General features: G+C 64.9%; 50 protein-coding genes, 2 tRNA genes and 1 pseudogene (1 of these 53 cut by a window edge). 16 read left to right on the top strand and 37 right to left on the bottom strand.

The features are described from left to right. Nucleotides 1–182: 182 nt before the first annotated feature. The 6 genes and pseudogenes from B5E65_RS11375 to B5E65_RS11400 form a co-directional block, all read right to left on the bottom strand. Nucleotides 183–1,898 (bottom strand): FAD-binding protein, encoded by a 1,716-nt coding sequence (locus tag B5E65_RS11375; protein ID WP_087171888.1) that lies wholly within the window; start codon nt 1,896–1,898, stop codon nt 183–185. Between the two features lie 326 nt (nt 1,899–2,224). Continuing rightward, a pseudogene (tnpA, locus tag B5E65_RS11380) lies at nt 2,225–2,685 on the bottom strand (IS200/IS605 family transposase). A 195-nt stretch (nt 2,686–2,880) separates the two neighbouring features. Beyond that, nucleotides 2,881–4,515: a sulfatase family protein gene (locus tag B5E65_RS11385; RefSeq protein WP_087171890.1), complete on the bottom strand. Its 1,635-nt coding sequence runs from the start codon at nt 4,513–4,515 to the stop codon at nt 2,881–2,883. A 17-nt stretch (nt 4,516–4,532) separates the two neighbouring features. Next, on the bottom strand, nt 4,533–5,801 hold the full coding sequence (locus B5E65_RS11390; RefSeq protein WP_087171891.1) for a glucose-6-phosphate isomerase: 1,269 nt from the start codon (nt 5,799–5,801) through the stop codon (nt 4,533–4,535). Nucleotides 5,802–5,904: 103 nt separating this feature from the next. After that, nucleotides 5,905–7,104 carry an ROK family transcriptional regulator gene (locus B5E65_RS11395; protein ID WP_087171892.1) on the bottom strand — a complete coding sequence of 400 codons (1,200 nt, stop codon included), beginning with the start codon at nt 7,102–7,104 and terminating at the stop codon, nt 5,905–5,907. 174 nt (nt 7,105–7,278) lie between these two features. Continuing rightward, nucleotides 7,279–8,667, bottom strand: a complete 1,389-nt coding sequence (locus tag B5E65_RS11400) for a vWA domain-containing protein (RefSeq protein ID WP_087171893.1) — start codon at nt 8,665–8,667, stop codon at nt 7,279–7,281. Nucleotides 8,668–8,798: 131 nt separating this feature from the next. Between B5E65_RS11400 and B5E65_RS11405 the strand changes: the two genes are divergently transcribed. The 3 genes from B5E65_RS11405 to B5E65_RS11410 all read left to right on the top strand — a co-directional run bounded on the left by B5E65_RS11405 (nt 8,799) and on the right by B5E65_RS11410 (nt 11,713). Then, complete coding sequence (locus B5E65_RS11405) at nt 8,799–10,067, top strand: glycosyltransferase family 2 protein (protein ID WP_087171894.1); 1,269 nt, start codon at nt 8,799–8,801, stop codon at nt 10,065–10,067. Next, nucleotides 10,064–10,222 (top strand): hypothetical protein, encoded by a 159-nt coding sequence (locus B5E65_RS16235; RefSeq protein ID WP_158098585.1) that lies wholly within the window; start codon nt 10,064–10,066, stop codon nt 10,220–10,222. The genes B5E65_RS11405 and B5E65_RS16235 overlap by 4 nt, the downstream gene beginning before the upstream one ends. Before the next feature lie 123 nt (nt 10,223–10,345). Next, nucleotides 10,346–11,713: an MATE family efflux transporter gene (locus B5E65_RS11410; protein ID WP_087171895.1), complete on the top strand. Its 1,368-nt coding sequence runs from the start codon at nt 10,346–10,348 to the stop codon at nt 11,711–11,713. 207 nt (nt 11,714–11,920) lie between these two features. On the opposite strand, the gene B5E65_RS11415 is transcribed toward B5E65_RS11410, so the two are convergent. From B5E65_RS11415 to B5E65_RS11465, 11 genes are all read right to left on the bottom strand, one after another. Continuing rightward, nucleotides 11,921–12,011: transfer RNA gene (locus B5E65_RS11415), tRNA-Ser, on the bottom strand. Between the two features lie 33 nt (nt 12,012–12,044). After that, nucleotides 12,045–12,131, bottom strand: a tRNA-Ser gene (locus B5E65_RS11420). A 241-nt stretch (nt 12,132–12,372) separates the two neighbouring features. Then, nucleotides 12,373–14,073: a DEAD/DEAH box helicase gene (locus B5E65_RS11425; RefSeq protein WP_087171896.1), complete on the bottom strand. Its 1,701-nt coding sequence runs from the start codon at nt 14,071–14,073 to the stop codon at nt 12,373–12,375. A 39-nt stretch (nt 14,074–14,112) separates the two neighbouring features. After that, nucleotides 14,113–15,396 (bottom strand): DUF1015 domain-containing protein, encoded by a 1,284-nt coding sequence (locus B5E65_RS11430; RefSeq protein WP_087171897.1) that lies wholly within the window; start codon nt 15,394–15,396, stop codon nt 14,113–14,115. 340 nt (nt 15,397–15,736) lie between these two features. Beyond that, nucleotides 15,737–16,858 carry a putative glycoside hydrolase gene (locus tag B5E65_RS11435; protein WP_087171898.1) on the bottom strand — a complete coding sequence of 374 codons (1,122 nt, stop codon included), beginning with the start codon at nt 16,856–16,858 and terminating at the stop codon, nt 15,737–15,739. A 16-nt stretch (nt 16,859–16,874) separates the two neighbouring features. Then, nucleotides 16,875–17,483 carry an Rnf-Nqr domain containing protein gene (locus B5E65_RS11440; RefSeq protein ID WP_087171899.1) on the bottom strand — a complete coding sequence of 203 codons (609 nt, stop codon included), beginning with the start codon at nt 17,481–17,483 and terminating at the stop codon, nt 16,875–16,877. Continuing rightward, nucleotides 17,480–18,133 (bottom strand): Rnf-Nqr domain containing protein, encoded by a 654-nt coding sequence (locus tag B5E65_RS11445; RefSeq protein WP_087171900.1) that lies wholly within the window; start codon nt 18,131–18,133, stop codon nt 17,480–17,482. Before B5E65_RS11445 ends, B5E65_RS11440 begins: the two co-directional genes overlap by 4 nt. Then, nucleotides 18,123–19,109 (bottom strand): RnfABCDGE type electron transport complex subunit D, encoded by a 987-nt coding sequence (locus tag B5E65_RS11450; protein WP_087171901.1) that lies wholly within the window; start codon nt 19,107–19,109, stop codon nt 18,123–18,125. Before B5E65_RS11450 ends, B5E65_RS11445 begins: the two co-directional genes overlap by 11 nt. A 105-nt stretch (nt 19,110–19,214) precedes the next feature. After that, nucleotides 19,215–19,871 carry a ribulose-phosphate 3-epimerase gene (gene rpe / locus B5E65_RS11455; RefSeq protein WP_087171902.1) on the bottom strand — a complete coding sequence of 219 codons (657 nt, stop codon included), beginning with the start codon at nt 19,869–19,871 and terminating at the stop codon, nt 19,215–19,217. 341 nt (nt 19,872–20,212) lie between these two features. Continuing rightward, a complete protein-coding gene (locus tag B5E65_RS11460; RefSeq protein ID WP_087171903.1) occupies nt 20,213–21,670 on the bottom strand; it encodes a sensor histidine kinase in 1,458 nt (485 codons plus the stop codon). 6 nt (nt 21,671–21,676) lie between these two features. Then, nucleotides 21,677–22,369, bottom strand: a complete 693-nt coding sequence (locus tag B5E65_RS11465; protein WP_087171904.1) for a response regulator transcription factor — start codon at nt 22,367–22,369, stop codon at nt 21,677–21,679. Between the two features lie 211 nt (nt 22,370–22,580). On the opposite strand from B5E65_RS11465, the gene ychF reads away from it, so the two are divergent. The 3 genes from ychF to B5E65_RS11480 are packed head-to-tail and all read left to right on the top strand — an operon-like array spanning nt 22,581 to nt 24,921. Continuing rightward, on the top strand, nt 22,581–23,693 hold the full coding sequence (gene ychF, locus B5E65_RS11470; RefSeq protein ID WP_087171905.1) for a redox-regulated ATPase YchF: 1,113 nt from the start codon (nt 22,581–22,583) through the stop codon (nt 23,691–23,693). 13 nt (nt 23,694–23,706) lie between these two features. Continuing rightward, nucleotides 23,707–24,393 carry a 5'-methylthioadenosine/adenosylhomocysteine nucleosidase gene (locus B5E65_RS11475; RefSeq protein ID WP_087171906.1) on the top strand — a complete coding sequence of 229 codons (687 nt, stop codon included), beginning with the start codon at nt 23,707–23,709 and terminating at the stop codon, nt 24,391–24,393. A gap of 57 nt (nt 24,394–24,450) precedes the next feature. Continuing rightward, complete coding sequence (locus B5E65_RS11480; protein WP_087171907.1) at nt 24,451–24,921, top strand: peptidylprolyl isomerase; 471 nt, start codon at nt 24,451–24,453, stop codon at nt 24,919–24,921. Nucleotides 24,922–25,133: 212 nt separating this feature from the next. On the opposite strand, the gene B5E65_RS11485 is transcribed toward B5E65_RS11480, so the two are convergent. From B5E65_RS11485 to malQ, 3 genes are all read right to left on the bottom strand, one after another. Next, nucleotides 25,134–26,531 carry an MATE family efflux transporter gene (locus B5E65_RS11485; protein ID WP_087171908.1) on the bottom strand — a complete coding sequence of 466 codons (1,398 nt, stop codon included), beginning with the start codon at nt 26,529–26,531 and terminating at the stop codon, nt 25,134–25,136. Nucleotides 26,532–26,667: 136 nt separating this feature from the next. Further along, nucleotides 26,668–27,111: a hypothetical protein gene (locus B5E65_RS11490; protein WP_087171909.1), complete on the bottom strand. Its 444-nt coding sequence runs from the start codon at nt 27,109–27,111 to the stop codon at nt 26,668–26,670. Nucleotides 27,112–27,315: 204 nt separating this feature from the next. Next, nucleotides 27,316–28,953, bottom strand: coding sequence for a 4-alpha-glucanotransferase (gene malQ, locus B5E65_RS11495; RefSeq protein WP_087171910.1), 1,638 nt, complete (start codon nt 28,951–28,953; stop codon nt 27,316–27,318). A gap of 145 nt (nt 28,954–29,098) precedes the next feature. Here malQ and B5E65_RS11500 point away from each other — a divergent pair, with 145 nt between their 5' ends. The 6 genes from B5E65_RS11500 (at nt 29,099) to B5E65_RS11525 (ending at nt 33,954) form a co-directional block, all read left to right on the top strand. After that, nucleotides 29,099–29,584: a GNAT family N-acetyltransferase gene (locus B5E65_RS11500; protein WP_242957544.1), complete on the top strand. Its 486-nt coding sequence runs from the start codon at nt 29,099–29,101 to the stop codon at nt 29,582–29,584. Further along, entirely contained in the window at nt 29,581–30,741 is a 1,161-nt protein-coding gene (locus B5E65_RS11505) for an alanyl-tRNA editing protein (protein WP_087171911.1), read from the top strand. Before B5E65_RS11500 ends, B5E65_RS11505 begins: the two co-directional genes overlap by 4 nt. Before the next feature lie 25 nt (nt 30,742–30,766). Beyond that, entirely contained in the window at nt 30,767–31,516 is a 750-nt protein-coding gene (gene trmB, locus B5E65_RS11510) for a tRNA (guanosine(46)-N7)-methyltransferase TrmB (RefSeq protein ID WP_087171912.1), read from the top strand. A gap of 386 nt (nt 31,517–31,902) precedes the next feature. Beyond that, a complete protein-coding gene (locus B5E65_RS11515) occupies nt 31,903–32,223 on the top strand; it encodes a PadR family transcriptional regulator (protein ID WP_087171913.1) in 321 nt (106 codons plus the stop codon). Continuing rightward, a complete protein-coding gene (locus B5E65_RS11520) occupies nt 32,220–32,957 on the top strand; it encodes a DUF1700 domain-containing protein (RefSeq protein ID WP_087171914.1) in 738 nt (245 codons plus the stop codon). The genes B5E65_RS11515 and B5E65_RS11520 overlap by 4 nt, the downstream gene beginning before the upstream one ends. 1 nt (nt 32,958) lies before the next feature. Continuing rightward, on the top strand, nt 32,959–33,954 hold the full coding sequence (locus B5E65_RS11525) for a DUF4097 family beta strand repeat-containing protein (RefSeq protein ID WP_087171915.1): 996 nt from the start codon (nt 32,959–32,961) through the stop codon (nt 33,952–33,954). 192 nt (nt 33,955–34,146) lie between these two features. Here B5E65_RS11525 and B5E65_RS11530 read toward each other — a convergent pair whose 3' ends face one another. From B5E65_RS11530 to B5E65_RS11610, 17 genes are all read right to left on the bottom strand, one after another. Next, a complete protein-coding gene (locus tag B5E65_RS11530; protein WP_087171916.1) occupies nt 34,147–35,151 on the bottom strand; it encodes a helix-turn-helix transcriptional regulator in 1,005 nt (334 codons plus the stop codon). Between the two features lie 3 nt (nt 35,152–35,154). Then, nucleotides 35,155–36,009: a prephenate dehydrogenase gene (locus B5E65_RS11535; RefSeq protein ID WP_087171917.1), complete on the bottom strand. Its 855-nt coding sequence runs from the start codon at nt 36,007–36,009 to the stop codon at nt 35,155–35,157. Nucleotides 36,010–36,029: 20 nt separating this feature from the next. Continuing rightward, nucleotides 36,030–37,316 (bottom strand): 3-phosphoshikimate 1-carboxyvinyltransferase, encoded by a 1,287-nt coding sequence (gene aroA / locus B5E65_RS11540; RefSeq protein ID WP_087171918.1) that lies wholly within the window; start codon nt 37,314–37,316, stop codon nt 36,030–36,032. Between the two features lie 19 nt (nt 37,317–37,335). Beyond that, entirely contained in the window at nt 37,336–38,400 is a 1,065-nt protein-coding gene (locus B5E65_RS11545; protein WP_242957545.1) for a glycosyltransferase family 2 protein, read from the bottom strand. Between the two features lie 117 nt (nt 38,401–38,517). Beyond that, entirely contained in the window at nt 38,518–39,615 is a 1,098-nt protein-coding gene (locus B5E65_RS16415; protein ID WP_087171920.1) for a glycosyltransferase family 2 protein, read from the bottom strand. Between the two features lie 12 nt (nt 39,616–39,627). Continuing rightward, complete coding sequence (locus tag B5E65_RS11555) at nt 39,628–40,722, bottom strand: glycosyltransferase family 2 protein (RefSeq protein ID WP_087171921.1); 1,095 nt, start codon at nt 40,720–40,722, stop codon at nt 39,628–39,630. 25 nt (nt 40,723–40,747) lie between these two features. Then, nucleotides 40,748–41,869 (bottom strand): glycosyltransferase family 2 protein, encoded by a 1,122-nt coding sequence (locus tag B5E65_RS11560; protein WP_087171922.1) that lies wholly within the window; start codon nt 41,867–41,869, stop codon nt 40,748–40,750. Nucleotides 41,870–41,887: 18 nt separating this feature from the next. After that, a complete protein-coding gene (locus tag B5E65_RS11565; RefSeq protein ID WP_087171923.1) occupies nt 41,888–42,994 on the bottom strand; it encodes a glycosyltransferase family 2 protein in 1,107 nt (368 codons plus the stop codon). A 25-nt stretch (nt 42,995–43,019) separates the two neighbouring features. Continuing rightward, entirely contained in the window at nt 43,020–44,123 is a 1,104-nt protein-coding gene (locus B5E65_RS11570) for a glycosyltransferase (RefSeq protein ID WP_087171924.1), read from the bottom strand. Nucleotides 44,124–44,139: 16 nt separating this feature from the next. Next, entirely contained in the window at nt 44,140–45,243 is a 1,104-nt protein-coding gene (locus tag B5E65_RS11575) for a glycosyltransferase family 2 protein (protein WP_087171925.1), read from the bottom strand. 15 nt (nt 45,244–45,258) lie between these two features. After that, the gene (locus B5E65_RS11580) at nt 45,259–46,368 is read right to left on the bottom strand and encodes a glycosyltransferase family 2 protein (protein ID WP_087171926.1); all 1,110 of its coding nucleotides are present in this window, start codon (nt 46,366–46,368) and stop codon (nt 45,259–45,261) included. A 28-nt stretch (nt 46,369–46,396) separates the two neighbouring features. Next, nucleotides 46,397–47,587 carry a glycosyltransferase family 2 protein gene (locus B5E65_RS11585; protein WP_087171927.1) on the bottom strand — a complete coding sequence of 397 codons (1,191 nt, stop codon included), beginning with the start codon at nt 47,585–47,587 and terminating at the stop codon, nt 46,397–46,399. A 12-nt stretch (nt 47,588–47,599) separates the two neighbouring features. Next, a complete protein-coding gene (gene aroF, locus B5E65_RS11590) occupies nt 47,600–48,616 on the bottom strand; it encodes a 3-deoxy-7-phosphoheptulonate synthase (RefSeq protein WP_087171928.1) in 1,017 nt (338 codons plus the stop codon). Beyond that, complete coding sequence (gene aroQ / locus B5E65_RS11595) at nt 48,613–49,065, bottom strand: type II 3-dehydroquinate dehydratase (RefSeq protein ID WP_087171929.1); 453 nt, start codon at nt 49,063–49,065, stop codon at nt 48,613–48,615. The genes aroF and aroQ overlap by 4 nt, the downstream gene beginning before the upstream one ends. Next, nucleotides 49,062–50,186, bottom strand: a complete 1,125-nt coding sequence (gene aroC, locus B5E65_RS11600; protein ID WP_087171930.1) for a chorismate synthase — start codon at nt 50,184–50,186, stop codon at nt 49,062–49,064. Before aroC ends, aroQ begins: the two co-directional genes overlap by 4 nt. Nucleotides 50,187–50,216: 30 nt before the next feature. Next, nucleotides 50,217–51,245 (bottom strand): 3-dehydroquinate synthase, encoded by a 1,029-nt coding sequence (locus B5E65_RS11605; RefSeq protein ID WP_087171931.1) that lies wholly within the window; start codon nt 51,243–51,245, stop codon nt 50,217–50,219. Next, a complete protein-coding gene (locus B5E65_RS11610) occupies nt 51,242–52,324 on the bottom strand; it encodes a chorismate mutase (RefSeq protein ID WP_087171932.1) in 1,083 nt (360 codons plus the stop codon). Before B5E65_RS11610 ends, B5E65_RS11605 begins: the two co-directional genes overlap by 4 nt. Nucleotides 52,325–52,695: 371 nt before the next feature. Between B5E65_RS11610 and hflK the strand changes: the two genes are divergently transcribed. From hflK to B5E65_RS11635, 4 genes are all read left to right on the top strand, one after another. After that, the gene (gene hflK / locus B5E65_RS11615; protein WP_242957546.1) at nt 52,696–53,688 is read left to right on the top strand and encodes an FtsH protease activity modulator HflK; all 993 of its coding nucleotides are present in this window, start codon (nt 52,696–52,698) and stop codon (nt 53,686–53,688) included. 1 nt (nt 53,689) lies between these two features. Then, nucleotides 53,690–54,562: a protease modulator HflC gene (hflC, locus tag B5E65_RS11620; RefSeq protein ID WP_087171933.1), complete on the top strand. Its 873-nt coding sequence runs from the start codon at nt 53,690–53,692 to the stop codon at nt 54,560–54,562. A 602-nt stretch (nt 54,563–55,164) separates the two neighbouring features. Beyond that, complete coding sequence (locus tag B5E65_RS11625) at nt 55,165–56,289, top strand: anaerobic sulfatase maturase (RefSeq protein WP_087171934.1); 1,125 nt, start codon at nt 55,165–55,167, stop codon at nt 56,287–56,289. Between the two features lie 304 nt (nt 56,290–56,593). Further along, a protein-coding gene (locus B5E65_RS11635) for a LacI family DNA-binding transcriptional regulator (protein ID WP_158098586.1) crosses the window boundary here: on the top strand, nt 56,594–56,749 show its 5' portion. The gene runs 864 nt beyond the window's last position; only the first 156 of its 1,020 coding nucleotides appear in the window; the start codon lies at nt 56,594–56,596; its stop codon lies beyond the right edge, outside the window.

Genomic DNA, 56,749 nt, shown 5'->3' on the forward strand with positions numbered 1-56,749 from the left:
TTTTGCTGTAGTGCGGTTGGCGTTACCCGCTTCTATTTTAGCAAAAGGAGGTTCTTTTTTTCCGTATCAACGCTCGTGCTATATTCGCCCACAAGCATAGCTTGTGGTTCTTATATGAACAGAGGAAGGCCCCCTGCTGAATAGCAGGGGGCCTTCTCTTTTGCAGTGCCTTTTAAACAGAATTACGCGCTCAGCTCAGTGGCAGCGTTGGCGCCGGCGATGCGGCCGAACACCACGGACTGGCTGTAGCCGCCGGACTGCCAGGTGACCTCGCCGCAGGCGTACAGACCGTCCACGACAGAGCCGTCCTCGAACAGCACACGGGCCTGCTCGTCACAGGCAACGCCGCCCTTGGTCATGTGCACGGCGCTGGCGGCCTTGCTCACGTAGTAGGGGCCCTCGGCCAGGATGGCGCGCTCGGGGGTCAGGCCGAACTCGTCGGCGGTGCCGGCTTCGGCGTTGGCGTTGTAGGCCTCGAAGGTGGCCTTCAGGGTCTCGGCGTCGCAGCCGATGATCTCGGCCACCTCGTCCAGGGTAGCGGCCTCGGCAAAGCGGCCTTCCTTGACCTGCTTGCGCACGTTGGCGTGGTCTTCCACCTTCTGGGTGTCCACCACCATCCAGACGCTCTCCTGCTCACGGATGGGCTCGGCCAGTTCCAGCTCGCTGTTGCGCTCGTTCACAAAGCGCTCGCCGTTCTGGTTCACCAGCACGGTGCCGGCGCCGCTGTTGGTCAGATCGCGGCTGGGCAGCAGGATCAGGGGGATCATGCGGATCTTGCCCATGTTCTCCAGCTTCATGCCGTACTTTTCAAACACGGGCACAAAGTCGCCGGTGGCGCCCATCTGGTTGGAGGTGGCGTAGCCCACGTAGTCGGGGGCGTACTTCTCCAGCAGCTCCTGGTTCCAGGAGAAGCCGCCGGTGGCGAGGATGGTCTTGCCCGCCAGGATGTTGTAGCTCTCGTTGTGGTTGGTGAGCACGCTCACGCCCTTGACAGCATTGTCTTCCATCACCAGGTCCACGCCGGCGGTGCCGGTGCGGATCTCCACGCCCAGGGCCAGGGCCTGCTTTTCCATCTCGCGCTGGATCATCTGGCCGGCGTAGTCGTCCTTGGTGGCCATGTGGTTGCGGCCGCCGTAGTTGTGGTCCAGGGTCACGCCGAAGCTGCGCAGCCAGGCGTCGATGACCTCCTCGCCGTCCGCCCAGACCTGCAGACGCTCGGGGGTGTTGCCCGCGTCCTTCATGTCCTCGATGAACTGCTCCTTGCTGTCCTCCACGCCGTTGGCCTTCTGGGCCTCGGAGTTGAACATGTCGTAGAAGTTCAGGTCGAACTTGCCGTTGCCGGACAGGATGTCCAGCTTTTCCACAACCAGCACGTTCAGGTCAGGGTTGGTCTCCTTGGCGGTGATGGCCGCGGCCAGACCGCTGGGGCCGCCGCCCACGATCACCAGATCGGTGGTCACGTCCTCCAGGGTGGTGGCCTCATACTCCTTCTTGTCGTTCATGCCGATGGAAGGAGCCTCCATGCCGGCCTGAGCCATGGCATCCGCCACGGCGGCCTTGACCGCGTAGGAGGAGAAGGTGGCGCCGGACACGCTGTCCACATCGGCGGTGTTAGCGGCCAGGATGCGCTCCTGCAGCAGCGGGAAGGCCCGCTCGATCACCACCAGGGACTCCTTGTTTTCACCCAGCTCCAGACCGGTGATGGTACCGTTCTCAATGGTCACGTCCACGGTCACGTCGCCGCCGTAGCCGCTGCCGGTGACGGTGAAGGTGCCGCCCTGGGCGGCAGACTGGCTTTCCGGGGCGGAGCTGCTGCTGCCGGAATTTCCGGACGCACAGCCGGCCAGCAGAGCCAGCGCCAGCAGGGCCGCCAACAGGGTCTTGCCGATGTTTTTCATGTGTACACTCTCCTTTTCTTTTCTCTGGGGTGCGGCGGGCCCAAAGCCCTCTTCGGCCGCCGCGTCCACGGGTGCAAAGACAGGATACCAGACTGTTACATCTCTGTCAATAGGCATTTGCGGCCTGTGCAAAATCGACCGGTTTCCCGCCTTTTTTGGCCGCTGCGGTGCAAAAACAGTATGCCCCTGTTGCGGGCAAATTTTACGCGGGGCATAATAAATATCCCCCGGCAAAGCCGGGGGTTTTTCATATGCGGGCATAGCCCTAGAATACTAGCGTGCGCGTCACGTCACGCAAGTACGGTCTGCCAGCCGCGAAGGTTCTGTTACTTGCCGCCCGTAAACGGGCCCGTTAGAAGTTTGGCATGGTCAGCTGCTCTCCTGCTTTGTCCTGCTCGTACTGACGTTGGATGTACTCCTGTATCTTCTTTGCATTTTTTCCTGCCGTGTCCACGTAGTATCCACAGCACCAGAATTCCCGGTTCCGATATTTATATTTCAGTTCCGGAAACTTCTCGTACAGCATCAGGCTGCTCTTCCCTTTCAGGTACCCCATGAAACTCGCCACCGCTATCTTTGGTGGTATCTCGATCAGCATGTGAATGTGGTCCGGGCACACCTCCGCTTCGATGATCTTGATTCCTTTCCAATTACATAGCGTTCTCAGAATGCTTCCAATTTCTCTTCTTTTCTCTCCGAAGAATACCTTCCTCCTGTATTTTGGTGTGAACACCACATGATATTTGCAATTCCAACTGGTATGCGATAAACTATTTACGTCGTTCATTTTTGAATGACCTCCCTTTGCTTGCTTGTGCAGTTGGCAGACCGCACTCCCAGTATAGCAAAGGGAGTTTTTCTTTTTCCATTATCGACATTAGTCTTCTTTTGAACCACTCGCCTAGCGAGTGGTTTTCGGTATACAAAAAGCGCCCCGGTGCGGGCAGCACCGGGGCGCTTTGAGGGGTACAGGACAAACGGCTCAGGGGCGGGAATCCGGGTCGCCGCCTTGGGCCAGGCGGGCGGCCCAGGCCAGCACCCGGGCCATGGGGATGTTCTCCCGGGCCATGGCCAGCACCCGTTCTTTTTGTTCCGGCGGGCAGAACCGCTTGACCCGGGCCCAGAGCATCTCGCCGGTAAAACGGCCGTCGTAGGCAAAGGGCACCGCGTCGCAGGTGGCCTGGTACCAGCCCAGCATGGCCAGCCGCAGCTGGGCCAGAACCTCCGCCAGCGCCGGGTCGGCAATGCGGTTGACGGTTTCGTGGGGGTCGGTTTCCAGATCGAACAGCTGGTCCTCCTCATACAGGCGGCGCACATACTTGTAGCGTTCGGTGCGCAGCATGGTGGCCTTGCCGTGGGCCACGTCGTCCTCCTGGGCCTTGAGCCGGGGATAGTACTCGTTGGCGGGCTGCACCCCCTCGGGGCCGTTGGCGTGGCTCTCGTCGCAGTGCACCTCGCCCGCCAGGCGGCCGCCCTCGCAGCAGGCGTAGGGGCGCAGCGGCGCGGCCGGGTCGGCCAGGCTGGCCCGCAGGCTGCGGCCAAAGTGGGTATGGTCCGGGGCCACCCCCGCCAGATCCATCACGGTGGCGTACACGTCCACCAGTTCGGCCAGGCCGTCCCGCACACCGGGCACCAGGGATACACCTTTCGGCGGCTTGATCAGCAGCGGCACCCGCACCAGATCCTCCGGGAAGGTATTCTGGCACTTTTCCGACAGGCCCGCCCGGCCCTGGTAATCCCCATGGTCGCTGAAAAAGAAGATGGCGCAGTCGTCGTAGATACCGGCCTCTTTGAGGCCGTCGCACAGGCGGCGGAACTGCTCGTCCACCTTTTTGCACATGGCGGCATAGCAGGCCCGCAGCTCATCCCAGTCGGCTTCGGTGTAGGCCTGCATGCCCTGGCCCTGGCGGATCAGGGTCTCGATGCGGGGTTCGCCCTCCACCGGCCCGGCGGGGCAGCGGGGCGGCAGGGCCGACCGGTCGATGGCGGAGAAATACGGCTCCTCCGCCTGGTAGGGCGGGTGGGGCCATATGAGCCCCAGGAACATACACAGGGGCTTGTCCCCGGGCACCGGGGTGCGGATGCGGCGCAGGGCGGCGTCCACGATCTGGTCGTCCTCGCTGTAGTTGCGGCCCCGGCCGTCGGTTTTCAGGCGGCCCTTGTAGTGGCTGAAATAGTCCTTGCCGCCCGGCTCGCCCCGGGGGTTCTCCCGCTCCGGGCCGGGGGCGGGGGGCTCGTCGCCCCCGTAGAACACCTCGTCCGCATGGCGGGCAAAGGCGTCCGGGTCCTGCCCGGGCAGAAAGTCGTTGCGGGCGTTCATCCACACATGGTAGCCGGCGGCTTTCAGTTCGCTGAACAGGCTGCTCTCCTCCCCGTGCAGCATATACCGCATGGTACGGTGGCCGTGCACATGGGGGTACTGCCCGGTGAGGAAGCTGCACCGGCTGGGCACACAGACCGGGTTCTGGCAATAGGCATGCCGGTAGCTGGCCGCCTGCCCGGCCGCCAGCGCGTCCAGAAAGGGGGTCTGGGCGGCGGGGTTTTCTCCCAGATGAGCCAGGGCGTCCGCCCGCATCTGGTCCGGGTTGAACAGGATGATATGGGGTCGTTTGGCCATGGCCGTACTCCTTTCCTTTACGCGCCGGGCTTGCCCAGGGCGCGGAACATCCAGCCCTTGTAGGCCTCCACGCCGGGCTGGTCAAAGGGATTCACCCCCAGCAGTTCGGCGGACAGGTAGCAGGCAAACTGGAAGAAGTAGAACAGCCCGCCCAGGTTTTCCTCGTCCACCCGGTCGATGGTCAGGGTCACACAGGGCAGGGTGGCGCTGTGGGCGGTGCGGGTGGCGGCAAAGGCGGCCCGGTTCAGGTCTTCAAAGTCCTTGTCGTCCAGGTAGCCGAAGCCGTCCTCCACCCCGTCGGGCGCCAGGGACAGGGACGCCTGCTGCTCCTTCACGTTCAGGAAGGTCTCAAACAGGATATGGGTGCCGTCCTGGATAAACTGGCCCAGGCTGTGCAGCTGTTCGCTGAATTCGCCGGTCACCGGCAGCAGGCCCCGGCCGTCCTTGCCCTCGCTCTCGGCAAACAGCTGCTCCCACCATTTGAACAGGCCCTTCATGCGGGGCTCAAAGCAGCTGAGCAGTTCGGCCCGGTAGCCCTTCTGCCACAGCAGGTAACGCAGCGCGGCGTACTGCAGAGCGGGGTTTTCGTCGGCGGGCTGGCGGCGCAGGGCGGCGGCCATTTTCTCCGCGCCCCGGCACAGGGCGGCCACATCCGCGCCGGCGGCGGCCATGGGCATCAGATGCACCGGGCTCAGGGCGGTGAACCGGCCCCCGATCGGCTCCGGGAAAGGCAGGAAAGTATATCCCTGCTCCTTGGCCAGCTTCTCCAGCGAACTGCCCGGGGTGCCGGTGCAGAGGATGCGGCGGGCGGCTTCCTGCTTGCCGTAGCGGTCGGTCAGCCAGCGGCGCAGCACCCGGAAGGAGGCGCCGGGCTCCAGCGTTTCAAAGTTTTTGGCGATGCAGTCGATCACCGGGCTGCGGCCCTCCAGCTGGGCCAGCATCCTGTTCATGGCGTGGGGGCTGAGGGTGTTGCCCGCCCAGACGATCCGCATGCCGCCGGGCAGGTCCAGCGCCTCCACCACGGTGCGGGCGGCGTTGTTGCTGCCGCCCACCCCGATCACCACAAAGGTATCGGCAAAGCCGCGCAGCTGCTGCGCCAGGGCGGCGGCCCGCCCGGCCCAGTCCTGCCCGCCCCAGAGGGTGGGATCCAGCCAGCCCAGGCTGTCGGCATAGCGTTCCTCGCCGGCCTGGGCGCGGGCCAGCACCGGGGCGGCTTCGGCGGCCGCGGCCTGCCATTCGGCCTGGGTAACGGCGCCGGTCTGATCGGTCAGTTCCAATGTAAGCATGATGTTCTCCTTTCGGCTGGGGGAGGGGAACCCTCCCGGTGTTATTTCTTAAAAGTTTTACATAATTCAGAAAACGCGGCCCCCGCCGGAGCGGGGGAAAGCGTCAGGCCAGCAGGGTATGGCGGATCACATGGGCGGCGGCGCCCAGCGCGCCGGTAAGCGGGGCGTCGGGCATAAATTCCACCGGGGCCTCCTGGGCCGACAGGCCGAACAGGTTGGCCCGCAGAACCTGCAAAAACCGTTCCCGGTGGACGGCGGGGGTAAAGATGCGCCCGTCGGCGGCCAGCAGGTCGGGCCCGATGAAGTTGAACAGATTAGCGGCGGCCAGGCCCAGGGCATCCACCGCCTCGTCCAGCAGGGTAGCCACGGCGGGTTCCTCGTCCCGCACCGCCAGCAGGTCGGCCATATCGGAGGCGCGTCCGGCCAGGCGGGCGGCCAGCGCGGGGGCTTTGCCCGCCGCCAGCAGGCCGGCGGCCCGGGCGGTGAGGGCGGCTTCGCCGGCCAGCGCCTCCAGGCAGCCCCGCCGCCCGCAGCCCGGGCAGACCGGCCCGCCCGGCTGCAGAATGGTGTGGCCGATCTCCCCGGCGGTGGCCCGGGCGCCGGCCAGCAGATCGTTGTGGATCATCAGCGGGCAGGCGATGCCCTTGGACACAAACAGGTAGGCAAAGGTGGCGGGGGCGGGTTCGCCGCTGAGCATATCCCGCCACAGCGCCCGCATCCGCACGTTGTTGTCCGCCCAGACCGGGCGGCCCAGAGCCTGGGCCAGATCGTCCGCCAGCGGGCGGCCGGTCCAGCTTTCCTGCAGGCCGGTGCGCAGCACGCCCCGGCCGCTCTCCACAAAGCCGGGCAGGCCGATCCCCACACCCAGCAGCCGCCCTTCCGGGGCGGCGGCGCAGAGGGGTTCCAGCAGGCGGGCGGTATCGGCCAGCATCTGGTTATAGTCGGCGGGGGGCGGCGGGCCCTGGGTCTGGCAGCGCACGGTGCCCCGCAAATCGGTCAGGCAGGCGTGGGTGCCGTAGGGGCCCAGTTCCACCCCCACTGCAAAGCCCGCTTCCGGGCGGAAATCCACCAGCATGGCGGGCCGCCCGCCCAGGCTGCCGGGGGCGGCCTCGTCCGGGGTTTCGGTGAGCAGGCCCTCCTCCAGCATGGCGGCCACGCTGGTGGTGACGGTGGGCAGCGAGACCCCCAGTTCCCGCGCCAGACGGTTGCGAGCCACCGGCCCCTGCCGGTAGATGGCCCGGCGAAGCTGCCGTCGGTTCAGCGCCTTGATCTGGACCAGGCTGGCCCCTTTTTCGGTTTGCATGGGCGGATTCCTTTCCTTTTGCAGGTTTCTTAAAAGCGTTAACTATCCGGTTTCAGCATACCATCTTCTTCGGCCTTGCGCAAGCGGCATCCCGCACAAAACCCGGCACAGATTTTCAGCATCTTGCCGGACAGCAAACGGCGGAGGCCCCGGGCCCCCGCTGTTTATGCTCTGTCAGTTGCCGTCGCCGGGCACAAGGCCGCAGCAGCAGTAGTCGGTGTCAATGGGATGGGCGATGCACCGGGCCTTGAACCGGCGGGTCCCGCACAGGCTGTGGCGGCAGCTTCCGGAGAGGGTCAGATCCTCCGGCAGCACGAATTTGACGCACCGCACCAGCACATCCCGGCAGCCGGAACAGCTGTGGGCGGGCACGGTGATGGTCTTCATGCCGCGGGGGTGCTCGCCGCCGGCGCTGTCCAGTTCGGTCAGAATCACCGCCAGCGCCACCCGCCTGCCCGGGCAGACGTTCTTGACCGTTACGTCCAGCTGCAGGATGCGGCCTTGGGACTCCATCCACACCTCGCCCATGTCCACCTCCATGCAGTCCCGGCAGCTGTCCATGGTCATCTCCACCGGGGTGGGGCAGGGTTCGGGCTTTACCACCATGCCGCACTCCACCTGCACGGTGGGGCTGGGGAACCGCACCCGGTTGCCCTCGTTGTCGTGGTAGGTGATGGAAGCGTTGACCTGCTTTTCGCCGCAGGTCTGGCCCACATGCCGGATGTAGAATTCCAGCACCGCGCCCTCGTTGCCGCTGACACCCAGCTCCGGGATCTTCCACTGCAGGGTACCGGCGGCCACCGTCATAGCGGTGCCCCGGCTGGGCGGGGTGATGCTGGTAATGATGAAATCGCTGTTGACCACCTCGTCGATCACGATGCCGGTGGCGCCGGGATGGGCGATGTTCACCGCCAGGTCGCGGAACAGCTCTTCCAGTTCGCCCTTGTCGGGGGCAATCGCCACGTGGGCGGCGTTGGGGTCGGTGGCCCAGTCGTTCAGCGCGCCCAGGTCCAGCCCGTCGGAACCGGTCAGCCCGATGCAGTAGATGATGCAGCCGGCGGCGCGGGCGGCGGCGGCCACCGGGGCGGGCGGCGGGCCGGCGGTGGTGCGCCCGTCGGTGAACAGCACGATCACCTTGGCGTTGGCCGAGAGCGGGTCAAACAGGCTCATGGCCCGGGAAAAGGCGTCGGCGTGGTTGGTGTCGCCGCCGGCGGTCAGGCCATCCACGGCGCTTTTCAGCGCGCTGACCGAGGTGACCAGCGCAATGTCGGTGGTGGCGGTGTCGGCAAAGCTCACCACCCCGATCCGGCTGCCGCCCCCGATGTGGCCGTCGGCGGCGCTGTCGGTGGCCCGGTCCAGGATGTCGATGAACTCCTTGGCGCCCGCCTTCATGCTGGCCAGGGGCGAACCGGCCATGCTGCCGGAACGGTCCAGCACCAGCAGGATGTCGGTGGGGTTCTCGGTGATGTCCGGCGCGGCAGCCAGGGCCAGGGTCACCTTGAGGGTGCCGTCGCAGTCCAGGCTGGCGGCGCTGACCTGCTTGTTGGAACTTGTGATTCCCATGGGATCTCCTCCTTTGTTCTGCGGGATGCGGGGGCGCGGGCCCCGTGTGCCCATCCTATGCCGGCGGGGCCGGGGTGTGTGCCCCGCACCCCGGCGGGGCGGTCGGCGTAGAGTGGAGGGGAGGTGATCCTTTGAAGACACGATTTGTTGTTTCGGTGGGGCTGGCCGGCGTATGGCTGGCGGTCTCGCTGTACCTGGCCGCGGGCTGGGTACAGGCCATCGGCGGCGCGCTGCCGCCGGGGTATCTGTGGTGGGCGATCGGGGGCATGGCGCTGCTGCCGGGCTTTCTGATGAGCGCCATGTTCTTTTCCAACCTGCTGCACCGGCGCGCGCCCCGCCATCCCCACACCGACGAGCCGGTGACCGTCATCCTCTGCGCCCGCAACGAGGAGACCAACATCCCGCTGGCGATCCGGGCGCTGCGGCGGCAGCAGTACGCGGGGCATATCCACATCCTGGCGGTGGACAACGGCTCCACCGACGGCACCCGCCGGGCGATCCTGGCCCAGCAGGCGGCGGGCGGGCCGGGCTGCACGGTGGAATATGTGGCCTGCCCCGTCCCCGGCAAGGCCAACGCCCTGAACGCCGGGCTGGCGCGGGTGCGCACGCCCCATTTTCTCACAGTGGGCGCGGACACCTGGCTGGAGGAAAACGCGGTGCAGCGGATCATGGACCACATCGTGGCCCGAAACAGCGCCTGCGTGGCGGGCAACCTGTTCGCGGCCAACGGGCGGGGTTCTTTCTGGGCCCGGATGCAGAACTACGACTATCTGCTGAGCATCGCGGCGGTGAAGCGGTTCCAGGGCAGCTACCGTTCCACCCTGGTGGCGCAGGGGGCGTTCAGCGCCTACAACACCGCCGAGGTGCGGGCGGCGGGCGGCTGGCAGGATGTGATGGGGGAGGACATCGTGCTCACCTACACCCTGCTGCAGAAAGGTCTGCCCTCCACCTACGAGCCCCGGGCGGTGGGCTACACCACCGTGCCGGACACCGCCGGCCGCCTGTACAGCCAGCGCCGCCGCTGGGCCACCGGCATGATCGAGGGGCTGCGGGCGGTGCATCCCTGGCAGCAGGGCACGGCGTATTCCCGGTATTTCACCACCGTGAACCTGGCGGTGATCTGGCTGGACCTGGCGTTTCTGTTCGGGTTTATCCCGGGGCTTTTGCTGGCGGTGTGCGGGTATCCCTATCTGGTGGGGCCGCTGACCCTGTTCACGGCGGCCATGTGTCTGGTGCTGTATCTGAGCATGTACCGGTTCCAGCGGCGGCTGGACATCCCGTTCCGCAACAGCCTGACCGGGCTGGTGGGCTTTATGCTGCTGTTCCAGGCGATCCAGAGCACCGCCGCGCTGCACGGCTATCTGACCGGCCTGGCGAATCGAAAGGAGGCATGGAAATGAAATGGGGCAATCTGTTGTTTGCGCTGGGGGTGGCGGCGGCCATCCTGGCGGTGACCGCGCTGCTGCTGGTCTACATCCGCCGGGGTGAGGCGGAGGCGCCGCCCTCTGCGGCGCCGGCGGCGGCCATGCTGGCCGCACCGGGAAATTTCACTTGACATTTGCACGGGATTCCGATACAGTATATTTGTGCGAATGCGCGCTTCGTTTGATACATTATCGCCAACAAGTGTATGCTTGCTGGCGATTTTTTTGCGCCGTGGAGGGGGCAGACTGAAAATATGGAAAACAACCGGAACAACACATTTTTGACCGGCCCGATCCTGGGGCCGCTGGTGCGGTTTGCGCTGCCGCTGATGCTGTCGCTGCTGCTGCAGGCCTTTTACGGCGGGGCAGACCTGGCGGTGGTGGGCTGGTTTTCGCCCACGGCCAGCGTGTCGGCGGTGGCCACCGGCAGCCAGGTGATGCAGATCATCACGGTGGTGGTGACCGGCCTGACCATGGGTGTGACGGTGCGGCTGGGCAAGGCCATCGGCGCGGGTGACCCGGAGGACGCCGGCCGCACGGTATGCGGCCAGATCCGGCTGTTCGCGGGGATGGCGCTGGGGCTTACGGCGGTGATGCTGCTGGCCGCGCCCGCCGCCGCCCGGCTGATGAACGTGCCCGCCGAAGCCTTTGACGAGACGGTGCGGTATGTGCGGATCTGTTCGTCCGGTATCGTGTTCATCACGGCCTACAACGGGATCAGCGGCGTGTTCCGGGGCGTGGGCAACTCCCGGTCGCCCTTCCTGTTTGTGTTTATCGCCTGCCTGGTAAACGTGGGGCTGGACATTTTGTTTGTGGGCGGCTTCGGCATGGCGGCGTCCGGCGCGGCGCTGGCCACCATCCTGGCCCAGGCGGTGAGCGTGGCGTTCTCGCTGGGGTATCTGCGGCGGCATCCGCTGCCGTTCCCGGTGCGGGCCATGTGGGGGCAGGGCAGCCGGGCCATCCGCGGCATTTTGCGCATCGGCGCCCCCATCGCCTTGCAGGACTGCCTGACCAACCTGTCCTTTCTGATCATCACCAGCATCGTGAACGGGCTGGGGGTGGTGGCATCGGCGGGCGTGGGCGTGGCCGAAAAGCTGTTTGTGTTTTTGTCCATCGTGCCGATGGCCTTTATGTCGGCGCTGTCCACCTTTGTGGCCCAGAACATGGGCGCGGGCAACAAGCACCGGGCCGACCGGTCGCTGCTGCTGGCCCAGGGCATCTCGCTGTGCTGCGGCCTGGTGATGTTCCTGGCCACCTTCTTTGCGGGCGGGGCGCTGGCCAGCCTGTTCAGCCAGGACCCGGCTGTGGTGGCTTCCTGCGCGGAGTATCTGCGGGCCTGCTCGCCGGAATACCTGCTGATCTCGCTGACCTTCTGCTTTTTGGGCTACTTCAACGGCCGGGAACACACCACCTTTGTCATGGCCCAGGGGCTGCTGTCCTCCTTCCTGGTGCGCATCCCGCTGTCCTACGCGCTGAGCCGCCTGCCCGGCGCGGGGGTGTTCCAGATCGGTCTGGCGGTGCCGGTGTCGGCGCTGCTGAGCCTGGGGCTCTGCCTGGGATACTTCTTCCTGCTGCGCCGCCGGGACCGCCACGGCCCGGAAGGCTGGTACAAAAAGGGCTGAGGCCTGCTTTTACAGACAAAACAAAACCCGCCCGGGGATTCTGATTTTACGGATACCCGGGCGGGTTTTCCACATGGTTTGGCCGGAATGTTGAAAAGTCAAAGAACAATCCTGTGCACATGCGGCAGATGCACGAAAGCGTGTACTTTTGCGTGTACCGGAACATAGAGAAAAGCCCTGGAAACGAATCGTTTCCAGGGCTTTTTCTGGCGGAGAAGGAGGGATTTGAACCCTCGCGCCGGTTTCCCGACCTACGCCCTTAGCAGGGGCGCCTCTTCGACCTCTTGAGTACTTCTCCAGAGCAAAGTGATTGGTAATATTCTATTGAAAATGGCGGAGAGGGTGGGATTCGAACCCACGGCCCTTGCGGGTCACCGGTTTTCAAGACCGGCTCCTTAAACCACTCGGACACCTCTCCCCAGTGGACACCCCATCCGCCAGGTCGGAGTGCGTTATATATAGTACCATGCAAATCCGGCTTTGTCAAGCGGTTTTGCCAATTTTACCGGCTTTTGCTCTGTGAAACCGGTGCGGACGGGTTTTCCACACCTTTCCCGGGCTTTCCTTGTGGAAAAGTTGAAAAAATTGTTGAAAGTATACCCCCTGTAAACAAAAACCGGCAGGCCGGTGGGCACCGGTCTGCCGGAACAGGGATCGGGTTATTCCTCGTCGCCGCCTGTGATGGGGGCCGAGGCGCCGCCGCGGCTGGCCAGATACTCCTCAAAACTCTGGAACTTCTGCTGGGGCGGCTTGCGGCTGATCAGCAGCAGGCCGGGGTCTTCCTCCTTGGAAGCGGCTTTGGCCTTGCTGCGGACCACCGGCTGCGGGGCCGGTTTGGCGGCGGGCTTTTCGCTGCGGGCAGGCTGCGCGGCCTTGGGTGCGGGCTGGGCCGCTTTGGCCGGGCGCTCGGCGCGGGCCGGGCGGGCCGCCTTGGCAGGCTGCTGCGGGGCCGGCTGGGCCTTGGCGGGCTGCTTGCTGCGGGCGGGCTGCTGGGCCTTGGGCGCGGGCTGGGCCGCTTTGGCCGGCTGGGCCGGGGCCTCGGCGCTCTGGGCGCGGGCGGCCTGCTCGCCCTCGGCGGCGGCGCGGCTCTGGGCCCGGCGGCGGCGGCGGCGGCGTTTGGCGCTGGCGCTCAGCGGCTGGTTTTCATGGGATTCCCTCTGGTTTTCCGGCATGGGGGATCGGACTCCTTTCTTCGTTTCTTCCTGTTTGCGGGGAGCGGGCTGGGCAAGGGGTGCGTCCAGCTCCTCCGGGCTTGTGAGCACCGGGATGGCCCGGCGATTGAGTTTTTCGATACCGGCCAGGTATTCTTCCTGCTCGCTGGAGCAGAAGCTGATGGCCACGCCCGCCTGGCCCGCCCGGCCGGTGCGGCCGATGCGGTGCACATAGGTTTCGGGCACTTCGGGCAGGTCGTAGTTGAATACGTGGCTCAGCTCGTTGATATCGATACCCCGGGCGGCGATATCGGTGGCCACCAGCACCCGGGTACTGCCTTTCTTGAATCCGCCCAGGGCGGCCACCCGGGCGTTCTGGCTCTTGTTGCCGTGGATGGCGGCGGCGGTGACCCCGTTCTTGTTCAGGATGCGGGCGATCTTGTCCGCCCCGTGCTTGGTGCGGCTGAACACCAGCGCGCTGGTCACCTCCGGCCGCTGTACCAGCCGGGTGAGCAGGGCAGGCTTGTCCGCCTTTTCCACATGGAACAGGTACTGATCGATCCGGTCCACCGTGCTGGACACCGGGTCCACCTTGACCGACGCGGGCTTGTGCAGGATGCTGCCGGCCAGCTGCTCGATCTCGGCAGGCATGGTGGCGCTGAACAGCAGGGTCTGCCGTTTGGCGGGCAGGTGCCGGATGACCTTTTTCACGTCATGGATAAAGCCCATGTCCAGCATCCGGTCGGCCTCGTCCAGCACAAAGACCTCCAACGCGCTCAGGTCCACGTGGCCCTGGCCGATCAGGTCGTTCAGGCGGCCCGGGCAGGCGGTGAGTACCTCCACACCCCGCTGCAGCGCGGCCACCTGGGGCGCCTGGCCCACGCCGCCGAAGATCACCGTGTGCCGCACCGGCAGGTAGGCCCCATAGGCGGCGAAGCTTTCGTCGATCTGGAGGGCCAGCTCCCGGGTGGGGGTGAGGATCAGCGCCCGGATCTTGTTGCTTTTCACCGGGCTCTGGGCCAGCCGCTGCAGAATCGGCAGGGCAAAGGCCGCGGTCTTGCCGGTTCCGGTCTGGGCGCAGCCCAGCAGGTCCCGCCCCTCCAATACCGGGGGAATGGCCTTTTGCTGGATGGGGGAGGGGGTCTCGTAGCCCGCCTCCCGCACGGCCTGCAGCAGCGGTTCGATCAGATTCAGTTGTTCAAATGTCATGCTTACTCCTGTTCACACCTTGTCGTTCCCCGGAATGCCTCAGGGCAGAATACGGCGGCATTCCAGATAATAGCGTTTGTCCCGGGCGTGGCCCATGCTGAAGGTTTTGCGGGGCAGCACCCCGCCCAGTACCACGCCCCGGAAGATATCCTCCTTGGCAAAGGGGGGCAACAGCACCCCCGCCGCCGTGCCGTCCGCACACAGGGCGGCCACCGCGTCCTCCCCGTGGATGAAGTCCACCGAGGCGGCGGGGTGGGCGGGCAGCCAGTCGGCCAGGAAGGCCTCCAGCGTGCCCACGGCCAGCGGGTGCACCGCTTCGCTGGCGGCCAGCGTTTCGCCGCCGGTCAGCCGGAACCGCTGCGCGCCGGGGGCAGCCGGGTCGGCCAGCGCGTTCTTTTCTTTCAGCCAGGCGGCAAAATCCGCCGCAAAAACCGCCGGGTCGGCCCCGAACACCACCCGGTGGATGGGCTCGATGCCGATGGCCGGGCTGTGGATGTTGCACACCTCCGCCAGGCACCAGCGGGCGGGATGGGTTTTCTGTTCCTCAGGGGAGAGGGTGGGTTTGAGCTGCTCCCACCAGGCTTTGGCGGTGGCCAGGCTGTGGTTGCCGTCCCCCACCGCCAGGGTCAGGGGCGGCTGGCCCGCCGCGGCCGGGTAGCGGGCGTCAAAATTTTCCTGCGCGCCCAGCGCCGCCAGGGCCTGGGTGATGGCCGCAACCCGGGCCGGGTCCTCCACCGCCCAGCCTCGGATGGAACCGCCGCCCAGCATCAGCTGGCCCTCGTAGAGCGGGGTCTGCCCGGCGGCGGCGCGGCCCAGCGGGCCCAGCACCGTATCGGCCGGGTCATCAATGAGCATCATCACATGGGGGGATTCCAGCGCGGCCCCCTGCCGCACCCGCAGCCGGGGCGGAATGCGGGACACCACCGTGCCCTCGGTAGGGCGCACGGCGGGGCGGGTGCCGGGGGCGTAGCTGTACTGCTCCAGGTCCACCGCGCCCACCAGCCCCGCCCGGAGATTCCCGGCGAAATCGACGCGCTCCAGATACACATACCCGTTCACCGCCCGGGTGAGCACCTGCTGTTCATACCGCTCCATGGCGGCGTGGATGGCCGCGATCCGCCCTTCCACGTCCGGCTGCTCCAGATATACCTCCGGCAGCACCAGGTCCAGGGCGGTGGGGCCCTCCCCGGCGGCGGCGCGGGCGTCGGCCCAGTAGTCCGGCTGGCTGGTGAACTGGTCGCAGGCCAGGCAGGCCCAGCGGGCCAGCGGCACCGACGGGTCCGGCAGCAGGATGCGGGCGGGCACAAAGCAGGGCTCTGACATGGGCGATCGTCCTTTCCGGGCGGCGGAGGCCGCCTGTTTTGTAATTTCTTTTGAATTTATACCTGCTGTTGAAACGCGGGAGTTGGAAACAGCAAAAGGCGGGGCGGCCCATCGGCACGCCCGCGCCCGCAATTTGCGAAAACAGATTCTCTCTTTTCTTACCGAAAGGGGAGAGGGTGTGGGAGAGGACCATCAGGGGCCTCTCCCACTTGCCATATTCTCGTTTTTTCTGCGCGCAGAGCAGGAAAAACGGCGCAGCAGGCTGCCGAAAACGCCTTTTCGGCAGCCTGGGTGCGGGACGGTCCATCGGCACGCCCGCGCCCTGTTTCAGGCAGCGGTATTACCGCTCAAAGCTTCCGTTCACGCCGGTGTGCAGCACCAGATGGTCGGCGCCGGAGGCGGCGGTGAGGGCGGCGGTGCGCTGGGTGCCGTCATCCTCGGGGGAGAGAGCATCCATATCCAGCACCAGATTGCGCACACCCAGCCCGGCCAGGCTGCCGATGGTGTCGCTGGCTTCCAGCGCGGCCTGGTCGGCGGGGTACTCAAACCAGAGCACCGAACCGTCAGCGTCGGCCTGCTGCTGCCAGGCGGTGATGACCGCGGCCAGCTGGGCGGTCTTGTCGATCTCGGTGGCAAGGCCCGCGTCGTAGCCCGCGGCGTTCAGGCTATAGCCGCTGGGGAACTGCACCCCGCTGAGCAGGAACTGGTCATAGCCCAGGGCCTTGATCTCGGCGATCAGGTCGGCGATATACTGCTGGGCCGCCGTGTCGGTGGGATCCAGCCAGGGCACACCGCCCGCGTCGGCGGCGGCATTGAGCCAGATCACATCCTGGCTGCCGTAATGCACCGACAGGTTCCGGTCGGTATAGGGGGTCTTGGGGTCCTCAAAGGCGCTGAGGGCCGCCACCGGGACGATGCCCGCTTCCTTGAATACACGGGCCGCCATGGCGGCGTCCACCAGCATCCCGGCCTTGGACTGGGCGGCCAGCGCCACCTGGGAATCGTAGTACACGTAGCCCTGCGCGTCCTTGAGGGTGATCACCGCGTAGCGTACCCCCTGGGACGCCAGGTCGGCGGCGGTGGCGGCGGCCTGATCCTCACTGGTGAGGGCACTCAGGGACACATAGGTCCAGCTGCCCTCCACGATGGAGGTGGTATCGGCGGGGGTGGCTTCGGGCTCTTCCGGTTCCGGGGTGGCCTCGGAGGTGCTGCCGGAGGCGGCGGGATCCGAGCCCGCCTGCGGGGCGGAGCTGTCCGACGCGGCGGGACGGTTTTTCAGGCTGTACCACAGCCCGGAACCGAAATCCACCACCGGGCCGGCCACCAGCCAGCCTACCAGGAACAGGGCCGCCAGGCCCAGCGCCCATTTCAGGATGCGGCGGCGCAGCAGGTTCTTGCGGGTATAGCTGCGCTGGCGGTAATGCTTGACCTTGCCCAGACTGTTGCGTTTGCGTTTTGGCATGGGAGCCTCCTTGGGATCAGATCGACACCATGTGCCCGGTGAAGCCGTAGATGGCCAGCGCCAGGATGCCGATGTAGATCAGGGTGATGGGCAGACCGCGGAAGGGCGCAGGCACCGATTCGCTCTGCAGCTTGCGCTGGCCCTCGGCCACGATGGCCACGGCCAGCATGTAGCCCACGGCGCTGCCCACAGCAAAGCCCAGTGTCTGGGGCAGGGTAAAGCTCTGGGTATCGGCGATGAGCAGCGGCCCCAGCACGGCGGTGTTGAAGGTGGCCAGCGGCAGCACGGCGATCAGCTCTTTGGCATGGGGGGCGTGCAGCCACTGGATCAGGTACATCACCAGCAAATAGGCCAGGGTGGCGCAAAGGATGAACAGCAAAGGCCGCACGGCGCGGCGGTATTCCCAGTCGGTCATTGCCTGGCTGCACAGCCAGGCAAGGGGCGAACTGATCAGCAGGATCACGCCCAGCAGCAGCCCGAAGGTGCGGTTGCTGACGGCACTGTCGCCCACCAGGCGCACCAGGCGGGAGACGCCCAGCGCACGGCTGAACACGGCGTTCTGGGCAAACACGGCGGTAACAGCCAGCAGGAAAAAGCTGGCCAGAGCGTTGAGAACAGCGGTCATACGGTGCGATTCGCCTCCCTGTGCACGTAGTTTTTATAGGCGCGCACCGCCCCGCGCCAGATCGCGCAGAGCACGCCCACCAGGATGAAGCCGCCCGCGGGCAGGCTGGCTACCGGCAGCAGGTGCACATTGGATACCGGGCGCCCGAACAGGGTGCCGGCGGCCAGCAGCTCCCGCAAGCAGCCCATGAGCATCAGGATCAGGATATAGCCGCCGGTGATATACAGGCCTTTCTGCAGTGCCACCAGCACCGGCTCCTTGCGGGGACGCTCATACCGTTTGATGATCAGCGGCTCCACACACAGCAGCGGCAGGTACATGCCCACGGCCAGGGTCTGTTCCACCTCGAACCAGCCCCGCATCAGGATATATACCCCGGCGTACAGCACGGCGGCGATGGTGCAGTAGACGATGGCGCGGAACCGGTAGGGAACCGGCCGGGCGGCCAGGGCGGCCAGCATGCGGGTGGGGGTGAGCAGCAGCAGCACCGCCACGCTCAGGATCAGGGCGCTGCGGCCGGTGGTGGCGGCCACCACCAGCGGCGCCAGGCCCATGCCCTGCATGATGACCGGGTTGTTGAGCAGGATACGGTCCCGCCGGGCGATGGTCTCCATATTTTCGGAGAGGAACTTGGCTTTTTTAAGCTTCATGGCGGCGGACCCCCTTTCGTTCCATAAGATCGGTGACGGCCCGGTCCAGCCAGCCGGAGACCGAGTTGATGGCCAGCAGCGCAAAGCACACGCCGGTCTCGTAGGTGCCGTAGTAGCGGAACATCATGCTGGCAAAGCCCAGCAGCAGGCCGTAGATGGCCCGGCTGAGGGGGTGACGGGGCAGGGTGACCGGTTCCGGCACCAGGAACACCGCGGCAAACAGCACCGCGCCGCTGAGCATCTCGTACTTGAGCACGGTGAGCCGCTGGCCCACATACTGCCAGGGCCAGGACAGGGGGATGTCGCCCAGGCGGGGGGCCACAAAGGCCACGGCCGCACAGGCCAGCAGGAAGCAGGCCGGGGCGATCAGGTCGGTGCGGCGGCGGGCGATCAGGTAGAGCAGGCAGGCCAGGATCACCAGGTTGAAGGTGACGCCCATGGGCCCGGCGTAGTTGCCCAGCCACAGATCGATGTTGGAGATGGAGGGCAGGCCGCCGTTTTTCAGCACGGCGCTGCTGCCCTCGCTCAAAGCCACCGAGGCGCAGCTGCCCAGCGGCAGCTGGGTGCCGGCAGCGGGGTAGACGAAGACCTGTTCCGGCCAGCCCACCGCGGCCACCACGTAGCCCACGGCGGCGGGGTGGAAGGGATAATGGCCGTAGCCGCCGAAGGCTTCCTTGCCGATCAGCACCGCGGCCAGCACCGCCACGATCAGCACGTAGTAGTCCACCGAGGCGGGCATGAGCATGGCCACCAGCAGGGCGAACGCCTCGCTGGACAGCTCGCCCCGCTCAAAGGGGCGGCGGCGCAGCAGGCTGACCAGCCAGTCGCAGATGCCGGCGGTGATGATGGCCACCAGGCACAGCAGCGCCGGACGCATGCCGTACAGGTACACGTCCATCGCCAGCAGCGGCAGCATCAAAAGGAAGGTGTCCCGGCATACGTCCGGGCTTGTATAGGGAATTTTGTGTTCATTCATGGGCAGGCTCCTGTCGTTGGCACGGGGATAGGCCCCGCAGGATTGGGGGCGGCACCGCCTGAAACTTCCGCCGTGAAGTATGCGGTGCTGCCTTAGGTTCGGGCCTTACAGCCGCAGCAGACCGGCCACGGCGGCGGCCGGGTCGGCGGCGCGGAACACCGCGCTGCCCGCTACCAGCACCTCGGCCCCGGCGTTGACGCAGGCGGCGGCGGTGCCGCTGGCCTCGTCCACGCCGCCGTCCACCTCCAGCAGGAAGGGTAGACCGCGGCGGCGCTTTTCCTGGGCCAGGGCGGACAGCTTGTCCAGCGCGCCGGGCATGAAGCTCTGGCCGCCAAAGCCCGGTTCCACGCTCATGACCAGAACCAGGTCCAGCTGATCCAGCCAGGGTTCCAGCGCCGAAACGGGGGTGGCGGGCTTGATGCTGATGCCCGCTTTACAGCCGGCAGCCTTGATGGCGGCCAGGGTGGCCCCCACGTCGCTGTCGCTTTCCAGGTGGAAGGTGATCAGGGACGCGCCCGCCTTGGCAAAGGGTTCAATGTAGGCCAGCGGGTCCCGGATCATGAGATGCACGTCAAAAAAAGCGTCCGGCAGGGCCTTGTGCAGCCCGGCCAGAACCGGTACGCCAAAACTGATGTTGGGCACAAAGCAGCCGTCCATCACGTCAAAATGCAGCCACTGGGCGCCCGCGTCCAGCACCTTGCGGCACTCGGTACCCAGGCAGGCAAAATCTGCCGCCAGCAGCGAGGGACTGACCATTGCCATATATGCCGTCCTCCTCGTTGCGCCCGCCGCCACGACGGGCGATATTCGGTTATATTGTACCGTATTCCGGCCCAAAAAGCAATTCCGCCGCCCGGAACCGCCCGGATTTTCCCCGGATTTTCACCCTTTGCACACAAAATGGGCCAATATGGTGGGAACAACGTTCCCCCCATACCCCCTGAAGCTATGACCAAATATCTTTGGTCATAGAAGCATAAAACAGAAAAGGCCCACGCCAACCTTTTCCAGTTGACGCAGGCCTTGATGTATTTTTCCCAGGGCCGGAGTATTCCGGCCCTTTTTCCGGGGTCTGGGGGGACGTTGTCCCCCCAGATTCGCCCTTACCGCCCCGCCTTTTTGGGCAGGTCGGTGGGGGTGGCGGGCAGGGTAAAGGTGAACTGGCACCACTGGCCCTGCTGGCTGGTGACCCAGATCTTGCCGCCGCTCAAAGTGACCAGCACCTTGCAGATATGCAGCCCCAGGCCGCTGCCGCCGGGATTCAGGCCCCGGCTCTTGTCCTCTTTATAGAACCGTTCAAACACGAAAGGCAGCGCGTCCTCGCTGATACCCTCGCCGGAATTCCACACCGTGATGGACACGTCCGGCCCCAGCCGCTGCACCCCGAACCGGATCACGCCGCCTTCCGGGGTGAACTTGAGGGCATTGTCCACCAGGTTCTGCACCACCTGATGCACCAGATCCGGGTCGGCCCAGACCATCGTGCGGGCGGGGGCCAGGCCCTGGATGGTCACCTTGCCCTCCTCAATGCGCTTTTCCGCCGCGAACACCACGCTGGTGATGGTCTCCCACACATCGTAGCTCTGGGCGTGCACCTGGTACTCGCCGGCCTCCAGCTTGGTGATGTCCAGCATGTTCTGCACCAGCCGTGCCAGCCGCCCTACCTCCTGGCTGACCAGGTTCAGGTAATGCTGATGCATGGAGGGCGGGATGGTGCCGTCCAGCATACCGTCAATAAACCCTTTGACGCTGGTCATGGGGGTGCGCAGCTCGTGGGCGATGTTGCCCATGAAGCTGCTGCGGCTGGTATCGATGGCCTCCAGGTTGCGGGCCATGGTGTTGAAGGTGGCCGCCAGCTGGGCCACCTCGTCGGCGCCCTCCACCGGCACCCGCTCGGAGAAATCCCCGCCGCCGAACCGGCGGGCGGCCTCCGCGATGCGGCGCAGCGGCCGGGTCAGCCGGGTGGTGAGCGCCACGCTCAGCACGCTGGCCACCAGCAGCATCAGCCCCGCCGACAGGATAAAGCTGGAGATCATATCCCCCAGAAAGGTGCTCATGCTCTGGGCGCTGGACGCCGCCACCACATACCCCTGCAGGCTGTTGTCCTGCCCGGTGATGGGGCTGACGGCGGTATAGAACTGGCCGTCAAACACCCCGTCCAGGCTGTCCACCCCGAAATATTTGGCGCTGGACGCCTCGCCCAGCACCCGCGCGCTCAGGGTGCGGCCGATATGGCGGCAGTCCTCGCCCTCGCTGCACAGCTGCACCTTGCCGGCGGCGTCGGTGATCAGCACCATCGAACTGGTGGTGCGGCTGATCAGGCTTACGCTTTTCTGGGCCTGTTCCAGCAGTTCCGGGTTATCCCGCAGCAGCTGCGCCAGCTGGCCGCCGTGCGCCACCTGAGAGGTGGTGACCTGCACCACGTCCAGCAGGGCTTCCCGCCGGTCCTCGGTAAAATAGTTGCGGAACAGATATGCCTGCACGCAGCCCATTACCAGGATACTGGCCACCAGCACCAGCGCGGTGGCCGTAAAGTACATGGAACTGATGCTTTTTCTCATGGTTTCTTACTCTTTTACCTCAAATTTGTAGCCCACGCCCCAGACCGTTTTCAGGCCCCACTGGTCGCTGGCACCCTCCAGCTTTTCCCGCAGGCGCTTGATGTGCACGTCGATGGTGCGGGAATCGCCGTAATACTCAAATCCCCATACCTCGTCCAGCAGCTGGTCCCGGGTAAACACCCGGTTGGGATGGCTGGCCAGGAAGCTGAGCAGTTCCAGCTCCTTGGGCGGGGCCTCCACCACCTTGCCGCCGATCTTCAGTTCGTACCGGGACATATCCAGGCTGAAATTGTCGTACTCGATGCGGCCCTCGGTGTCCTCCTGGGCGGTGGCGTTGCAGCGGCGCAGCACCGCCTTGATCCGGGCCACCACTTCCTTGGAATCAAAGGGCTTGACCACATAGTCGTCCGCACCCAGTTCCAGGCCCAGCACCTTGTCAAAGGTCTCGCCCTTGGCGGTGAGCATGATCACCGGGGTATCGCCCGCCGCCCGGATGCGGCGGCAGACCTCCCAGCCGTCCAGCTTGGGCATCATCACGTCCAGCAGCACCAGGTCGGGCTTTTCGGCGGTAAAGGTATCGATGGCAGCCTGGCCGTCGTGAGCCAGGCAGGTGGTGTAGCCTTCCTTTTCCAGGTACAGGCGCAGCAGTTCGCAGATATTCTTGTCGTCATCCACGATCAGGATTTTCTCGTTGGCCATGGGTCAGCACTCCTCACATTGTTTTCCCGAAAACGGCCCGCGGCGCGGGCCGGCATATATCTGTATTATACGCCCCATTTATGAATAAAAAAAGGGCAAACGCCGCCATACCGCCTTTTTCCTTGCGCGGGGGCACAAGGTACGGTATAATGTGGGGTGACGAATACGCCGCCCGGGCGGCGGGATCATACAGAAAGTGAGCGAGCAAGAAATGAAATTAGGAATCGTGGGTCTGCCCAACGTGGGCAAGAGCACCCTGTTCAACGCCATTACCAGCACCCGCAACGCGGCGGCGGCCAACTATCCCTTCTGCACCATCGACCCGAACACCGGCATCGTGCCGGTGCCGGACGCCCGGCTGGACAAGCTGGCCGAGATCTGGGAGACCGACAAAAAGACCCCCGCCATCGTGGAGTTCGTGGACATCGCGGGCCTGGTGAAGGGCGCGTCCAAGGGCGAGGGCCTGGGCAACAAGTTTTTGGGCAACATCCGGGAATGCGACGCCATCGTGCACGTGGTGCGCTGCTTTGAGGGCACCGACATTGTGCACGTGGAGGGCAAGGTGGACCCGCTGCGGGACATCGAGACCATCGACACCGAGCTGATCCTGAGCGACCTGGAGGTTGTGGAGAACCGGTCCGCCCGGCTGGCCAAGGCGGGCAAGACCGGCGACAAGAAGGCCGCCGCGGCCGCTGCCTGGCTGGAGGATCTGGCCGCCCATCTGGGCGAGGGCAAGAACGCCCGCACCTTCTCGCTGGAGGACGCGGACGAGGAGGTGCAGAAGCTGGTCAAGGAGATGGGCCTGCTGACCGCCAAGCCGGTGATCTACGCCGCCAACATGAGCGAGGACGACCTGATGGAGGGCATGGATCAGAACCCCCATTATCAGGCGGTCTGCCAGCTGGCCGCGGCGGAGGGCGCCCAGTGCATCCCCATCTGCGCCAAGACCGAGGAGGACATCGCGGATCTGGACGCGGAGGAGAAGAAAGCGTTCCTGGCGGAGATGGGCATCACCGCCACCGGTCTTGACAACCTGATCAAGGCCAGCTACACCCTGCTGGGCCTGATCAGCTTTTTGACCGACGGCAAGAAGGAGTGCCGCGCCTGGACCATCAAGCGGGGCACCCGGGCGCCCCAGGCGGCGGGCAAGATCCACTCGGATTTTGAGCGGGGCTTCATCCGGGCCAGCGTGGTGGCTTACGAGGATTTTGCCGCCTGCGGCTACAGCATGGCCAACGTGAAGGCCAAGGGCCTGCAGCGCACCGAGGGCAAGGAGTATGTGGTGCAGGACGGGGACATCATCGAGTTCCTGTTCAACGTATAAGGAGGGCGCACAGATGGCGGTATACGGGATTCTGGGCGCCATGCCCGACGAGGTGGCCCAGCTGTGCGCGCGGCTGACCGGCGTGGAGGTGGAAACCTACGCCGGGGTGGAGTACCACAAGGGCGCGCTGGGCGATAAGCAGGTGATCGTGTGCTGCGCGGGCATGGGCAAGGCCAACGCGGCCGCCACCGTGCAGGTGCTGATCACCCGGTACGGGGCGGATCACGTGATCTTCTCCGGCATCGCGGGCAACATGAGCAGTGAGATCGGTATCGGCGACGTGGTGGTGGGCCGCACGGTGGTGTACCACGACGCGGAGGATTCCATGATCAGCCAGAGCGCGCCGTTTTTGACCGAGTATCCGGGGGATCCGGCTCTGGTGGAGGCGGCGCTGGCCGCCTGCGGCAAACTGGGCGTAAAGGCCATCGCGGGCAAGATCGCCACCGGCGACCGGTTTATCGGGGACAGCGCGTCCAAGGCGGACATCGCGGCCCGGGTGCATCCGGACTGCGTGGAGATGGAAGGCGCGGCGGTGATGCAGATCGCCGGACGCAACGGGGTGCCCTGCGTGGTGCTGCGCGCCATGAGCGACAACGCCGACGAGGCCGGCCGGGAAAAGCTGGTGGTGCGGCAGTTCAGCATCGAGAGCTATGTGGCCACCGCCACCGCCATTGTGGCGGATATGCTGACCCGGCTGTAAAGAAAACGGAACACGCCGGGCAGGGCCCGGACAATACAAGACAAGGAGAAACAGAATATGGTACGTATCACCATGGAAAACGGCAAGGTCATCGAGCTGGAGCTGGACGCCAAGGCGGCCCCCATCACGGTGGAGAATTTTGAGAAGCTGGTGAAGGAAGGCTTTTACGACGGGCTGACCTTTCATCGGGTGATTCCGGGCTTCATGATCCAGGGCGGGTGCCCGGACGGAACCGGTATGGGCGGCCCGGGCTGGCATATCAAGGGCGAGTTTTCCGCCAACGGCGTGGCCAACCCCATCAAGCATACCCGCGGCGTGATCAGCATGGCCCGCGCCCAGCATCCCGACAGTGCCGGCAGCCAGTTCTTCATTATGCATGAGGACGCCCCCCACCTGGATGGCAGCTACGCCGCCTTCGGCCATGTGACCTCCGGCATCGAGGTGGTGGACGAGATCGCCAATGTGCCCACCGATTACCGCGACAAGCCCCTCACCCCCGTGGTCATGAAGAAGGTCGAGATCGTATAAGGCCGATATGGGGGGAATCAACGATTCCCCCCATGCCCCCCGGAAATCATGGCCGGAATACTCCGGCCATAGGGAAAAATACAATAGAAGGCCCGCGCCAAACCTTTTGGTTCAGCGCGGGCCTTTCTGTTTACTATTCCCGCGGGACGGAGTATTCCGTCCCGCTGTTTCCGGGGGGTATGGGGGGATAGGTTCTATCCCCCCATATTGGCCTATTTCACCTGCCCTGCCCGCCGGCGCATCTCGGCGCGGATGCGGCGGAAGGCTATGGCGAAGGTGGTGGTGGTGACGGTGACGGCGGTCAGGTCGGCCACCGGCTCGGCCAGGATGACCGCCAGCACCTTGTTCACCGGCAGCGCGGCGGGCAGGATATAGATCAGGGGGATCAGCAGGATCACCTTGCGCAGCAGGGCCAGGAACACGCTGATCTTGGCGCGGCTGAGGGCCACAAAGGTCTGCTGGCAGGCCAGCTGCGCCCCAAAGAACAGCGACCCGCTCATGAACACCCGCAGGCACCGCTGGGCATAGGCGGACAGTTCCGGCTGATCCAGGAAGATGGCCACCAGCACCCCGGGCCGCACCAGGCACAGCGCCCACAGGCTGATGGAATAGGTCAGCGCGCAGGTCAGCAGCAGCCGGAACGCCTTGGCCACCCGGGCCTCGTTGCCCGCGCCGTAGTTGTAGCTGACGATGGGCTGGCATCCCTGGCTCAGACCGGTAAGCGGCAGCATGGAGAACTGCATCACGCTGACCAGCACCGTCATGGCGGCCACCGCGTCGTCGCCGCCGTAGGTGCGCATACTGGTGTTGAAGCATACCGAGATGGCGCTTTCGGTCATCTGCATGATAAACGGCGACACACCCAGCCCGATGCAGGGCAGCAGCACCGAGGGGGCGATCCGCAGATTGGACAGCCGGATACGCAGGTAGGTTTTTCTGCCGCACAGAAAGGCCACCACCCATATGCAGGAGATGCCCTGGGAAATAATGGTGGCCCAGGCCGCCCCGGCCACCCCCATATCAAACACAAAGATAAAGATCGGGTCCAGCACGATGTTGCACACCGCGCCGATCAGCACCGAGAGCATCCCCATCCGGGCAAAACCCTGGGCGTTGATAAAGGCGTTGAGCCCCAGCGCCAGCAGCACGAACACCGTGCCCATGGAATAGATGCGCATATAGCTCCAGGCATAGCCGATGGTGGCTTCGCTGGCGCCGAACAGCCACAGAACCGGCTTGCCCCAGATCTGGAACGCCACCGTGAGCACCGCGCTCAGCAGCAGCATGGCGGCGGTGCAGTTGCCCAGAATCCGTTCCGCCATGGGCTTGTCGCCCTTGCCCATGAAGATCGAGGCCCGGGGCGCGCCGCCCATGCTCACCAGCGCCGCAAACGCCGAGAACATCATGATCACCGGCATCGCCACCCCCATGCCGGTCAGCGCGGCGGGGCCGGTGTCCGGAATATGGCCGATGTACATCCGGTCCACCATATTGTACAGCAGGTTGATCACCTGGGCCGTGATGGCGGGCAGCGCCAGCTTGAACAGCAGCCGGCCTACCGGCTCGGTTCCCAGATTCGGCTGGGCGGTCCCGGCGGGATGTTTTTCCATAACGTGCAAGCACTCCTTTCCCGCGGGGGTACCCCGGCCCGGCGCGGCTCTCTGTCTGTATGATAACGCAAAAAGAGCCGCCCTGTAAAGGGCGGCCCCCCGGAATCAGGACAAACGTTTCCGTTTGCCCCGATCCTCACAGATATGCCTTGTACATCTCGGCGCTGGCCTCCTGAAACCGCAGCAGCTCATCCGCCATTTCCTTGGCGCCGGTGCTGGCCTGCGGATAGGCGTTGCGCGCCTTGACCACGTCCATGACCCCCTGGTTGCTGCCCTCGGTGAGCATCTGCGCCAGCGCCCCGGTGGAATGGTCCATCATGGTGCGCCCCTTGATGCCCGCCTTCGCCATCGTCTTGGCCATCACGCCCTGGCCCCGGCTCTGGGCCCCGCAGGCCGCCAGCGCGGTGTGGGCTTTCTGGTTCAGACGGCGGTATTCCTTCTGCTGCTTGAGCAGCCGCGCCCGGAACTCCCGGTCCTGGGCATAGGGCATCAGCTGCGCCAGGGCATTCTTGCCCATTTCCGTATTGCGCACGATCTCCTGCAGCAGGGCCTCGTTATCGCTTACATTTTCCTGTTTCATGGTTTACTTCCCCCTTTCGCCCGATTTCGGGCCGTTGGGGACAGTATGCCCATCCCGCCCCGCCGCTATGCGCAAGAAAAACGCCCGCGCCAAACCGGCCGGGTTTTGCGCGGGCGTTTGCTTTGTATATTTTTCCCGAGGGTCGGAGAATCCCGACCCGACAGATGGGGGGTATGGGGGACTGGTCCCCCATATCAGCCCATATCAGGTCACCTTGCGGCGGGCGGTGCTGCGTCCCTTGGCCTTGGGCGCCGCCTTGGCGGCGGGCCGGGCCGGGGCCGCGGGGGCTTTCTTCTCCGCTTTGGGCTTCGCCTCTTCGGTTTCCGGCTCTTCCGCCGGGGCCGGCTCACACCGGCCGAACAGGGCGCACTTTTCCCGGATATGGGCCGCCAGCGTCCCGGTCAGTGCCCGGGCCTCGCAGCGCCAGCTCCAGTTTTCCGCCATCAGACGGCCCGGCGTATTGATGCGGCCCTCGGCGCCCAGGCCCAGCCAGTCCGCCATCGGGATCACCGCCAGCCGCGCCGGGCTGGCCAGCGCGCCCCGGATGAACCCTTCGGTCAGGCCCTCCCGGGTATTCAGGCCAAAATACGCCCTGGCCATGGCCGTTTCCGCTTTCGGCGCGGTGGCCAGCCAGTGGGCCGTGGTGGTGTTGTCATGGGTGCCCGGATACACCACGCAGTTCTCCGGATAATTGTGGGGCAGGTACTCGTTCTCCGCCCCGCCGCTAAAGGCAAACTGCAATACCTTCATGCCCGGCAGGCCGGTGTCCCGCAGCAGCTGGCGCACACTGTCGAACAGTTCGCCCAGGTCCTCCGCCACGATGGGCAGCTGCGGGCCGAACGCCCGCTCCATTTCCCGGAAAAAGTCCAACCCCGGGCCCTGCTCCCACTTGCCGGTGCGGGCGGTGGCCGCGTCGGCCGGGATGGCGTAGTAGGTATCAAAGGCGCGGAAATGGTCGATCCGCACAATGTCGTACAACTCCAGCGCGTGGCGCAGGCGGCGTTTCCACCAGGCGTAGCCGGTCTGCTTGTGGTAGGCCCAGTTGTACAGCGGGTTGCCCCACAGCTGGCCATCCGCACTGAAATAATCCGGCGGGCAGCCCGCCACCCGCACCGGCGCGCCGTCCTCGTCGGTCTCGAACAGCTCCCGCCCGGCCCAGGCATCGGCGGAATCCGCCGCCGCATAGATGGGGATATCCCCCAGGATCTTCACGCCCTTGTCGTTGGCGTACTCCTTCAGCGCCCGCCACTGGCCGTCAAACAGGTACTGCACAAATTTCCAGAACTCGATCCGGTCGGCCTGCTCGGCCCGGAACGCCTCCAGCGCCTCCGGATCCCGGCGGCGCAGCGGCTGCGGCCAGGCGAGCCAGGCCGCCATGCCGTGGGTCTCCTTGATGGTCATGTACAGGGCATAGTCGTCCAGCCAGGCCTCGTTGGCAAAGCAGAACCGGTACCAGTCGTCCGGGTAGGGGGTCTCATACCCGGGCACCGGCCGCTGGGTGCGCCAGCGCTGCCAGGCCCGCTCCAGCACCGCCAGCCGGGTGGTGTACAGCAGCCCGTAGTTCACCCGCCCGGCGGGCAGGGGGGCGCATTCCGCCTCGGTCAGAAGGCCCCGCTGACGCAGAATGTCCAGGTCAATAAAATAGGGGTTGCCCGCAAAGGCCGAACAGCTTTGGTAGGGGCTGTCCCCATAGCCGGTGGGGCTTAACGGCAGGATCTGCCACACCTGCTGGCCTGCCGCCGCCAGAAAATCCACAAACTGCCGGGCCTCACTGCCCAGGCTGCCGATCCCGTGGGCCCCCGGCAGGGCCGATACCGGCATCAGGATACCGCATTGCCGCATTGCACACACTCCTTCGTGCGATTTATATTCCTATTATACCGCGGGCGCGCGCGGTTTTCCACTGTTTTGCGCGGCGCTGGCCGTGGACAAGCCGCCCGCCCGGGCGTATAATAGAACCATTCTTTATGCGAGGGAGCGATGGGAAATGACCGAATCCAAACTGACGGTACGCCGGGCCGCGCCCCGGGATCTGCCCCGGCTGCACGAGCTGCTGCGGCAGGTGGCCGAGGTACATCATCAGGGCCGGCCGGACCTGTTCAAGGCGGGCCAGCGCAAGTACACCGACGAACAGCTGCTGGAAATTCTGGCGGACGATACCCGCCCGGTGCTGGCGGCGGTAAACGAGCAGGACGTGGTGCAGGGGTATGCGTTCTGCGTGTTCAAGCAGTTTGTCAACGACAACATCATGACCGATATCCGCACCCTGTACATCGACGATCTGTGCGTGGACGAGGCCTGCCGGGGGCAGCATGTGGGCACCCTGCTGTACGACGCGGTGCTGGATTTTGCCCGGCAGCACGGCTGCTACAACGTGACCCTGAACGTGTGGAGCTGCAACAAAAGCGCCCAGAAATTCTACGAAGCCCGGGGCCTGGTGCCCCAGAAGATCGGCATGGAGGTCATCCTGTGAAAGACGACCGTTTGTATTACGCGGACCCGTTTCTGGCCCGGTTCACCGCCCGGGTGACCGGCTGCGAACCGGCGGGGGAAACCTGGGCCGTGACCCTGGACGCCACCGCCTTTTACCCGGAGGGGGGCGGCCAGCCCGCCGACACCGGCACCCTGGGCGAGGCCCGGGTGCTGGACGCGCACGAGCGGGAGGGCCGTGTGGTGCACACCACCGACCGGCCGCTGCCGGTAGGGGAGACGGTGGAGGGGGTCATTGACTGGTCCCGGCGGCTGGATCATATGGAACAGCACACCGGCGAGCATATCCTGAGCGGCACGCTGCACCGGCTGTTCGGCACCGACAACGTGGGATTCCACATCGGGGCGGACACGGTGCGGATGGATATGGACAAGCCCCTGACCCCGGACCAGCTGGCCGAGGCGGAGCGCCTGGCCAACGAAACGATCCGCCGGGACGTGCCGGTGGACTGCGCCTGGCCGGACGCGGCCACCCTGGCAGCCACCGAATACCGCAGCAAAAAGGCGCTGGAGGGTCCGGTGCGGCTGGTGACGGTGCCGGGCGCGGACTGCTGCGCCTGCTGCGGCACCCATCTGGCCCGGTCGGGGCAGGTGGGGCTGATCAAGATTCTCAGTGCCCAGCCCTACAAGGGCGGGGTGCGGCTGGCGGTGGCCTGCGGCGGCCGGGCCTTTGCCTGGGTGCAGGATCAGGCCGAACAGGCCCACGCCATCGGCGCGCTGCTGAGCGCCCCGGCGGAGGGGCTGTACCAGGCGGTGGAGCGGCAGGCGGTACAGGCGGCGCGGCTGCGGGTGCAGCTGGCCGAAGCCCGCAATGCCTGGTTCAGCCTGCTGGCGGCGCAGATCGGCCCGGATGAGGCGGTCTGCCAGTGTCTGCCGGATCTGGCGGGGGATGACCTGCGCCGCTGTGCCCTGGCGATGGCGGAGCGCACCGACCGGCCCTGCGCGGTGTTCAGCCCGGGGGAGGGGGATACCCTGCACTACGCCCTGGTGTGGAAAGGCGGGGATGTGAACGGCCTGTGCCGGGAACTGAACGCGGAATTTGACGGCCGGGGCGGCGGACGGCCGCCGCTGGCACAGGGCAGCCTGCACGGGGAGTATGCCCGGGTGGAAGCCTGGTTTGCTGAATTTTTCAACAAGTAACGAATAAACGGAGGAAAACCCATCTATGCGGATGCGATTCAAACCCTACGCCCGGCCGGAACTGCTGGCCAGCCCTTTGCACGCCCATGACCCGATGGCCAACCGGGGGCACTGGCACGAGGTATTTGCCCGGCCCGGCCAGCCGCTGCATCTGGAACTGGGATGCGGCAAGGGCGGATTTTTGTCTCAGCTGGCGTCCCGCCATCCGGAGAACAACTATCTGGGCATCGACATCACCGACAAGGTGCTGATCCTGGCTAAGCGCAAGCTGGAGGCGGCTTACGCCGAAGCGGGGATTCCGGCGGACAATGTGCAGATCATGAGCCTGGACATTGAGCGGATCCTGAACGCCTTTGCGCCCGAGGATACGGTGGACCGCATTTACATCAATTTCTGCAATCCCTGGGATAAAAAGGCGGGGCACCGCAAGCATCGGCTGACCCATACCCGGCAGCTGGCGCTGTACCGGAAGTTCCTGGCGCCGGGGGCGGAAATCTGGTTCAAGACCGACGACGACGGTCTGTTTGAGGACAGCCTGGCCTATTTTGAGGAGGCGGGGTTCCGGATCCGGTGGATGACCCGGGATCTGCACGCCGACGAGCCGGACTGGAACATCCGAACCGAGCACGAGGCGATGTTTACCGGGATGGGGATTCCCACCAAGGCGCTGATCGCGGTGATGCAGCCCGCCGACGAGGAACAGGTGGCCCGCGCCGCCGAAGCCCGCGTGGCCGCCGAAAAGAACCTGGGCCGGGCGATGCACGGCGAAGGGTAAGATAAGCCGATCTGGGGGGACAACGTCCCCCCAGACCCCGGAAATCATGGCCAAATACATTTGGCCATGGGGATATTGTGTAAAAAAGTAAGGCCCGCGCTAACGGTTTTCTGCCAGCGTGGGCCTTGCACTTTATTCACCCCTATGGCCGGAGTATTCCGGCCATGATTTCAGGGGGTATGGGGGGTCCGGGTCCGCGAAGCGGCTGGGTCTCCGGTGGAGACCCAGACCGGCAGGGCGGTCGGCGTAGCCGGGCGGGCGCATCGTTGTTGCGCCCGCAGCCCTTGTTGTCCCCCAGATTGGCCCAATACTATATTGACAATCAATATTATACGTTGTATAGTATTGGCAGAGATACAATATCAACCGGAAAGGATGGTGGGAGGATGGCATTCAACACCGGGGCTGCGCTGATGGATGCGCTGGTACTGAGCATCGTGGCGCAGGAACCCACCTACGGCTACAAGATCACCCAGGAAGTACGGGCGGTGATGTTGGTAAGTGAGAGCACCCTGTATCCGGTGCTGCGCCGTTTGCAGAAGGACGGGTGTCTGGATACCTACGACCAGGAATTTGCCGGGCGCAACCGGCGGTACTACCGGCTGACCGAGGCGGGCCGGCAGCGCCTGACCGACTATCGCCGGGAATGGCGGGACTACCGCCGCAGCATTGACCGGCTTTTGCTGGGGGAGGAGGAGAACACATGACGGGCGAGGAATTTCTGCGTCAGCTGAATGACATGCTGGCGGACGTGACCGAAGAAGAACGCCGGGAAGCGGTGCGGTATTACGAGGAATACCTGCGGGACGCGGGCCCGGAACAGGAACAGCAGGTGCTGGCGGAACTGGGCAGCCCGGCTCGGGTGGCGGCGATCATCCGGGCCAACGTGCCGGGCAGCCGGGCGGAACCGGCCCAGAGCGCGTCCGCGCCGGAACCGGAACCGCCCCGCATCCGGGGGCTTGCGCCGGATACGGCAGCGTATGCCGGAACAGGCGCGGCCGCGGCGGCACAGCCTGCCCCGGCCGGGGTGGGACGCACCCTGCTGTGGTGGCTTGTGCTGCTGGTGACCAGCCCGGTATGGCTGAGCGTGCTGGCCGTGGTGGTGAGCGCACTGGCCGGAGTGATCGGGATCTTTCTCGGGCTGGCGGGGGTTCTGCTGGCGGTGGTGCTGGCGGGGATCATCTGCCTGTTTGTGGGCGGGGTTTTTGCTGTGATGAGCCTGTGGGGCCTGGCTGCCGACCTGCCCAACACACTGGTGGGTCTGGCCAACTGCCTGGCCTCGATGGGGGTTGGATTTTTGCTGCTGGCACTGGGCTGGGCCGTCTGCGGCCGGGGAATCCCGGCGCTGATGCGGGCGCTGGGCCGGCTGCTGCGCGCGGCGGGAAAGGGTATAGCCCATACATGGGCCTCCCTGCGCCGGGCGGTGAAAGGAGGGGACTGATATGCGCGGTTTGACACGGGCACTGCTGGCACTGGGCGCGGGATGCCTGATGCTGGCGGTATTGATCGGCGCCATCGGCCTGTGCCTGGGCGGACAGTTCGGCTCGTTCCAGCCCACGCCGGACGGGCTGCGGTACATGCCGGCCGGGCAGGACGCCAACGACTGGGTGCTGACCGGCGGCGAGGAACGCCAGGAACAGACCGTGCCGCTGCCGGACGGAACATTCACCGGGCTGGAGCTGGACGGCGGTCTGGCAGAGGTGACGGTGCGGCCCGGGGAAAGCTGGAACCTGACCACCACCCATCCGGAACTGTATGAGGTTTCCGGGGAGGATGGCCGGCTGGTGATCGACAGCCGGGAACCGGGTATCAGCGGACACACGGTGCGCAATGCGCGGCTGACGCTGGAAGTGCCCGCCGGGCTGGAGCTGGAAACCCTGGAACTGTCCATCGGGCTGGGCAGCCTGAACGTTCGGGATCTGGAGACCGGGTCGCTGGATGTGGACGCGGGCATGAGCGGCGTGACCCTGACGGGGATCACGGTGCGCGACGATGCGGAACTGGAATGCGGCATGGGCGAACTGACGGTGGAAAACCTGACCGCCAAAACGGTGACAGGGGAGTGCGGCCTGGGCACCATGACCCTGACCGATGTGACAGCGGACAGCGTGGATCTGGCCTGTGATATGGGAACCCTGACCGCCAAAAACCTGACTGTGGCGGGAGACACAGCGCTGCACTGCGACAGCGGTGAAACCCAGGTGACCGGCACACTGGCCGGCAGCCTGACCGCGGACTGCGGTATGGGAAGCCTGACCGTGACCACCCCGGAACCGGAAAACTACGGTCTGGACGGCAGCTGCGGTATGGGTACCCTGACAGTGGGCGAGCGTTCGATCAGCGGTACCGGCAACAGCCTGACCATCGACAGCAGCGCCCCCATCCAGTACCGCCTGTCGGTGGACATGGGTGAACTGACCGTCCGGTTTACGGAGTAAGGCTGATATGGGGGGACAACGTCCCCCCAGACCCCGGAAATCATGGCCAAATACATTTGGCCATAGGGATATTGACAGTAAAAGGCCGGTGCGTATTCCGTGTACGCACCGGCCTTCATTTTATTTTATCCCGAGGGCCAATGTATTGGCCCGACAAATGGGGGGCTGGGGGACTGGTCCCCCAGATTGGCCCTATTCAACCTCGCCGTACTGCGCCGTCATGGTGGCGGCCAGGCGGGCGAGGGCGGTGCGGGCTTCGGGCGGGTCCAGCACCTGGATATCGCCGCCGAATCCGCAGACCCAGCCCCAGAACGGCGGGCTGAGCACCGCGTCCACCCACACGTCGAAATGCTCCCCGTCCGGCTGCGGCAGCAGGGTCACGTCCATACCGAACCGGTCCAGCACCGGCCCCGCCAGCCGGGCGGCGCAGCGCAGCCGTACCTTGGCCTGCGGCCCGCCGAACATCCCGAACGTGCGCCGGGCATAGGCCGCCGGATCAAACTCCTCAAACAGCTTGCGGCCCTGCCGGTCGGCCTTCACGATGGTCAGGCGGGTCATCTTGTCCACCCGGTAATGACGCACCACGCACTCCTCGCCGGTTCCGGTGCAGCCGATCAGGTAATAATTCTCGTTCTCCCAGGCCAGCACCCAGGGGCTTACCCGGTACAGCTGCCCGTCGTGCCGCAGCACCCGGTTCTTTTCCATGTCCCAGTCATAATACCGGAACGTGACCATCCTGTTCTGGGCGATGGCGGTGTGCAGCTCGTCCACCAGATAATAGATGCTCTCGTTCATGGTCTTGACCCGTCCGCTCACCGCCACCTGCCGCTGCAGCTGCCGGGCCTGGTGCTCGCTGGCCAGACCCTCCAGCTTGCGGATCAGCTGCTCCGACTTGCGGCGGGTGAGAAACCGGCTGGCCTGCACCGCGTCCACCAGCAGTTTCAGTTCCGGCAACTGGAACTGCCGTTCCGCCAGGTAATACCCGCCGCCCCGGCCCCGCTGCTGCTCGATGTCATAGCCCGCCTCCCGCAGCGTTTCGATATCGCTGTACAGGCTTTTGCGCTCGGTGGGGATCTCCTGCTTTTCCAGCTCCCGGATCAGCTGCGGCACCGACAGCCGGTGCTCCGGATCGGTACGCCGTTCAAACAGCCGCAGCAGCGCCAGCAGCTTGCCTTTCTGGCCTTCCTTTCGGGGCATGGCTTACACCTCCGGCTTCTTGTCAAAGGCGGCGCGGCGCTGGCTGCTCAGCCGGAACATCGCCTCCAGCCCCGCCGCGTCGCCCGCTTCCAGATACCCCCGCAGCTGGGTCAGCGCGGCGGTGAACTGGTCGATCTCGGCGGTCAGGTTATCCCGGTTGCGCAGAAACAGCTCGCTCCACATGGTGGGATTGATCCGGGCGATCCGGGTCAGGTCCCGGAACGAATCGCCCGTATACTCGTTCAGATGCCCGTTGTCCGAGGCGCACATCAGGCTCACCGCGATGGCGTGGGTCAGCTGGCTCACGTACCCGATCATCCGGTCGTGCTCCTCGGGGGTGAGCACGCTCACATGGGCAAACCCCAGCGCCGCCGCCAGCCGCTTGGCAAAGGCGATGCCCTCCGGGGTATTGCGGTCGGTGGGGGTGATGATAAAGTTGGCAGGGGTGAACTCCACCAGATGGCTGTTGCGGATGCCGCTGACCTCCTTGCCCGCCATGGGATGGCAGGCGATGAACTCCACCGTATCCCCCAGCGCCTGCTGCACCGGCTCGATGATGCCCCGCTTGACGCCCGCCACATCGGTGATCAGGCAGCCGGGTTTCAGCACCGGACCGTAGGTTCTGGCCCATTCCAGCTGCGCCGCCGGGTAGAGCGCCAATATCACCACATCCGCTTCCCGGGCCAGATCGGCGTGGTCGCCGCAGCGGCCCTGCCGGATATAGCCTTTTTCCAGGGCATAGGCCACGGCGGCCGGGTCGGTATCCGCCCCGTCCACTGCAAAACCTGCCCGGGCCAGGCCCATGGCGTACCGTCCGCCCAGCAGGCCCAGGCCCACGATCAGAAACCGCTTTTCCATACCGCACCCCTCGTTTCCGTTTATTCTTCTTCCGCCACCGGCACGCCCAGGCCGCGCACCACGTCAAAGAACGCGGGCCAGCTTTTGGCCACCGCTTCGGCCCCGTGAATCCGCACCGGCAACTCCGCCGCCAGGGCGGCCACCGTCAGCGCCATGACCACCCGATGATCGTTGTGGCCCTGCACCTCGCCCGGCATCACCAGCGGCCCGCCCGCGATGGTCACGGTATCCTCGGTGCTGCGGATCTGCACCCCGAACCGGCGCAGTTCTTCCTCCATGGCGGCGATCCGGTCGCTCTCTTTCAGCCGCAGACGGCCCGCGTTGCGGATCACCGTTTTGCCCTTGCAGAAAGCCCCCAGCACCATCAGGATGGGGCCCAGATCGGGGCAGTCGGCCAGGTCGATCTCCACGGCGGTCAGCTCGCTTTTCGCAAACTGCACCGCGTCGCCGGTGCGGGTGAACCGGGCGCCGCACCGCTGCAGGATCTCCAGAATGGCCGCGTCCCCCTGGCCGCTGGCCGGGGCCAGGCCCTCCACCGTAATATCCCCGCGCAGTGCGCCCAGTACGGCGAAAAACGCCCCCTGGCTGTAATCGCCCTCCACGGTGTATTCCCGGTTGTGGTACCGCTGGTTGCCGGGCACCTCCAGCCGGGCGGCCGCCCCCTGGGGCAGTTCTTCATCCGGCACAAACCGGGCCCTGACCCCGAAATCCGCCAGCGCGGCCAGGGTCAGGTTCACATAGCTGCGGCTCTCAAAGGGCGGGGTGATGGTGATGGAACTGTCCCCCATCATCAGCGGCAGCGCAAACAGCAGCCCGCTGATAAACTGGCTGGACACATCCCCCGCCAGCCGGTATTCCCCCGGGCGCAGGCCGCCCTTGATGAGGATGCCGGTTTCGTTCTGGCAGAACATCCGGCCCTGCTGCTCAAAAATTTCCGCATAGGGGCCCTGAGGCCGCTGCATCAGCCGCCCCCGGCCGCAAAACCGCACCTGCTGCCCGGTCAGACTGCACACCGGGATCAGAAACCGCAGGGTACTGCCGCTCTCGCCGCAGTCGATGGGGGCCCGCAGGGTGGCAAAGCCGCCCCGGCCCTCGATATCGGCCCAGTTTTCCCGAATCTCCACCCGGGCGCCCAGCTGACGCACCGCGTTCAGGGTGGCCAGCACATCCTGGCTGTATTCCAGATTGCGCACCCGGCTCAGGCCCCGGGCCAACCCGGCGGCCAGCACCGCCCGGTGAGCCATACTCTTGGACGGCGGCGCGGTGACCCGGCCCGCCGGTCTGCCCGGCTGCAATACGGCGATCATGGCACATTCACTTCCTTTTTTATCGGTTCCAGTTTCCGCCCAGCAGGTAGTAGCCCGCCCAGTACAGTTTCCAGTAGAGCCATTTTCTTTCGCTCTCGCGGGAATACCACATCCGGCCGATAAGCCATTTCCAGCCCAGGCGGTAGGGCAAATAATATGCGTTATACAGTTTATGGCAGGCACAGGCATGCAGCATCTGCTGGATCTCCGGAATTTTGCGAAGCGGGGGAATCTGCCTGCCAAACCCCTCTTTGGGATCCTTGTACAATCCCATACTCAAACAATTGAAATAGTGGCTGCATACGGCCTGCACCGTAAAGGCATCCTGTTCTTCAAAACGTTGCGGATAACCAGGAAGGCTGCATATCTGGGCTGTATGTTTCCGGTACAGGCCGATCTGCTCCATAAAATAGCTGCCGGTACGGCGGCGCTGCTTCATGGTACTGCTGCTGTTGCCCGGATTGTAGTAGTAAAACAAGCCAAGCAGCACCCGAACCGGGAAATCCAGCCGGGTCTCCTGGGCCATGCGCCGGATATAGGCGCTCTCAAACTCGCCGTCCTCCCCGTAGCGCATCCCCACGGAAAAGCGGATGCCCCAGGCCCGCACCCAGGCTGTGCGGAACAGCTTGTTCCAGACTACACCTCCCGTACCCGCCTGGGCGGACTGGTGCCAGCGCAGGCGTTCCCGGTTAGTGAACACCGCTGCCGAGCAGCCGCTTTGCCCTTCAAAGACCGCTTTTTCCGGCGTATACTGCCAAACAACCAGAGCATCGGGATGGGCCAGCTGGTCGGCCAGGGCGTATTCCACCAACCGGGGACTGACCCGGTCGTCTGCGTCGGCAAAGGTCAGATATTCACCTCTGGCAGCGTCTATCCCCGCGTTGCGGGCGGCGGAAACCCCGCCATTTTCCCGGTGCAGCACCCGGAAACGACCGTCCGCGGCAGCGCGCTCGTCACAGAGCCGGCCGCTGCCGTCGGTGGAGCCGTCATCCACCAGGATGCACTCCCAGCCGGATGGTTCCGTCTGGGCAGCGATGCTGTCCAGGCAGACGGGCAGCCAGATTTCGGCATTATACACCGGCACAACAATGCTCAGCCGACAGAGATCATCCAGCGGAGCTGTGGCTCCGCTGGCAACAGGGTACCCCTGTTGCGCTTTGAACGGGTATCCTGTTTCATGATTTTACCTCGTATGAATTTTTTATCGGTTCCAGTTTCCGCCCAGCAGGTAGTAGCCCGCCCAGTAGAGTTTCCAGTAAAGGCGCTTGGCGCCGCTCTCGTCCGAGTGGTAGACCGCCCGAACCAGGGCGGCGTTGCCCAGCACGAAGGGCCAGTAGTAGGCGTGGTAGTATTTCACCTGCTTCATCCAGGTCAGCATCCGGCGGGTTTCCGGCCCGCGCAGCAGGGCCCGGGGCACCGGCTCGCCCAGTTCACGGGCGGCCCACACGCCGAAAGCGAACCGCCGCAGATACTGCCGGCAGATGCTGTTGGCGTCCTCCAGGGGGATGGCATTGAAATCGCCCACCGCCTCCAGCACGCCGGCGCACTCAGCCTGCACCCTGGCGGCGTAGCCCCGGTACTGCTCCGGCTCCCAGTCCATCTGGTGGCCGGTGCCCTTCTGCTTGGACAGGCTGCCCACGGTGGTGGTGTCCCAGTAATAGAGGGGCATATCGGTCTGGCGGATGGCGCTGTCCGGGTATGCCTTGAAGTGGGCCTCGTGATAGGCCTGGCAGAAGGGGATATCGTTGCTGTTGCGCAGCGTCACGTCAAACCGCACGTTGTACCGGCGGATAACCTCCGCGTGGAACAACCGGTTGTACAGGTTGCCCGATTTATATGTAACGTAATATGCCGGCAGTTTCGCCGCCGGGTAGACCCACTCCCGGTAGGGTTTATCCAGCGCGTCCGGCCCGGCCAGTTCGGCCAAATCTGTGACGAAATCCCAGACGATCAGGTCATTCGGGTACTGGGCCTGGCGGCGCAGGGCCCACTGGATCATCAGAGAGCTGGCCGCGTCGTCGGAGTCCAGGATCAGGAAATACTCGCCCCGGGCGGCCTCGATGCCGGCGTTGCGGGCGGCGCAGGCGCCGCCGTTTTTCTGGTGGATCACCCGGATGCGGCTGTCTTTGGCGGCGTACTCGTCGCAGATTTTGCCGCTGTCGTCGGGGCTGCCGTCGTCCACCAGGATGAACTCAAAATCAGGATCGGTCTGGGCCAGCACGCTCTCAATGAACCGGGGCAGCACCGCCGCCACCTTATACACCGGGCTGATGACCGAAACGCGGGGTTTGGTTTCCATGCTCTTCCTCCTTTATCGGGTACGCCATTTGCCGCCCAGGGCGTACCAGCCCAGCCAGTATACCTTCCAGAACAGCTTTTTGCTGTCACTCTCGTCCGACTGGTACATGGCCCGCACCAGCGGGGTACACTGCATCCGCAGCGGCCAGTAATAGGCGTTGTACAGCTTCTTTTTGCCCATCACGCCCAGCAGTTCCCGGATCTCGGGCCATCGGTAGAAATCCCGGGGCACCGGCTCGCCCAGCTGGTGGGCGGCCCAGAGGGCAAAGGCAAACCGGCGGCAGTACTGGCGGCACAGGTTGACCGCGTCCTCCACCGGCACCGCGTCCAGCCCGCCCATGGAATCGCTCATCTGCCGGTACTCCTGCCGCAGCACGGCCAGGTAGCCCCGGAACTGCTCCGGCTCCCACTCGATGGGATGGGCGGCCACCGCCTTTTTGCTGGCCCGCTCGGCCCCGTTGTCCCCGTGAACGATGTAGAGGGGCAGGTCGTACTGGCGCACGATGGCATCCGGCCGGGCGGCGAAAAAGGCGTGAAAGTAGGCGATGCAGAACTGCATATCCTCGCCCCGGGGCTGGCCCACCGGGTACTGCACCCCGCCCTGGCGGATGACCGAGGCGTCAAACAGTTTGTTGGTCACGTTGGCGCTGGGCACCGTGAAGATGTAGGCCTGCAGCTGGTCTTTGGTGTACTGCTTGCAGGGGGGCGCGTCAAAATCCGGCGGGGTCTGGGTCTGGTCGTGCAGCACCCAGCCGATCAGGTCCCCCGGGTGGCGGGCCTGCCGCTCCAGCGCCCAGGCCGCCGTTTCGGGCAGGATGGTGTCGTCCGCGTCCACGAACAGGAAATAGGGGGCCCGGGCCGCCTGGATACCCGCGTTGCGGGCGGCGGACACCCCCTGATTCTCCTGGTGCAGCACCCGGAACCGGGCGTCCTGTTCCGCCCACTGGCGGCAGACGGCCAGGCTGCCGTCGGCGGAACCGTCGTCCACCAGCACGCACTCCCAGTCGGGGGTGGTCTGGGCGGCGATGGAGGCCAGGCACCGGGGCAGCAGCTTTTCCAGGTTGTACACCGGCACGATGATGCTTACGGCGGGGTTTTCACGGGGCATGGGCACATCTCCTCACAAAGCGGATTTACAGGGTGTCGGGGCGCTTCCACTTCTTGGCGCCCTCGATGTAATAGAACAGCCAGTCAAAATGGCCGAAGTTGGGGTTGTGCAGCTGGCTCCACACGTACATTTGCTCGGCCATCCGCCGCCAGCGCAGCCGCAGCGGCAGCCAGTAGGCAATGTGGATCCGGTTGGCGGCGCACCAGCCCAGCAGCTTCTGCAGCCGCTCGTCCTTCCAGAAGCCCTTGGGCAGCGGCTCGTGCAGCTGCCGGGCGCACCACAGGCCATAGCAGACGGCCCGGTAGTGCTGGTGCATGAAGGGGAACAGCTCCACCGGATCGGCCTGCCACAGATCGGGGGCCTGCCGTTCGCAGTCGGACAGGTCGTTCAGGATATGGGCCAGGTAGCCGGGTTCGGGCTGGGGCAGGGAATAGACCTCGTCGCTGCCCTCCAGCGCCTGACCGGTGATGCTGGCGGCCAGATTGTCCCGGGCGTGGTAGTAGCGGGCGGCGGTGGAATAGGCCAGCGGGGTATCCGGGGCCATGCCCTCCATATACCGGCGCACAAAATCCTCGTCCTCGCCGCCGTAGGTGGATACATGACCCAGCCGCTCGTCAAACCGCAGATGCAGCTGCTCGATCCGGGCGCGGCGGAACAGCTTGTTCCACACATGCACAAAGATCATGCTGCCCCGGTGCAGCACCTGCATCTGGCCCAGCGGCCGCACCGCGTATTCCAGCGGCGTGGCCAGGGACTGGTCGTAGGTTTCCCGGCTGCGGGTCATGTTCCAGAGCACAAACCCCTCCGGGGCGCTCTGCTGCATGGTAAGCGCATATTCCAGGGTATGGGGGTCGATCAGGTCGTCCTGGTCGCAGAACAGCACATACTCGCCCCGGGCGGCATCCAGCCCGGCGTTGCGGGCGCTGCACACCCCGCCGTTTTGTTTTTGCAGCAGCACAAACCGCCCGTCCCGGGCAGCCCGGGCCCGGCAGAGATCGGCGCTGCCGTCGGTGGAGCCGTCGTCCACCAGAATGCAGGCAAAATCCCGCACAGTCTGGGCCGCAATGGAGTCCAGGCAGCGGTCCAGGTAATCCTGCCCGTTGTACACCGGCACGATGATGCTTACGGCGGGGATGGTCTCACTCATGGTTTGCTCTCTCCTTTATCAGTCCCAGCGGCCGCCCAGCAGCAGCTTCTGCGCCAGGATCAGCCGGTAGTACCAGACGGTTTTCCGGTTGTCCCAGTCGTACATGGCGGCAACCAGTTTGGCGCTGCCCAGCCGGAAGGGCAGGTAGTAGGGGGTGTAGCGGCGGCGGGCCAGCAGACCGTCCAGCAGGGCGGTGACCTCCGGGCCGCGCAGATACCCGGCGGGCAGGGCCTCGCCCAACTCCCGCGCGCACCAGGCCCCGTAGGCCAGGCACCGCAGGTAATGGCGGATGGTCACATAGCCCTTGTCCGGCTCGGCAAACAGGTCGGCGTACTCGGTCAGGTTGGCGCGCAGTTCTTCCAGAATGGCGGGGGCGTAGCCGGGCTTGGCCGCGTCCGCGTCCCGCTTGAACTGGCCGTACCGGGCCTCGTACCGGGTGACCAGGGATTCCGGGTTGTCCATCTCGTGATAATAACGGGGAACCGGCAGGTAGGTGTACAGCCGGGGCTTGTCCGAGAAGAAGTTCTCCTGGTACTGCTGGAAGAACACCTCGTCCTCGCTCAGGTTGTGCTCGTAGCCCAGCTCCTTGTCGAACCGCATGCCGAACTTTTTGATGCAGCCGGCCTGGAACAGCTTGTTCCACACCTGCACCCCCTGGCCCTTGGAGGTGAACATCATCTGCACCTCCAGCCCCCGCATCAGGGTTTCGGCAAAGGGTTCGCCGGCACGGCGGGCCAGCTCGGCCTCGTCCAGGGTCAGCTCCCACATGACCAGACGGTCCGGGTGGGCCAGCTGGCTGCGCATGGCGTACTCCATCAGGTGGGCCTCGATGGCGTCGTCCGCGTCCACAAAAAAGATATACAGGCCCACGGCCGCGTCCAGGCCCGCGTTGCGGGCGGTGGACACGCCGCCGTTTTCCTTGTGAATCACCCGCACACGGGGGTCTTTCGCGGCGTAGGAATCGCAGATGGCGCCGCAGCCGTCCGGGCTGCCGTCATCCACCAGAATGAGTTCAAATTCCGGCCAGGTCTGGGCCAGGATGCTGTCCACGCACCGGGGCAGGAATTTTTCGCAATTCCACACCGGCACGATCACGGAAACCAGAGGGGTCTGTTCCGGCTGCATGAGGGTTACCTCCTTGACGTGGTGTTCAGGCCCGCCAGCCCGGGCCGGGGATATGGCGCATCACCGCGGCGGCCCGGTAGTACCAGGGGCTGCGGGTGCGCTCGCCGGCGTAGAGCCGGGCGATCAGGGCGGCGCTTTTCCAGCGGAAGGGCCAGTAGAACGGATAGTACCGGCCCCCGGCACGCAGCGCGTCCAGGCACCAGCGCACCTCCGCCCAGCGGAAGAAGTCCGCGGGCAGACGCTCGCCCAGCTGAGCCGCGCTCCATACGCTATAGGCAAAGCAATGCAGATAGTGCAGGGCGGTGGGCACGGCCTGGTCGCCGGTGAAAAAGGCGGGAAATTTCTCCTGCCGCTGGCGGAATTCCCGGCGCAGCGTTTCCGCGTAGCCGCTCTCCGGCACCTCGTCCATCTCGGTGCGGGGGGCGGGGGCCGATTTTTTCAGGTTGGTCATGATGGAGTTGGGGTTGTTGCGCCGGTAGAAGTAGAGCGGCTCGTCCAGATACCGGAACCCCTGATCCGGCCCGGCCAGGAACAGCTCCATATACCGGGTGGAGAAAAGCGCGTCCTCGCCGGGGGCGTTCTTGCGGCCGTCCGGGTCCACAAAGGAGAAGTTGTTCCGGGTCAGGATATCCCGGCGGAACAGCTTGGTGTTGACCCCGGTATGCAGCGCGATCTGCAGAAAGATCAGCTGCATCTCCTCTTTGGTGCAGCGGCGGTGGGAGCGGGGCATACCGGGCAGGGCCTGGTACTCCTCCCAGTCGCTGGTGGAGCGCCAGATGGCCAGATCCCGGGGATACTGCTTCTGGGTGGAGAGGGCGGCTTCCAGCAGGCAGGGGACCATGGCATCGTCCGCGTCGAAGAAGTAGACCCACTCGGTATCGGCGGCGGCCAGACCCGCGTTGCGGGCGCTGGAGGCCCCGCCGTTGGGCTTGTGGATCACGGTAAACCGGCTGTCCCGCCCGGCCCACTCGTCGCAGACCGCGCCGCTGCCGTCGGTGGAGCCGTCGTCCACCAGCACGCATTTCCAGCCGGTAAAGGTCTGGGCCGCAATGGAGGCCAGGCAGATCGGCAGGAACTCGCCGGCGTTCCACACCGGCACCACGATGGTCAGTTCAGGGGTATTGGGCATGGGGGAACCTCCTCCTTCATTTCCAGCCGGGCAACATAAGATGGGCCAGCTTGTCCAGGCGGTAGTAGAAAGCCTTGCGCCAGCTTTTGGCCTCGTATACCCGGGCCAGCAGCGCCTGCCGGTTCCAGCGCATGAGCAGCCAGGTCAGGGGTTCGGTTTTGTGCTGCCGCCCCAGTTCCAGCAGAAGGCTCACCGCCGGTTCCCGGCGCAGCGGGCAGGGCAGCGGCTCGCCCAAGGCCCGGGCGCTGTATACGCCAAAGGTCAGGGTGGCCATGTAATGGGCAATGGTTTCCCGGGCAGTCTGCTCATTGGCAAACAGCGCCGGACGGCTGCAGATGTCCCGGCATTCCCGGCAAATAACGTTCCAGTAACCGGGCTGCGGCGGCTCCGGCCCTTCCGCCGGGGCAGCGGCGCGCTGCCGGTTGAACCTGGTGGCCTGGGAGTTGTCGTTGGCCCGCTCGTTGTAATACAGCGCCTGTTCAAAGAACACATAGCCGCCCGGCCGGCCGCCAAAGAACGACCGGTAGTACCGGTCAAGAAAATCCTTGTCCTCGCCCATTTTTTCCAGGCGGCCCAGTTCCTCGTTAAAGCGCAGGTGTTCCCGGCGGATCACATCGCCGTCAAACAGTTTGTTCCAGGGCTGCATCTCAATGCCCCGGCTGGTAAACAGCAGCATCATCTCCACCGCGTCGCACAGGCGGGGAGAAGAGGGCAGGGCAGACGCCTGTTCAAAAGCCGCCCAGTCGATGGCATACTGCCATACCGGCACCCGCTGCGGATGCAGCCGGACCTGTTCCACCACATATTCCAGTTCGTGGGGGCCCATGGCGTCGTCGTTGTCGCAGAAAGCGATATACCGGCCCCGGGCCGCATCCAGTCCGGTATTGCGGGCCCTGCTGATGCCGCCGTTGGGCTGGTGGATCACCCGGAACCGGCTGTCCCGGGCGGCCCACTCGTCACAGATCGCACCGCTGTTGTCCGGGCTGCCGTCCTCCACCAGGATACATTCCCAGTCGGTCAGGGTCTGGGCGGTCACCGCCGCCAGACAGCGGGGCAGCAGTTTTTCCGCGCCCCACACCGGGATGATCACGCTGACCAGCGGACGATCCGATTGGTTCATGAACAACTTCCTTTCTTATTCCCCGGCGTTGGCTTTCCAGCCGGGCAGCAGCAGGCGGAACAGCTGGCAGAACCGGAAGAAGGGGGCCTGCTTGAGTTCGTCCCACTGGTAAAGCCGGGCAGCAAAGCCGAACATCCGCCGCCGCAGCGGCAGGTAGTAGGGATTGAAGATGCGGTTTGCCTGCCACCAGTCCAGCAGCTCGGCCAGTTCGGGGCCGTTGGTCAGTTCGACGGGGCGGCCTTCCTGCAATTTCTCCGCGCACCAGAGCGCAAAGGCGAAGCACCGGGTATAGTGCCGCACAAAGGCGATGGATTCCAGCGGGGGAATGTCGGTCAGGCGGGCGGGCATCTCAGCCCGGGCCGCCCGGTATTCCGCCAGGATAAAGGCCGCATAACCCGGCTCCGGGTCGGGCAGGGTCAGTTCCAGACGCTGGGTGGCGGTACGGGTGATACTGGTGCGGTTGTCCGGGTAGTGGAAATAGCGGGGGGTGGCGGCGTAGGCCATGGGCACCGGCGTATCCGGCCAGCGGGCGGCCAGGTACTGTTCCATGAACAGCTTGTCCTCGCCCAGGTTGTCCCGCTTGCCCAGGGTCTCGTCAAACCGGAGCCCCGCCGCACGCACCGCGGCGGTGTTGAACAGCTTGTTCCAGATGGTCACGAAGATGGAGCCGCAGGGATGGCGGCGCAGCATGGAGTCCCCGTCGGTGAGTTCAAACTCCAGCGGCTTTGCCGCCGCGGCGGCAAAATCGGCCGCGTCCCGGGTGTAGCCCCACATGACCAGCCGGTCGGGATGGGCGGTCTGCATGGTCACGGCATATTCCAGGCTGTGGGGATCCATGGCGTCGTCCTGGTCGCAGAAGGTGAACCACTCGCCCCGCAGCTGGGCCAGAGCCGCATTGCGGGCGCTGGAAACGCCGCCATTCTCCTTGTCCAGCAGGCGGAACCGGGGATCTTTTTCCGCCAGGGCGGCGCAGACGGTCCGGCTGTCGTCGGTGGAGCCGTCATTGACCATCAGGCACTCAAAATTTTGGTAGGTCTGGGCCTGCAGGCTGCCCAGGCTGCGCGCCAGCCATTGCTCGCCGTTGTAGACGGGCAATATCACGCTGACCAGCGGCTGTTCGTTCATGGGTTGTCACCTCATTGTGTTGTGAAAATCAGCGGTTCCACCTTCCGCCCAGCAGGTAGTAGAAGCCCCAGTCGAAGCGGCCGAAGTTGCGGCTGTGGCTGGCGTCCAGGTAGTACATCCGGGCGGCCAGGGCGGCGCTGTGCCAGCGCAGGGGCAGGTAGTAGGGCGAGTAGCGGCGGCGCTGTTTGCACCAGGCCAGCGCACCGGCCAGGCCCGGGTGGGCCCACATCCCGGCGGGCAGGGGCTTGCCGGTTTTGCGGCAGGCCCAGATGCCGTAGGCCAGGCTGCGAAGCAGGCTCAGGTGCAGGCCGGAGGTTTTATGCTCATCGCCGCCGTAGATCCAGTCCAGCTTGGCGTCCTGCTCGTAATCGTCCAGCAGCATCTGACAATAGGCGGTGGGATCGGCGGGCAGGGCCAGCTGCTCGTTGGCTTCGTCGGCCATGGCGGCGTTCTCGCCCGCCACCCGCACCTCGATATGGCGGGTGATGGCGTCGGTGTTGGTACAGTCGTAGTAATACAGATCGTTGCCGGTGTAGGCGATGGGCTGTTCCGGGCTGGGATCCAGCGCCAGGCGCATATACCGGTCCACATAGTCCCGGTCCTCGCCGTACCACTGGCCATCCGGATCGATGCGGTACTGATCCTTTTCCGGGCGGATATTCTCGTCAAACCACAGATCGTGCTGCGCCAGCAGCTTGCGGTCGAACAGCTTGTTCCAGGCGGTGAAATACAGGTTGCGCCGGACCATCAGCCGGTCGATCTGTTTGCGCGGCAGGCAAACCGCCGCCAGCGGCCGGTCAAAACCCGCTTCAAAGGCGGCGTGGTCGCCGGTATACTCCCAGATCACGAAAGCGCCGGGGTGCTGCTTTTCCATCTCCAGCGCGTATTCCAGCGCGTGGGGGGAGAGCTCGTCGTCGCAGTCCGGAATGACCACCCAGCGGCCCCGGGCGGCGGCCAGCCCCACGTTGCGGGCGCTGGAAGCGCCGCCGTTGGTTTTATGGATGGCCTTGAAGCGGGGGTCCTTGGCGGCCCAGACGTCGCACACCTTGCCGGAATCGTCCGGGGACTCGTCGTCCACCAGGATGCACTCCCAGTCGGTAAAGGTCTGGGCGGCCACCGACTCGCACAGGCGGTTCAGCCACTCGCCCTTGTACACCGCCGCCACCACGCTCACGGCGGGGGCGTTTTCGGCAAAGGGCTGCCAGCTGTGGTTTTGCATGGTATCCTCTCCTTACATATCCCGGCCCACCACATGGGCGATGGCGCGGCATTTGTCGATCACCTGGCGGAACTTGTCCGGCTTCAGGCTCTGGGCGCCGTCGCTCCAGGCGTTCTGGGGATCGTTGTGTACCTCAATGATCAGGCCGTCGGCCCCGGCGGCCACCGCCGCCAGGCTCATGGCTTCCACGTACCGCCAGTTGCCGGTGGCGTGGCTGGGGTCGATGATGATGGGCAGGTGGGTCTTTTCCTTGATGATGGGAATGACCGACAGGTCCAGGGTGTTGCGGGTGTAGGGCTCAAAGGTGCGGATGCCCCGCTCGCAGAAGATCACGTTCTCGTTGCCGCCGGCCATGATGTACTCGGCGCTCATGATCCACTCCTCGATGGTGTTGGCCAAACCGCGCTTGAGCAGCACCGGCTTTTTCATCTTGCCCACCGCCTTGAGCAGCTGGAAGTTCTGCATATTGCGGGCGCCGATCTGCACCAGGTCCACGTACTGCTCGAACTCCTCGATCTTGTCCTCGCTCATGAGCTCGCTGACGATGGGCAGGCCGGTGAGTTCCCGGGCCTTGACCATGTCCAGCACGCCCTCGGTCCCGAGACCCTGGAAGGCATAGGGGGAGGTGCGGGGCTTGTACGCGCCGCCGCGCAGCATGGAACCGCCGGCCTCCTTGACGGCCTTGGCGATGTCCACCACCTGGGATTCGCACTCCACGCTGCAGGGGCCGCCGATGACGCAGATCTTTTCCTTGCCGCCGATCTTGACGCCGTTCACGTCCACGATGGTGTCGGCTTCATGGAACAGCCGGTTGGCCTTTTTATAGGGGGCGGACACGCGGGTGACGCTTTCCACCCAGGGGTTGGCGGCCACCTGCTTTTCGTTGACCTTGGTGGTGTCGCCCACGATGCCGAACACGTTGTAGTCGGTGCCGCGGATGAGGGTGACCGACAGGCCCTGGGCCTCGAAGCCGGCGATGATTTTCTGGATTTCTGCCTGGGGCGTGCCCCGTTTGGTTGAGATGATCATTGTGGTACAGTTCCTTTCCCGGTAATGATTTGCTGCAAGAAGCGCGCCGCGTTCACATAGCCCTCAATGCCCTGGCCGATGAAGTGGCCCTGGCAGGCCATGCCGGCGTAGCTGATCTGGCGGAAGGGTTCCCGCTTGGTCACGTCGCTGATATGTACCTCGGCGGCGGGCAGCGCCACCGCCTTGAGCGCGTCCAGAATGGCGATGCTGGTGTGGGTATAGGCCCCCGGATTGATCACGATGCCGTCCGCGTACTGCAGCGCGTCCTGGATCGCGTCCACCAGATCCCCCTCGTGATTGGACTGATAAAATTCCGTTTCGATGCCCAGCGCGTCGCAGCAGGCGGCCACATACTCCACCATGGCGTTGTAGTCCACCGTGCCGTAGATGCCCGGTTCCCGGATGCCCAGCATGTTCAGGTTGGGCCCGTTCAGTATAAGCAGTTTCATGCTTCGCTTCCTTTCCGCTGCCAGTCCAGCCCGGCGCTCTGGGTCATCAGATCCAGAAGGCCCAGGGCTACCATGCTGTCCTGCACCACCCGCGCCCGGGGCAGGATGCAGGGGTCGTGCCGGCCCTTGAGCTGCAGGGTGGCCGCCTGGCCGGTGGACAGGTCCACCGTGGCCTGCTCTTTGAAGATGCTGGGGGTGGGCTTGATGACGGTGCTGAGCACCAGCGGCATGCCGTTGGTGATGCCCCCGTTGACCCCGCCGTTGTGGTTGGAACCGGTGACGACCCGGTCTTCCCAGAGCAGGAAGGGGTCGTTGGCCTGGCTGCCCCGCATCTCCGCCAGGGCAAAGCCGCTGCCGAACTCCACCCCTTTGACCGCCGGGATGCTGAACAGCAGATGGCTCAGCACGCTTTCCACGCTGTCAAAGAAGGGTTCGCCGATACCGGCGGGCAGGCCCAGCACGGCGGTTTCCAGCACGCCGCCCACGCTGTCCCCGTCGGCGGCCGCGGCCTTGATGGCCGCCCGCATGGGTTCTTCAAAGGCGGTGTCCAGCACCGGCAGGCCCTCGGTACGGGCGTCCAGCGCGTCCAGCTGACGGGCCAGACGATCGGGCTCCGCGTCAAAGCGGCTGCCCTCGATGCCCGCGCACCGGATGATGTGGGTGCCCACCCGCACCCCGTGGGCAGCCAGCACACCCAGGCACAGCGCCCCGGCGGCCACCACCGGCGCGGTGAGACGGCCGGAAAAATGCCCGCCGCCCCGGCTGTCCTGCCAGCCCTGGTACTTGGCCAGGGCGGTGAAGTCCGCGTGGCCCGGGCGGGGCATGGCGGCCAGCTGGTCGTAGTCCCCGGAGCGGGTGTTGGTGTTCTCGATCACAAAGGTGATGGCGGTGCCGGTGGTATGGCCCTTGTACACGCCGCTCAGAAAGCGGACGGTATCCGGCTCGGTGCGGGCGGTGGTGAGCCCGTCCCCCCGGGCGCGGCGCTTGTCCATCTGGCGGGCGATAAAATCCTCGTCCACCGGCAGGCCCGCGGCCAGGCCGTGCAGCACACCGCCCACCGCCGGGCCGTGGCTTTCGCCGAAAATCGTCAGGTTCACGGCGCTGCCAAAGCTATCCCTCATATACGATTCCCCCTTGCTGTAAAAATCCCCTCAGGCCTTGTCCAGGCCCACCAGTGTTTCCAGTGCCTCCAGCGGCGCTTTGTCCAGCCGCCAGCAGCCCAGCCCCGGCACCTTGACCAGGGTGACGCTGCCGCCCCGGGCCTTTTTGTCGTGCCGCATGTAGGCCAGCACCTGTTCCTTGTTGTAGGTGGCCCGGGCGGGCAGGCCCAGCTTGCGGTAGACCGCCCGTACCCGCTTTTGCAGCTGCCTGTCCTCGATCATGGGCAGCATGCCCAGTGCCACGCACTCCCCGTGGAAATATCCCTTGGTGCGGCGGCCCTTGATGCCCCGCACCGCCTCGATGCCGTGGCCCAGCGTATGGCCGAAATTCAGCGCCGCCCGGGCGCCGTGCTCGGTTTCGTCCTGCTCCACGATCTTCTTTTTCACCAGCAGGCTGCGGTAGATGATGTCCTCGATGTCGGCGTCCACGTCCCCGTTTTCAAACAGCAGAAACAGCTGCGGGTCACAGATCAGGCCGGCCTTGATGGCCTCGGCCAGGCCATTGATGTAATGCCGGCGGGGCAGGGTGGACAGGGTGTCCGGGTCGATGACCACGAGTTTGGGCTGCCAGAAGGCGCCCACGATGTTCTTGGCGTCCCCCAGGTCCACGGCCACCTTGCCGCCGATGGAGGAGTCGATCTGGGACAGGGTGGTGGTGGGGCAGTTGATGAAATCCACCCCGCGCATGAAGGTGGCGGCCACAAAGCCCGCCAGGTCGCCCACCACGCCGCCGCCCACGGCGATCACCAGGCCGCCCCGGTCCAGCCCGGCGTCCAGCGCCTGCTGCAGCAGCTGCCCGTAAACCTTCAGGCTTTTGCTGGCCTCCCCCTGGGGCACGGTGGCGATGGTGCCGTGGGGGCACTGGGCGGCCACCTTTTGGGCGTATTCGGCGGGCACGCCGCTGTCGGTGACGATCAGCACCGGCCGGTCCAGCCAGGCCAGCTGGCTCAGGTTGGCCAGCGCGCCCCGTTTCAGAATAATGTCGTAGCTGCGGGGGCCAAGACGCATGGAAAGTTTCATACAGTTTCTCCTTTTCGGGTATAGATGCCCAGCACCCGCACGGTGCGGCAGACGGTTTCCAGCCCGGTCAGCAGCTGCCGGGCGTCGGGGGCGTCGGCGGCGCCCACCAGCTCCACATAGAAATAGTATTCAAAGGGCACGTGGGGCATGGGGCGGCTTTTGATGCACTCCATGTTGAAACCCGCGGCGGCGATCGCCTGGATGACCCGGGCCAGCGCCCCGGCCTTGTGGTCCACCGTGAACAGCAAACTGAACCGGTTGCCCCGGGCGGGCAGTTCCTTGCCCACCACGATGAACCGGGTGGTGTTGTCCCCGTCGGTGTTGATATCCCGCATCAGCACCTGCAGGCCGTAGAGCTCGGCGGTTTCGGCGCTGGCGATGGCGGCCAGCGTTTTGTCGCCGCTTTCGGCCACCCGGCGGGCGGCCAGGGCGGTGTTGGCGCAGGGCTCGGCGGCCAGGCCCACGCTGCGGATGAACCGCTCGCACTGGCTGAGCGCCTGGGGATGGCTGGTGACCCGGCGCAGGTCCCCCAGCGCGGCCCCCGGCAGCGCCAGCAGGTTCTGGGTCACCGGCAGGTCGTACATCTCCACGATGTGCAGCCGGTGGGCATAGCACAGATCCAGCACGGCGGACACGTCCCCGGCGTGGCTGTTCTCAAAGGGAAGCACCCCGTAGGCAGCGCTGCCCTGTTCCACCCGGTCGAACACGTCGGCCCAGGTGGGGCAGGCCATGGCCTTGGCCTGGGGGAACAGCCTTGTCAGGGCGATGTGGGCAAAGGCGCCCTCCACCCCCTGGTAGGCCACCGTGTCCCGGCCCAGGGCGTGGGCCTGGTACTGGCGGGAAACCGCCATGGCGGCCTTCTGGAACTCCGCATAATAGGGGCGCAGGGCCGCGTCCTGAATACGGGCGGTGTTCTTTTCGATCACCTGTTCCTCCCGGGCGGCGTCCAGCACCGGGATGTCGTGTTCCTGCTTGTAGGCGGCCACCCGGGCCACCTGGGCCATCCGCTGTTCAAACAGGGCGGCCATCTGCGCGTCAATCTCGTCGATGGCATGGCGGGCGCGCTCCAGTTCCTCCATGACAAAACCTCCCTCACACCGCCCCAAAAGGCGGCCCGGCTGCTGCCGTTTTTTCATTCGCTTTAACTGATTAAGTATACCATAGTTGGTATCAAAGGGGCAACCGGTTTCGGGCCTTCCCGCGGGAATTTTACACCCCGTGGCCCGCCGGGCGCAAACGGACGCGTGCGGACGAGCCTGAGCGAGCGCGGATGAGAGCGGCGGAGAATTTGCCCCCCAGCCGGAACGCGGCCGCCCGTGGCCGCCCGCCAGCGCCCGGGGCCGGGTTTGCGGGAAACGCCGGGTTTCTGGTATGATACGGACATGGCAGCTGCACCGCCGGGGAGAAACCGATCCCGGCGGCACACACACGAAAAGAAAAGGAGAAAACCATGAACATTTCCTTTGACCGGGAAAATGCGCGGACCATGCGTCCCGCACCCGATCCCAACCTGCAGCGCAAGGCGCGCACCGCGGCGGTGGTCGTGGCGGTACTGGTGCTGGCGCTGGTTCTGCTGAGCCAGGCGTTCTACACCATCAACGAGCAGGAGAACGCGGTGGTGGTGACCTTCGGCAGCCCGGCGGCGGTGACCGAACCGGGCCTGCATCTGAAGGTGCCCTTTGTGCAGAAGGTGCGCAAGGTGGACATGACCATCAAGAGTTTCCCCATCGGGTACGACATCAACACCAACGAATCCATTCCGGACGAATCCCTGATGATCACGGCGGACTACAATTTTGTGAATGTGGATTTCTTTGTGGAGTACCGGGTGACCGATCCGGTCAAGGCGATCTACGCCAGCCGGGAGCCGGTGGAGATTCTGAAAGCCCTGTGCCAGAGCTACATCCGTGACACCATCGGCATGTATCCGGTGGACGACGTGATCACCACCGGCAAGAGCCAGATTCAGGCGGAGATCAAGGACAAGATCAGCGCCCGGCTGGATCAGGAGGATCTGGGCGTACAGCTGGTGAACATCACCATCCAGGACGCGGAGCCGCCCACGGCGGAGGTGCTGGACGCCTTCAAGGCGGTGGAGACCGCCAAGCAGGGCAAGGAGACGGCGGTGAACAACGCCAACAAGTACCGGTCGGAGCAGATGCCCGCCGCCGAGGCGCAGGCTGACCGGATCCTGCAGCAGGCGACCGCCGACAAGGAGGCCCGCATCAACGAGGCCACCGGTCAGGTGGCCCGGTTCAACGCCATGTACGCGGAGTATGTGAACAATCCTCTGGTGACCCGCCAGCGGATGTTCTACGAGGCGATGGAGGAGATCCTGCCCGAACTGCGGGTGATCATTCAGGACGGCAGCGGCAGTACCCTGAACCTGATGGATCTGACCGGCAACACCGTGACCGCGAACAGCGGGGAAGGAGAGCAGTAACATGAAGGCGACCAAGAAAATTGTGATTGGTCTGGTCGTTGTGCTGGTGCTGATCCTGGCGGGCAGCGCCATGGTGGTGACCCAGCAGAACGAATACAGCGTGATCCGGCAGTTCGGCCGGGTGGTGAGCATCCGCACCGAGCCGGGTGTGAGTTTCAAGCTGCCGCTGGTGCAGACGGTGAGCACCCTGCCCAAGACCACCCTGCTGTATGACCTGCCCATCTCGGACGTCATCACCCAGGACAAAAAGACCATGGTGACCGACAGCTTTGTGCTGTGGCGGATCAGCGATCCCCAGAAGTTCATCCAGAGCCTGAACGGCCAGATGTCGGTGGCGGAAAGCCGTATCAGCACCAACGTGTACAACGCGGTGAAGAACGTGATCAGCAGCCTGTCCCAGACCGAGGTGATCAGCGGCCGGGACGGCGAGCTGGCCAGCGCCATCAAGACCAACATCGGCACCACGATGGATCAGTACGGCATTGAGCTGATCGCGGTGGAGACCAAGCATCTGGACCTGCCCAGCGACAACAAGGAGGCGGTGTACCAGCGGATGATCAGCGAGCGGAACAACATCGCCGCCAGCTACACCGCCGAGGGCGAGAGCGAGGCCACCAAGATCCGCAGCGAGACCGACCGGGAAACTGAGATCCTGATCAGCCAGGCCGAGGCCCAGGCGGAAGTGCTGCGGGGCGAGGGCGAAGCCGAGTATATGCGGATTCTGGCGGCTGCCTATTCCGACCCGTCCCGCGCCGAGTTCTACAGTTTTGTGCGCGCCCTGGACGCCGCCAAGGCCAGCCTGACCGGCGAGAACAAAACCCTCATCCTGTCGCCCGACTCGCCGCTGGTGCAGGTGTTCTATAACCAGCAGTAAAAGCCAATCTGGGGGATATAACATATCCCCCGGCGCTACGGGCGCAACAACGATGCGCCCGCCCGGCTGCGCCGACCGCGCTGCCGGTCCAAGGCCGCACCGCGGCCTTGGCTGCTTCGCAGACCCGGGACCCCCGGAACACATGGCCGAATATCTTCGGCCATAGGGATTTTATACAAAGCAAGGCCCGCGCAAAACCATACCGGTTCGCGCGGACCTTGTTTTTACTTTGCCTACTTCCGTTACAAAACAAACTCACCTAAAATTCCGTATCAATGTCTATTTTCAAAGCAATTAATTATTATTAATGCAATCGGAATAATTTTTTTCAAACTTACCTACAACTCCTTTTAAGATTTCAATCCTGCATTTTTTATCTATTATAATATCACAATTATAAACATATAGGCGCAACGTCTTTGTATAATTCGGATGCCCTTTTTCAAGTTTTCAGATCTTTTAAGGTGCACCTATATTTTCCCACTCATTTCGAAAAAGATCAGGGCTCCTATACTTTCATCTTGCAACTGTTCATATTGGCATTTCCGCCGCCGCGTGGTATGATGAAACAAACTGACGAATCTTGCCGGGAGGAACCTGCCATGCCGCCGATCCATGTAATGATCAAACCCGCGGGCGGGCTGTGCAACATGCGCTGCCGCTACTGCTTCTATGCCGATGAGATGGACAACCGGCAGCTGCAAAGCTGCGGGTCCATCATGGAACCGGCGGTGCTGGAGGCGGTGATCCGCCGCACCCTGGCCCATGCGGAGGGGCAGGCCACCATCGCGTTCCAGGGCGGGGAGCCCACCCTGGCGGGGCTGGACTTTTTCCGGCTGGTGGTGGAACTGGAGAAAAAGCACAACACCCGCCACATCCAGATCGACAACGCCCTGCAGACCAACGGCTATGTGATCGACGAGGAATGGGCGAAATTCCTGGCCGAGAATCATTTCCTGGTGGGCCTTTCGCTGGACGGGCCCAAGGACCTGCATGACCTGAACCGACTGGACGCGGCGGGCAAGGGCACCTATTCCAAGGCGATGCACGCGGTACAGCTGCTGAAAAACCATCACGTGGAGTTCAACACCCTGACGGTGGTCACCCGGTCGGCCAGCCGCAGCTTTCGCAAGATTTACGGATTCTTTGACCGGAACGACCTGCCCTGGCAGCAGTACATTCCCTGCCTGGACCCGCTGGGCCAGGAGCGGGGCGGGGAGGCCTACAGCCTGCGCCCCGAGGATTTCACCCGTTACCTGAAAGACTCCTTTGACTGCTGGTACCGGGACGTGTCCACCGGGAAATTCCGCTACCACCGGTACTTCACCAACCTGGTGGCCATGCTGCGGGGCCAGCCCCCCGAGGCCTGCGGCATGATGGGGGTGTGCGGCATGCAGTACGTGGTGGAGGCGGACGGCTCGGTCTATCCCTGCGACTTCTACTGCCTGGATCAGTGGAAGCTGGGCAACTTCCTCACCGATGATTTTGACGCGCTGGACGCCAAGCGGGAGGAACTGGGCTTTATCCGCCTGTCCGCCCAGCATCACCCGGACTGCCTGGAATGCCCCTGGCGCTATCTGTGCCGGGGCGGCTGCCGCCGCGACCGGGAAGAGATCCCCGGCCAGGACGTACCCGGCAAGAACTATTACTGCGAAAGCTACAAGGAATTTTTTGCCTATGCGGCCCCCCGCCTGGAGCATCTGGCCCGGGGCGGATACCGCTGCTGAGCATTGCAAAAAACTGCCCGCCGCCCGGTCCCGGACCGGGCGGATTTTCTTGACGGAACCGGTGTGCGGCAGGTATAATAAAAGCAAAGATACACACGAAAGTACATGGGGCAATACCGCATACTTCCAGGTGGTGGAGCACGCCGGAAAATTTTTTGTGAGATGAACCCGAAAGCGCAGCCAATCCTTGGTGGATTGGCGAGCATTTCGGGAAAATATCACGGAAAATTTGGGCGGGATACGCCGCCTGAGGCGTTCGCCGTGAAGTATGCGGCGTTGCCATAGGACAGGAGGTGCCTTTTTCATGGCTCCCAGTACGCTGCGGAAACCGGCCACCCGCAAGGACGTGGCCCGTCTGGCCGGGGTTTCGGAAACGGTGGTTTCCTACGTGCTCAACAACAACCGGTATGTGGCGCAGGACAAGCGGGAACGGGTGCTGCAGGCGGTGAAGCAGCTGCAG

The sequence above is a fragment of the Gemmiger sp. An120 genome (assembly GCF_002160955.1).
Lineage (GTDB): Bacteria > Bacillota > Clostridia > Oscillospirales > Ruminococcaceae > Gemmiger_A > Gemmiger_A avium.

Bases quoted from the DNA above. Each gene is read 5' to 3' on its own strand.
- B5E65_RS11375 (WP_087171888.1), bottom strand. From the start codon at position 1,898: ATGAAAAACATCGGCAAGACCCTGTTGGCGGCCCTGCTGGCGCTGGCT.
- aroC (WP_087171930.1), bottom strand. From the start codon at position 50,186: ATGAGGGATAGCTTTGGCAGCGCCGTGAACCTGACGATTTTCGGCGAA.
- B5E65_RS11400 (WP_087171893.1), bottom strand. From the start codon at position 8,667: ATGGGAATCACAAGTTCCAACAAGCAGGTCAGCGCCGCCAGCCTGGAC.
- rpe (WP_087171902.1), bottom strand. From the start codon at position 19,871: ATGGCAATGGTCAGTCCCTCGCTGCTGGCGGCAGATTTTGCCTGCCTG.
- ychF (WP_087171905.1), top strand. From the start codon at position 22,581: ATGAAATTAGGAATCGTGGGTCTGCCCAACGTGGGCAAGAGCACCCTG.
- aroA (WP_087171918.1), bottom strand. From the start codon at position 37,316: ATGATCGCCGTATTGCAGCCGGGCAGACCGGCGGGCCGGGTCACCGCG.
- B5E65_RS11580 (WP_087171926.1), bottom strand. From the start codon at position 46,368: ATGAACGAACAGCCGCTGGTCAGCGTGATATTGCCCGTCTACAACGGC.
- B5E65_RS11500 (WP_242957544.1), top strand. From the start codon at position 29,099: ATGACCGAATCCAAACTGACGGTACGCCGGGCCGCGCCCCGGGATCTG.
- B5E65_RS11465 (WP_087171904.1), bottom strand. From the start codon at position 22,369: ATGGCCAACGAGAAAATCCTGATCGTGGATGACGACAAGAATATCTGC.
- aroQ (WP_087171929.1), bottom strand. From the start codon at position 49,065: ATGAAACTGCTTATACTGAACGGGCCCAACCTGAACATGCTGGGCATC.
- malQ (WP_087171910.1), bottom strand. From the start codon at position 28,953: ATGCGGCAATGCGGTATCCTGATGCCGGTATCGGCCCTGCCGGGGGCC.
- B5E65_RS11535 (WP_087171917.1), bottom strand. From the start codon at position 36,009: ATGGAAAAGCGGTTTCTGATCGTGGGCCTGGGCCTGCTGGGCGGACGG.
- B5E65_RS11475 (WP_087171906.1), top strand. From the start codon at position 23,707: ATGGCGGTATACGGGATTCTGGGCGCCATGCCCGACGAGGTGGCCCAG.
- B5E65_RS11555 (WP_087171921.1), bottom strand. From the start codon at position 40,722: ATGCCCCGTGAAAACCCCGCCGTAAGCATCATCGTGCCGGTGTACAAC.
- B5E65_RS11625 (WP_087171934.1), top strand. From the start codon at position 55,165: ATGCCGCCGATCCATGTAATGATCAAACCCGCGGGCGGGCTGTGCAAC.
- B5E65_RS11490 (WP_087171909.1), bottom strand. From the start codon at position 27,111: ATGAAACAGGAAAATGTAAGCGATAACGAGGCCCTGCTGCAGGAGATC.
- B5E65_RS11565 (WP_087171923.1), bottom strand. From the start codon at position 42,994: ATGCAGCCGGAACAGACCCCTCTGGTTTCCGTGATCGTGCCGGTGTGG.
- B5E65_RS11460 (WP_087171903.1), bottom strand. From the start codon at position 21,670: ATGAGAAAAAGCATCAGTTCCATGTACTTTACGGCCACCGCGCTGGTG.
- B5E65_RS11480 (WP_087171907.1), top strand. From the start codon at position 24,451: ATGGTACGTATCACCATGGAAAACGGCAAGGTCATCGAGCTGGAGCTG.
- B5E65_RS16235 (WP_158098585.1), top strand. From the start codon at position 10,064: ATGAAATGGGGCAATCTGTTGTTTGCGCTGGGGGTGGCGGCGGCCATC.
- B5E65_RS16415 (WP_087171920.1), bottom strand. From the start codon at position 39,615: ATGGAAACCAAACCCCGCGTTTCGGTCATCAGCCCGGTGTATAAGGTG.
- aroF (WP_087171928.1), bottom strand. From the start codon at position 48,616: ATGATCATCTCAACCAAACGGGGCACGCCCCAGGCAGAAATCCAGAAA.
- B5E65_RS11610 (WP_087171932.1), bottom strand. From the start codon at position 52,324: ATGGAGGAACTGGAGCGCGCCCGCCATGCCATCGACGAGATTGACGCG.
- hflC (WP_087171933.1), top strand. From the start codon at position 53,690: ATGAAGGCGACCAAGAAAATTGTGATTGGTCTGGTCGTTGTGCTGGTG.
- B5E65_RS11435 (WP_087171898.1), bottom strand. From the start codon at position 16,858: ATGCCAAAACGCAAACGCAACAGTCTGGGCAAGGTCAAGCATTACCGC.
- B5E65_RS11440 (WP_087171899.1), bottom strand. From the start codon at position 17,483: ATGACCGCTGTTCTCAACGCTCTGGCCAGCTTTTTCCTGCTGGCTGTT.
- B5E65_RS11575 (WP_087171925.1), bottom strand. From the start codon at position 45,243: ATGAACCAATCGGATCGTCCGCTGGTCAGCGTGATCATCCCGGTGTGG.
- B5E65_RS11425 (WP_087171896.1), bottom strand. From the start codon at position 14,073: ATGACATTTGAACAACTGAATCTGATCGAACCGCTGCTGCAGGCCGTG.
- B5E65_RS11520 (WP_087171914.1), top strand. From the start codon at position 32,220: ATGACGGGCGAGGAATTTCTGCGTCAGCTGAATGACATGCTGGCGGAC.
- B5E65_RS11485 (WP_087171908.1), bottom strand. From the start codon at position 26,531: ATGGAAAAACATCCCGCCGGGACCGCCCAGCCGAATCTGGGAACCGAG.
- B5E65_RS11430 (WP_087171897.1), bottom strand. From the start codon at position 15,396: ATGTCAGAGCCCTGCTTTGTGCCCGCCCGCATCCTGCTGCCGGACCCG.
- B5E65_RS11585 (WP_087171927.1), bottom strand. From the start codon at position 47,587: ATGCAAAACCACAGCTGGCAGCCCTTTGCCGAAAACGCCCCCGCCGTG.
- B5E65_RS11605 (WP_087171931.1), bottom strand. From the start codon at position 51,245: ATGAAACTTTCCATGCGTCTTGGCCCCCGCAGCTACGACATTATTCTG.
- B5E65_RS11390 (WP_087171891.1), bottom strand. From the start codon at position 5,801: ATGCTTACATTGGAACTGACCGATCAGACCGGCGCCGTTACCCAGGCC.
- B5E65_RS11450 (WP_087171901.1), bottom strand. From the start codon at position 19,109: ATGAATGAACACAAAATTCCCTATACAAGCCCGGACGTATGCCGGGAC.
- B5E65_RS11570 (WP_087171924.1), bottom strand. From the start codon at position 44,123: ATGCCCAATACCCCTGAACTGACCATCGTGGTGCCGGTGTGGAACGCC.
- B5E65_RS11395 (WP_087171892.1), bottom strand. From the start codon at position 7,104: ATGCAAACCGAAAAAGGGGCCAGCCTGGTCCAGATCAAGGCGCTGAAC.
- B5E65_RS11530 (WP_087171916.1), bottom strand. From the start codon at position 35,151: ATGCCCCGAAAGGAAGGCCAGAAAGGCAAGCTGCTGGCGCTGCTGCGG.
- B5E65_RS11515 (WP_087171913.1), top strand. From the start codon at position 31,903: ATGGCATTCAACACCGGGGCTGCGCTGATGGATGCGCTGGTACTGAGC.
- hflK (WP_242957546.1), top strand. From the start codon at position 52,696: ATGAACATTTCCTTTGACCGGGAAAATGCGCGGACCATGCGTCCCGCA.
- B5E65_RS11410 (WP_087171895.1), top strand. From the start codon at position 10,346: ATGGAAAACAACCGGAACAACACATTTTTGACCGGCCCGATCCTGGGG.
- B5E65_RS11385 (WP_087171890.1), bottom strand. From the start codon at position 4,515: ATGGCCAAACGACCCCATATCATCCTGTTCAACCCGGACCAGATGCGG.
- trmB (WP_087171912.1), top strand. From the start codon at position 30,767: ATGCGGATGCGATTCAAACCCTACGCCCGGCCGGAACTGCTGGCCAGC.
- B5E65_RS11560 (WP_087171922.1), bottom strand. From the start codon at position 41,869: ATGAGTGAGACCATCCCCGCCGTAAGCATCATCGTGCCGGTGTACAAC.
- B5E65_RS11525 (WP_087171915.1), top strand. From the start codon at position 32,959: ATGCGCGGTTTGACACGGGCACTGCTGGCACTGGGCGCGGGATGCCTG.
- B5E65_RS11445 (WP_087171900.1), bottom strand. From the start codon at position 18,133: ATGAAGCTTAAAAAAGCCAAGTTCCTCTCCGAAAATATGGAGACCATC.